The organism is Enterobacter cloacae complex sp. SYL001, assembly GCF_049237025.1.
Taxonomy (GTDB): Bacteria; Pseudomonadota; Gammaproteobacteria; order Enterobacterales; family Enterobacteriaceae; genus Enterobacter; species Enterobacter intestinihominis.
Genome location: NZ_JBMKJI010000002.1, coordinates 228,127 through 283,757 on the forward strand (window position 1 = coordinate 228,127; position 55,631 = coordinate 283,757).

The window sequence follows — 55,631 nt, forward strand, 5'->3', positions numbered from 1 at the left end:
CGCTGGTATTGCCCGCGGCATCGGTGGCGGTTGCGGTGAAGTTATGCGCGCCTTCCGTCAGCGTGGTGCTGGTTTGCGGCAGCGTCCAGTTGCCGTTGGCATCGGCAGTGACGGTCCCCACCAGCGTCGTGCCGTCGTAAATACGTACGGTGGCATTGGCTTCTGCCGTACCGTTTAAGGTCGGACGGGTGTCGTTGGTTGGGTTGGTGCCGGAGACAGGTCCGGTGACGGTCCCCACATCATCCTCAATCGAGGTGATTGCCGGTACGACAGGGGCGGTGGCATCCACATTAATGGTGTAACCGCCGGTCTGCGCGCTGGCGTTGCCCACCGCGTCGGTGGCGGAGAAGGTCAGATTATGCGGCCCGTCAGCCAGCGGGGTGGAAGGCGTAAAGCTCCACGCGCCGCCGGTGGCGACTGCGGTGCCAATCTGTACCCCATTATCAAAGATGGTGACCGTTGCGCCGGCTTCTGCCGTACCGGTGATCGTTGGCCGCGCGTCGTTGGTTAACCCGCCGTTGGCGACAGGCGCAGCGGCGTTACCGACATCATCGGTGATGCTGGTCAGCACCGGCAGCGCTGGCGGCGTGGTGTCAATGGTCAGGCTGAAGTCGGCGGACGACGTGCTGGTGTTACCCGCCTGATCCGTTGCTTCTGCGGTAAAGGTGTGTGACCCACTGTCCAGCGGCACGGTGATATCGACGGTCCAGTTGCCATCGGCATCGGCAGTACCGGTGCCCACCAGCGTGGTGCCCTCATAAATATTCACGGTGGCCAGCGGCTCGCTGGTCCCCACCAGACGCGGGAGAGGATCGTTGGTGGTCTGGCCGGAACCTATTGCCCCGGTGATGGTGCCAACGTCGTCAATCGCCTGGGTGATAACCGGCGCGACAGGCGCAGCCGTATCTACCACCAGCGTAAAGCCTGGTGAGGCAGGGCTGACGTTGCCCGCGGCATCGGTTACCGTGGCGGTCCAGGTGTGGCTGCCGTTTGCCAGCGTACCGGTGGTAAAGCTCCATACGCCGTTTGCGTCCGCCACGGCGGTACCCACTTCACGGCCACTTTCATAAATGGTGATGGTCGCGTTGGCCGCCGCGGTGCCGTTCAGTGTTGGCGTGGTGTCGTCTGTGCTTTGTCCCGAGGCGACCGGGCCCAGCACGGTACCAGCATCGTCAGTGGCCGGGGTAAAGACCGGTGCCTCGGGCACCGAGGTATCCACCGTCAGGTTGAACGGTGGTGAGGTGACCCCGGTATTGCCTGCGGCATCGGTGGCGTTGAAGGTAATAACGTGCGGCCCTTCGCCCAGTTCAGTGGTCGGCGTGAAGGTCCAGTTACCCTGGGCGTTGACGACCGCCGTGCCGATTTCCACATCATCGACAATAACGTGTACCGTTGCGCCCACTTCCCCCGTACCGTTGAAGGTTGGACGTGTGTCATTCGTGGAGCCGTCGCTGGCGAGGGTTCCCGTTCCCGGGCTGACATCGTCTATTACCGTGGTAACCACCGGGGCCGCAGGCCCGGCGGTATCCACCGTAAAGGCGAACACTGGCGAGTTGGCGGAGACGTTTCCGACATCATCGCTGGCGTTAACGCGCAGGTTATACGTCCCGTCCGTCAGTACCGGATCCGGCGTAAAGGTCCAGTTGCCGCTGCCGTCGACCGTGGTGGTGCCAATCTCCACGCCGTTATTCAGCACGTGAATGATGGTACCCGCCTGGCCGGTGCCGCTGAGGGTTGGCGTGGTGTCATTGGTCACCTGTCCGGCGGTAAGCGGGCCGGTTGCGCCTCCCGGGGCGTTGTCGCTGACCGTAACGATCGTCGGCACCTGTGGCGCAGTCAGATCGATTTCGACGCTCCAGGCGTTTGACGGCTGGCTGACGTTGCCCTGCGGATCCGTCGCTCTGACGGTAAAGTCATGCGTCCCTTCGCCGAGGGCGGTTTCAGGGGTAAATGTCCAGGCGCCGGTGCCGTCTGCTGCCACCGTACCAATTTGCGTAGCGCCATCAAAAATGGCGACGACGCTGTTCGGCTCGGCGCTACCGGTCAGGGTTGGCGTAGTGTCGTTGGTTGGATCGCCGCTTGGGACAGGCGTTGCCGCATTGCCTGCGTTATCCGTCACGCTGGTAATCACCGGCGTGGTAGAGACGGTGTCGACAACGATGGTGATCCCGGCCGACGGGGCGCTCTCATTGCCTGCCGGGTCGGTGGCGGTCACGGTCAGGGTGTGGCTGCCGTCGTCCAGCGCAGGCGGCGTGTAGCTCCAGGTGCCGGTCGGACCGACAACAACGGTGCCCAGCGGGTCGCCGTCATCGTACACCGTAATGGTGTCCCCGGCCGTGCCTGTTCCGGTCAGAGTAGGACGGTTGTCGTTGGTGCTCTGCCCGTCAGCGATTGGGCCGGTGACCGGGCCTACGTCATCGGTCACCGCACCGATGGCTGGTGCGGTCGGATCGGTGAGGTCGACGGTGACGGTCGCGATCGGCGACTGCCCGCTGGTCGCGCCGGTGGTGGTGTTTGTGGCGGTGACGGCGAAGGTGTGTGGGCCTTCCGCGAGCGGCAGCAGCGGCGTGTAGCTCCAGTTGCCGTCTGTATCCGCAACAATTTCGGTCAGCGGAACCAGCGCCCCATCCAGATAAATGGTGATGACGCTACCCGGATCGGCGGTGCCGGTAAGGGTAGGCGTGGTGTCATTGGTGGTTTTATCTTTCACATCGCCAGTGACGGGATCGGCGTCATCGTTGATTGCCGTAATCACCGGCACCGCTGGCAGAATAAGCGGGGAGTCCGGTACGTCAAAGGTGGTTGTCGGGCTTGCATTACCTGCGGCGTCCGTGGCGAACAGCGTCAGCGTCGCGGGATCCAGTTGGGCCGGGGAGAGGGCGATGGAGAAGATGCCTCCCGTCGCGACCCCGGTTCCGATGATATTGCCGCCGGCGTCACGCACCGTCACCGTGGTTCCGTCATCTGCCGTACCGGTCAGCGGCGTGCCCTCTGCGGCAATGGTGATATTGGTTGGCGTTGCAGGAAGCAGCGTATCCACCGTCACGCTGAGATCGCCGGAGCTGGCGGAGGTACTCCCCGCCGCGTCACTTGCGGCAACCGAGAAGGTATGCGGCCCTTCCGCAAGCGCGGGGTCGGCTGTCCAGGACCATGTCCCGTTCGGCTGAACCACCACGACCACCGGAGACGGCGTGCCATCTACAGAAACGGTTACGCTCGAACCCGGCTCGCCAATCCCGGTGAGGGTTGGGGTACCGTCGCGGGTGTAAAGCACGCTGTTGGTCAGTTGGCTGTCAGAGACGGCGTCAATTTGCGGCACGGTCGGTGCCTGCGTATCGACCGTCACGCTAAAGACCGGGCTGACCGGGCTCAGGTTACCCGCGTCGTCCACCGCGGCGACGGTGATATTCAGCGGACCATCGGTTTGTGTTGGCAGGGTGTATGACCACTCGCCATTGGCGATTTCAACGCGATCCACTTCCACGCCGTTGTTGTAGATAATCACCGTTTCGCCGGTCGTGCCGCCTCCGCCAATGACAGGTGTGTTATCGTTGGTTGAGCCTCCATTCTGAGCGCCGCCAATGGAACCGATGAGCGGGGTATCCGGGGCGAGGGTGTCGACCGTTATCGTGATACCGGTTGATGGCAGAGATTCATTGCCGGCTTCATCGGTGGCGGTCGCCGTGTATTGGTGCGTCCCTTCGCCAATGTTGCTCTCAGGACGCCAGCTCCAGTTACCGCTACCGTCCACCGTGACGCTGCCCACGGCCTGCGGCTCGCCTGTACCCACCTGGTCATAGATGGTAATGACGTCATTCGGCGTACCGGTGCCGCTCAGTACCGGGCGCGGATCGTTGGTGGTTCCGCCGTTGTCCACTGGCCCGGTGATCTGGCTTACGCTGTCTGTAACTGTCGGGATCCCCGGCTGGCCCGGCGCGTCGGTATCAATGGTAATGGTCACTGGCGTGGACGGTGCGCTTTCGTTCCCGGCGCTGTCCTGATTGGTCACCGTCAGGGAGAGATCGTAGGTGCCGTCAGGGAGCGGATCTTCCGGTGTCCAGCTCCAGTTACCGTCGCCATCGATCTCGGCTTCACCTATTTTGGTTGCGCCATCGTAAATGCTTACGGTATCTCCCGGCGTGCCCGAGCCGCTCAGGGTTGGTGTGGTATCGCGGGTGGTCTCCCCAGGATTCAGAGCCGTCCCCGGTGTGGCGCCGTCCGGGTTCACGGTGATCTCAGGAATATCCGGCGTTGCAGGCGCGGTCGTGTCGATCGCCAGCTCAAACGGTGGCGAGATGGTGGTATTACCCGCCTCATCCGTCGCGTGGACCGTCAGCGAATGCGGGCCGTCCGTCAGCGGCGTGGTTGGCGTAAAGCTCCAGCCGCCGCTGCCGTCAAGCACGGCCGTGCCGAGCAGGGTGGTCCCGTCATAGATAGTGATGGTGGTGCCTTCCGGTGCGGTTCCCTGCAGCTGCGGCAGCGTGTCATCGGTAGTATCCCCGCTGTTAAGCGGAACCTGCACAGTGCCGATGTTATCGGAGACGGTGTCAAGGGTGGCTGCCGGTGGCGGAGTGGTATCGACGGTAAAGGTAAAGCCGGGTGATGATGCGCTGGTGTTGCCGGCCGCATCGCTCGCGACGACGGTGAACGTATGCTGCCCGTTCCCTAATGCGGTAGTGGGCGTGAAGGTCCATGCGCCACCGTTGTTCACAATGGCAGTACCAATATCCTGTCCGTCCAGGCGGATCGTCACGGTGGAGCCCGGCTCGCCGGTACCGTTCAGCGTCGGGAGCGTGTCGTTGGTGATTTGGTTGTTGTCGAGCGGCCCCGTGCGGCCCGGTACGTCATCAATGACCTGCGTAATGGCTGGAGCGCCCGGCGCGGCGGTATCCACCGTGATGCTCCAGGTGTTCGATGTCCCGCTGAGGTTATTGTTGGCGTCAACCGCCGTCGCCGTCAGCACGTGCCCGCCGTCGGGAAGATCCGTTTCCAGCGTGATGGACCACTGGCCGTCAGGCCCAACCACCGCGGTGCCGATTTCAGTGGTGCCGCTGTAGAGGGTGATCGTCGTGCCGGGCTCGCCCGTTCCGTTGATGGTCGGGGTTTTGTCGTTGGTGAGACCGTTCTGGCTGACAGGACCGGTGACGTCGAGCGCATCATCCTCCACGCCTGTGATGACCGGGGTTTGTGCCGCGGTGATGTCCGGCGCGTCAAACGGCGCGGTCGGGCCGGTGTTTCCGGCGGTATCGGTGGCATCTGCGGTCAGGGCTTCGCCGTTGGCTTTCGGCGGGATCAGATCAACGCTGAAATTACCCTGATCGTCGGCGACCGCTTCCCCGACCTTAACGCCATTTTCACGAATGGTGACGGTGCTGCCCGGCTCGGCTGTACCGGTTACCGTGGTGCCGTCGGCAGAGATCACCACGTTTTCCGGTGCCAGCGGTGGCGTGCTGTCTGGCGCGTCGGCAAAGCCGGACGGACTGGTGTTGCCGCTACCGTCGGTGGCCGTCACTTCAAGGGCTTCGCCGTTGGTCTGGGCTGGCGAAATCGGGATGGTAAAGGTGCCGTCCGGACCGGCGGTGGCCTGGCCGATGATCGTACCGTCCGGCGCTTTAATAATAATCGTGCTGTTTGGCTCGGCGGTTCCGCTGACGCTTGCCCCGTCTTCCGCCACCACCAGGTTACCCGGTGCGGCAGGCGCGGTGATGTCCGCTGCGTTAACCAGCGCCGGGGAACTCTGGTTGCCTGCGGCATCGGAGGCGACCACGGAGATGATCTCGCCGTTCACTTGTGCAGGGTTCAGGTTGGCGATGTAGTTGCCGTTGCTGTCGGCAGTGGCGGTCCCGATTTGCACCCCGGCGTTGTTGGTGATGACAATTTTACTGCCCGGCTCGGCAGTACCGGTGATTTGCGTGCCTGTCGAATTGAGCGTCGCCTCCGGCATGTCTGGCGGCGTAAGATCGACGGTAAAGCTGATCGGCTGAGACAGGCCGCTCTGGTTGCCTGCCGCATCGGTCGCGGTGGTGGTAATGGCGTGGTTTCCTTCAGACAGGTTGGTCGACGGCGTAAAGCTCCATTTCCCGGTAGCATCGGCCGTGGCGGTGCCGATCGGCTTGCCGTTGTCATAGAAGGTAATAACGGTGCCAGCTTCACTGATGCCGCTGAACGTCGGGCGTGCATCGTCCGTGCGTTGTCCGTTGCTCAGCGGGCCCGCTTCGGTGCCCACGTTATCATTGACGGTGACAATCTCGGGGGCAGCCGGCGCGGTTGAATCCGGTGCCGTGACCTGAACGCCCGGGCTGGTATTGCCGGACGGATCGGTGGCGGTGGCGGTGATCTGCTCCCCGTTGGTGAGCGGCGTACCGAGATCGATAGTAAATTTCCCGTCGCTGCCAGCCTTGCCCGTTCCGATGGTGTTGCCATCGGCATCTTTCAGTGTCACGGTGCTGCCCGGCTCAGCCGTACCGGACACGGTTTTGCCGTCAGGCGAAACCTCCAGATTGGCAGGTGCATCCGGCGCGGTGAGATCCGGTGCTGTGACCTGACCACCCTGGCTGGTATTGCCGGACGGGTCGGTGGCCGTGGCGGTGATCTGCTCCCCGTTGGTGAGCGGCGTACCGAGATCGATAGTAAATTTGCCGTCGCTGCCGACCTTGCCCGTTCCAATGGTGTTGCCATCGGCATCTTTAAGGGTAATCGTGCTGCCCGGTTCAGCCGTACCTGTTACGGTTTTGCCGTCAGGTGAGACCTGAAGATTAGTGGGAGCATTCGGAGGCGTAGTATCAGGTTCGGAAGGATTTCCCGGATTACCGGGATTCGGGTTGTTGTTATCGTCATCTCCGCCACCTCCACCGCCGGTTCCCGCCGCAATAGCAATCCCACCTGCGGCGGCCAGGCCACCCAGCACCCAGGGCCACGCAGCGGCGCCGCCGGCATCACTCCCTGACGCCGCCAGTAATGCATCGGTGGAGGCGATGGATTCATAGGTCGCGGCACCGGTTGGATCTTCAATCCACCACAGCGCTCCGTCACTCTCTTCAAGCACCAGCTGGCTTACGCCCTGCGCATCAGTGACGTAGAAATTCTTGAGAGTAATCACTTCGCCCGAATTGAGGGTAATCACCAGATCGTTTCCGCTGCGGGAGTAATCTGCGATGTTGGCTCGATCCACGTTAAGCTTAACGATTGAGGAGTGATCGAGTGTTATCTGTGTCCCTTCCGTGGTCGTTTCCACGCCAGTTAATTTAGATATAACAGATATTTGGCTCATACAGTTATTACTCCAGCAGAGTGATTGGTTACGGCGTGTCAAACAAAGCCATCGTTTCTGAAGGGATGAACGCGCTCCCGGCGAAAATACTGTTTAATAAACAGGATTTACCGTTACTTTCTTTAGCGCGACCGATGCCCGCCAGGATTAAAAGTGGCAACCTCAGGGCAAAGCTAATTATTTACACAGGAAATAGTTGTTTATTTATATGTTTGCGATTTATAAGCCTTATTATTTGTGCAGGTATTAAATTATTTCGTTATAAAAATGATATAGCTATAAATGTCTGAATACGCAAATTAAGTGTTCGTAAACCCAACGCGGCTATTGCAGGGGGGATTAATTGATAGCGTGAATATATTTCGTTAGCTATGAGGGCGCGTGGATAAAGGGTTTTGGCGTAAAAGTTGCAACCCTTAAAACGGTGCTGGTGGGGCGATATTAATAATTATAATATGCGATAAATATCTAATTTTGGTTAGGTTTAATTGCTGCTTAATTGTAGTTTAAGTTAGGGTAAAATATCTGGTGTATGATATATTTAAAACTCTCTCATTTATAAAATATATTTTACGGGCGGGTTAATTTCTGCTACTCAAAAAAATTACGTATTTTCTTCTCATGTTTAATAAATAAAAAGCCGCAAGCGAGGCCTTTCAGAGGCTATCGGTATTAGCCTAAAGAAATTATGCCGATTTCCACGAGGGCGGCTAATGTCAAAAGAATAAAGAGGATAACAACTATTGGTCTGTACATTTTTAAGGTTCCATCCTTGTGTGAAGTCCTGCCCATCGTGTCCGTTGTCATTTTCCATGGTAATGATGTGCTGTCGTTGATGCTCATCAAAGGGACGCAGTAGATTGAGGAAAATCTGCATTCAGGGTTGGAACCATTTAACGCTGTGTGGGTTGCGTGGCGGGGAGCTGTCGCCACTGGCGGATGTGCTCGATCAGGGCTCTGAGCTTGGGGGCCATATTGTGGCGCTGGGGAAAATAGAGATAAAAACCAGGAAAAGATGGAAGAAACGCATCCAGTAAGGAAACCAGCTGTCCTGATTCAATGTACGGTGTGAAGGTGTCCTCCGTGGCAAAGGTTATACCACCGCCGGCCAGCGCGAGGCTGAGCATAAGACGCAGATCGTTAGTGGTGATTTGTGGTTCAATTGCCACATCGAAAGGGACGCCTGCTTCCTCAAACTCCCAGCGATAGGGGGCAACGTCCGGGGAAGGGCGCCAGCCGATACACCGATGAGCGACCAGCTCACGGGGGTGCGTCGGTGCGCTGTGTGTCGCCAGATAGGAAGGTGAAGCCACCACCCGTTCACGCTGCTGGCCCGTAAGGGGAATAGCGATCATGTCTTTTTCGATAACTTCGCCCAGCCTCACCCCGGCATCATAGCCCGCTGCCACGATATCGAATTCCTCATCTGACACGAAAACATCAAGCGATACCGCAGGATGCGCGGCCGTAAACGAGGCGAGCAGTGGGCCCGAAAGAAACGCTTCCGCAATTGAGGTGACAGCGATCCTGAGCTGTCCGCGCGGTATGCTGTCCGAGATAACATCGTCAAAGGCCGCCTCAATGTTGGCGATGGGCCCCAGCAACGATTTATGCAACCGTTTACCCGCTTCGGTGAGCCTTACCGAGCGCGTGGTGCGCATCACCAGCAGGGTCTGAAACCCATCTTCGAGACGTCTTATTCCCTGGCTGACAGCGGAACGGGTTATGCCCAGGCGCCCGGCGGCAGCGCTGAAGCTGCGTTCTTCGGCGACCGCCAGAAAAAGCGGTAACAAATTAAGATCGATTTTCATTGTTTAACATTGCTAACCAGTGAGTCTAGTAAAGGCAGGATACAAGAAACAATGGTCTGTATCTATGATTGCAGTGAACTCAACTGAAGGAGTAAAACATGAACAAAGTCATCTTAATTACCGGCGCCTCCAGCGGTATCGGAGAAGGTATCGCCAGAGAGCTCGGCAAGGCAGGCGCAAAAGTGTTCGTGGGTGCACGCAGGCTAGATCGCATCCACGCTCTGGCTGATGAAATCCGCAGCGCAGGAGGGGAGGCAGAGGCTCAGGTATTAGACGTTACCAGCCGCCAGTCGATGGCCGCCTTCGTTCAGGCAGCACGGGATAAGTGGGGCCGAATTGACGTACTTATTAACAACGCGGGCATTATGCCTCTCTCTCCGCTTTCGGCTGGCAAGCAGGATGAGTGGGAACGCACCATTGACGTAAATATCAAGGGCGTACTGTGGGGTATTGGTGCTGTTTTGCCGATTATGGAAGCCCAGGGCTCGGGGCAGATCGTCAATATAGGCTCGATTGGTGCCTTGTCCGTCGTGCCCACGGCCGCCGTCTATTGCGCGACCAAATTTGCGGTACGGGCCATTTCCGATGGTTTACGTCAGGAAAGTTCGAACATCCGTGTGACCTGCGTCAACCCTGGGGTAGTGGAAAGCGAACTGGCCTCAACCATCACGCACGAAGAAACCATGGCGGTGATGGATGCGTACCGGGCTATTGCTCTCAAACCGGCTGATATCGCTCGCGCCGTGCGCCACATCATCGAGGCGCCTGAGAGTGTCGATACCACCGAAATCACCATCAGACCTACGGCCTCTGCAAACTAACGTTGCGGGTCAGGCACCAGCCTGACCCGCTTCACCCTCTTACCACGGCTGTTCGGTCGGCATAATAAACAGCTCTGCCACGTCCACATGTTCCGGTGCCTGCAATACGTAAAGAATCGAGTCGGCGATATCATCGGCTTTCAGGAACGTCATCTTCTCCTTCAGCTGTTCCATCTGTGCACGATAATTTTCGTCACTGATATGCTCGAATAATTCACTTTCAACGGCACCCGGCTGAAGCGAGGTGACGCGAATGTTGAACTGAGGGGCCAGCTCCATACGCAAAATATCCGAGAAGGCGGCAACCGCGTGCTTCGTCGCGCAGTATACGCCCAGTCCGGGAAAGGTTTTACGCCCGGCGATCGACGAGGTATTGATGATATGACCCGAGCGCTGTGACTGCATAATCGGCAATACGGCCGCGACCGTGTTAAATAGGCCCTTTACGTTTACATCTACCATTCGATGCCACTCGTCAACCCGGAGGCTGGCGATATCCGAAATCGGCATCAGCCCGGCGTTATTAAAGGCGATATCAATATGGCCATAGCGTTTGTGCAGTGCCTCCACCCCTTTATTAACTGAGGCCGGGTCAGTGACATCCATGTCCAGCGCCATGGCTTCCCCGCCAGCAGCCTCAATTTCAGATACCAGCGCCTGAAGACGATCCAGACGGCGGGCAGCGAGACCCACCCTGACGCCCTGTTCCGCTAACTTTTTGGCCGTGGAGGCACCAATTCCGCTTGAAGCACCGGTGATGAGCGCGACTTTACCGTTGAGTTCCATAGTTGATCCTCTTGAGAGTTGATTTCAACGCTTCAGAAAGAATGTCTGAAGTACGGGTCAATAATGGATCTTTCTGGCAATCGCTTCGCGCGGGCTTTTGCTCAAACTGTCGGGCTTTTGCTGCGAACGGCATCGCTGCGATAGTGGGAGGGCGTCACGCCGTTATGCCTGAGGAATACGGCAGCAAAGTGGCTGGGGCTGGTGTATCCGACGTTCAGTGCAATATTGATAATGGAATCATTGCTTTCCGATAGCATGCGACGCGCCTCCTCCATGCGTAGCCGGATAAAGTAGTGAGAAGGGGAAAGTCCGGTTGACTGTTTAAAGGCGCGGCTAAAATGGTATTCGCTAAGATCGGTCAGTTCAGCCAGGCGTGCCAGGTCAAACGGCTGGGCTAACCCTTCACGCATTGCCGTGAAGACCCGGTGCAGCTTAAATGCCTGCAAGCCCCCGCGGTGTCGTTTCGCATGTGTGCCATAGGTGCGAATCAGATGTACTGCCAGCGCCTGCGCAATGCCCTGGATAAACGGGCCGCTGGGTGGATTTTGCAGATACAGCTCCTGACGTATCTGCTCCAGCAGGGCGGATAGCGTGTCGTCGCGCGCGCCGGAGACTTCCCGCAGTTCATACTCCTGCATCATAGCCACTCCCATATAAACATGCATAACGACGAAAGGCGTATCTGGCCCGGCGTGCCAGCGCATTTCAGTAGGAGAAGCCGCCGTTGTGAGAAAGAAATCGCCTGCGGTAACGCGGTTTGCTAACCACGGCTCACCGGGGGAACGCTCCTCAACGACGGCATTACCTGAGAGGATCCAGACGATAAAAGGCTCCGGCACTGCCGGAATAATGACGTTTTCCTGCACGTGTCTGCGCGCCAGAATTTGCACGAATACATCCCGGGAAGATTGCGCCCGATGTTCTCTGATCAGCTTGCCGGGAAGGTATTCTTCAAAGGTCTCTGCGGAAGTACGCTGCGTCATATTTATCGTTGCCTTTAGCTATGCCAGTTGCACCAGGTTCACCGCCGGAAGAGGCCCTCCGGGGAATTGTTGTAGCGTACCGCCAACCTCCAGGCTGCCTAAATCAATACTTGCGAAGCCCAGTTGCCCGGCTAAGGCTGTTATTTCCGCCTTTGCGTCAGGATGGTCTCCGGAGATAAAGACGACACGACGGCCACCCGCCTGCGCCGGATCCTGAGCCAGCACCCCTGCAAGGAGAGTATTGAAGGCTTTAACGACGCGTGCACCCGGAGCCCACTGTGTCACCACCTGGCTTGAGTTTTTTCCGCCCAGTTCAGCCAGCGTGAAGCCTGGCAGTATGACCGGGTTGGTCGCGTCGATCAGGATACGCCCCTCCCAGTTGATGCCGCGTAACGCGGCCTCGGTTTTGTCCCAGTTTGTGCTGACAAAAACGAGGTCGGCCTGGGCGGCCTGTTCTACGGTGCCAGCGCGAGCCCCGTGGCCCAGTTTCTCAATCACCGCAGTCAGGCTTTCCGGCCCGCGGCTGTTACTCAGAATAGCGTTCATGCCCGCTTTAACCAGTTGTTCTGCAAAGGCTTGCCCGATAGCGCCAGCGCCGATGATACCTACAGTAGTCGTTTTCATATTGTATTTCCTTCATTGAAGAGTAGTGAACATGCACTGAGAGTAGTAATCTTTGATCTATCTGAATAGCCTATATAATTAGATGGGATCCATCTGCTGGAGCGATACATGCTGGACGGTATGTCTGTTGATCAACTCCGCACCTTTATTGCTGCCGTTGATGAAGGGAGTTTTTCCGCCGCCGGTCGCAGGCTGCGGCGCGCGCAGTCGGTTGTCAGCGCGACGCTGGCAAACCTTGAGGCACAGGTCGGGTTTCCATTATTCGATCGTACCGGGCGTTATCCGACGCTGACGGAGGCGGGCGTCGCCATGCTGGAAGCGGCGCGTCTTGCCACTGCCGGGATGGACGCCTTTAAGGCTAAGGCGCGCACCTTAGCCGAAGGTCTTGAGCCTGAACTGGCGGTGTCCGTCGACGTGATGTTTCCCGTAGCGCAGCTCACCGCTGCGGTGCAGGCGTTTCAGCAGGCATTTCCTGACACCCCGCTGCGTTTGTATGTGGAAGCGTTGGGGGCGGTGTTCCAGCCTTTACTGGACGGTCATTGCCGGGTGGCGATAACCGGATCGCTGCCGCATCTTCCGGCGGGATGCACCTCAGAATTCCTTCTCAGCGTGCCTGCGGTGGCCGTTGTCTCCCCTGAGCATCCGCTGGCGAACGCGTCCGGTCCGATCCTTCGTTCACTTTTACAGGAACACGTCCAGCTGGTGCTGACCGATCGCTCCTCTCTCACCGTGGGCCGAAGCTTTGGCGTCATGTCGTCAAAGACATGGCATTTAGCGGATATGGGCGCGAAGCACGCCTTCCTGCGTGCCGGACTGGGGTGGGGTTATATGCCGCTGCCAATGGTCGAGGAAGATCTCGCAGCGGGAAAACTGGTTACGCTGAACGTGCCGATGCAGCCCGACGTCGGGCCCGGTTTTTCCATGCAGGCGGTGCACCTGGAGGAACATCCGCCCGGCCCGGCCGGACGCTGGTTCGTTAACAGGCTGAAAATGCAGGCTGGCATGCCTCTCAACGAACGCAGCGGATCCGGCAAGTGAGCTCAACGGATAATTCAGGTTTTGTTGCTGTTGCATGTCTCCAGTATCGCACCGGCCCGACGGGCCGTGGCAGGCAGGATGTCGGCATCGGCTACGTAGCCATCGGGATCGAGACAGCGATTGTGTTCTCTCGCCTGTTGCAGGATCGCTTCATCCCAGTAGAGGCGCTTACGCTGATCGCCGCGGGTCGTCAGAATAAACTCCGTTTTGCCGTCAACCGCGCGGTAGCGACGCCAGCTGTTTGCCGGAACAGAGATCACCGAACGTTCCGGAGCGATAACGCTCACTTCTTCGCCCGCCTCGTTCCAGGTGATCTCCAGCTGGCCTTTAAAGACCATAATGACCTGAATATCCGGGCAGAGATGGCGGCCCACAACGTGATCCTCGGCGAGACGCAGCCATTCGACGGAAAAACCGTGCGGGCTCACGATAGCGGGAGCGGAATCCCGATCCTGTGAAATGCCGAAACCGATAACCGGCGCAATTTCGCCGCCGTGTCCTGGCAGCACCGAATCCAGCAGTCCCTGGGCTGACCAGCAGCGGTCATCGCCGGTTACCGCACGCTGGCGCATCTCCTCAACGCTGTAGTCACGCAGCCCGGCAATATATTCCTCTGACAGCGGCGTCAGCAGCGCGGCGGGGTCAGGCCGCGGATCGCCGGTTTCCTGTGTGATGAGCATGTTGTCTTTACTCAAATACATTCCGTATTCACTGGCTGCCGCCAGCACGGAAGGATGCCAGATGATGCCGCCCGTGTTGTCCCCGCCGAGCACCGTAAACACCATACCGCTGGTCTCTTCTTTACTGACGTTGGTGAAACCGCGGAAGATCCAGGTCGGTATTGAAAGGATAGTGGGTGCGCTAAATTCAGCTTCATGCTCGCCGTTGGCTCCCCAGCGAAAACGCCATGTTCCTTCATGGATCAGGAACACCTCGGCGGTGAAATGCAGATGCAGATTATTCGTCACCCCTTTCGGCATAGCCGCCGCGCCAATGTTAAAGCCGTGCGGCTCGGGAATATTGACGACCTGCTCGCTGGACTGGGTTACACCCGGGCCGATGAAGGAATAGTTTTGTTTGAGATGCGAGCCGGGTAGCTTGCAATCAATAAAAGCAAGATTACAGGAAACCATGTCCTCGGGGGCGATTAACCGTGTTCGAGCCTGACTCTGGGTAAGATGGATGGTTTTCATTATTTCTCCTTTTAATAACCGGATGCACCGGTGGTAGGGATAGCGTTGCCGCGGGCGAGAGCAATGGCTTCACGCGAGGCGCGACCCAGTTGCATGACGTCGTTTGCAGGGGTAACAAACTGAAAACCCTGATCAATGCGCGCTGCGGCGGCCGCGCCGGAAGTGCAGAAAATTCCGGCAATCTTCTGCTGCTGGCGGCAGCACTGAATCACCCGCTCAATAGCAGCAAGCATTTCGGGATGTTGGGATTCGGCGCTGGCGCTGCCGGTCAGCGTCAGTGAGAGATCGTTGGGGCCAATAAACACACCGTCCAGCCCTTCGGTATCAAGGATGGCGTCAAGATCAGCCAGCCCTTCGCGGGTTTCGATCATCGCCAGCGTCAGGATCTCGTTGTTAGCGTGCTGTGGATAATCACTGCCGCCGTAGAGTAGACCTCTGGCCGGACCAAAGGAGCGAACACCCAGCGGTGGATAGCGACAGGCAGCGACAAAACGGCGAGCCTGTTCCGCGCTGGAGATCATCGGGCAGATTACGCCGTAGGCTCCTGCGTCTAATACGCTCATGATTTGCGCCGGATCGTTATCTGCCACCCGCACCAGCGGCACGGCAGGCGTGGCCGATAGCGCCTGTAGCATTGACAGCGCGCTGGCAAAATCAATCATGCCGTGCTGCAAATCGACGGTGACGGCGTCGTAACCCTGATGGCCCATAATTTCCGCGCTATAACCGGACGGGATCGCCAGCCAGCCGTTTATGATGGGAGTATTTTCCAGAAATGCGGTCTTTAAACTGTTTTTGCGCACTGTATGCACTCCGTTATCCACTGACGCAGCAGCGGCGCGATCTCATCCGGGGTTTCCAGCGGAATAAAATGCCCGCCAGCCTCCACCGTATGTCTGGTCACGTTCGCGTTGCCTGCGGCAAGTAGCTGATGATGATGGGGCGTGCAGATAACGTCCTGCGCGCCGTTTAGAAGTAATGTGGGGCAGGAGAGGGCGTTAAACGCAGTCCGGTTGTCCTGCCGGTGAATGGCCATTTCCGTTTGCCCGGCAAAGGTCTCAATGCCGCACTCTTGCGCCATTCGGCAAATAGTCTCTTGCAGGATCCGATCGGACAGACGTGACGGGGCGACATAGCTCTGCCACAGCGAGGAGACCAGCCAGTCGGCCAGGCCCCGCGCCTGTGCGGTGCGTACCGCTTCCCGGCGTGAAGCGAGGGTGTCTGGCGCAACGGGCAACGGATTAACGGAAATCAGCGTCAGCCCGTTCACTCTTTCTGGCGCGTCGGCGGCCATTTGCAGCGCGACTATGGCACCGAGAGAAAACCCTGCCAGCAGAAAGCGCGGCGGCAGAACCTCTAATAACCGCCGTGACGCCTGCGGCGCGGACTCCGCACCCGTCAGCGTAATACACGACACCGCTGCGACATTCAGCCGTTCAATAACGGGCTGCCAGAGCCGGGCGTTACAAAGCGTGCCACCAAGCAGCACCAGTGGCAGATCGGTATTGTCCAGAAGCGGATATTCCATTGCATCCCTCACGTAGCGGTCCAGCCGCCGTCAACCATCAGGGCACTGCCGGTGATCAGCCCGGCGGCATCTGAGGCGAGAAACACTACCGGGCCCATAATGTCCTCCAGCCTGCCTAACCGGCGCAGCTTGATGTTGTCCAGCACGTAGTGGCGGAACGCCGGATCGGCAAGCGCCGGGCGCGTCAGGTCGGTTTCAATGAAGGTCGGGCACAGCGTATTAACGCGGATCCCCGCATCGCCCAGCTCCAGCGCCATCGTTCGGGTTAACCCTTCAAGCGCGAATTTGGAGGCACAGTACACGCTACGCTCGGGGCCACCAACGTGTCCCATTTGCGATGAGATGTGAATAATCGACCCTCCCTTACCGCCCGCCCGCATTCTGCGCGCCACGCGCTGGCTGACAAAAAAGGTGGCGCGCAGGTTAAGCGCCATCACCGCATCGAAATTGTCCTCGTTCACCTCAAGAAACGGCTGGTGGCGTGCCAGCCCGGCACTGTTCACCAGAATGTCGGGCGTGGGCAATGTCGCCAGCACACGCTCCACCTCCTGAGCGTCGGTAATATCCAGCTCCAGCGGGTGAAATGCGAGCCTGTGTTCCGCTGCCAGACTTGCGGCATGCGCCAGCGCCTCGCGGCCCCGGGCGGCGATCCATACCTCTGCGCCCGCCTGTGCGAGGGCGACGGCGGCAGCGAAGCCAATCCCTCTTGACCCGCCGGTTACCAGCGCGCGTTTGCCGTGCAGGGTGAAAGAGGGCGTTTGCAAAAGCGTCATGGCTTACACCTTTTCCCTGACCGGGGCCGGTGTGGCGTAGGGAACCTCCGTCTGGCCATAACGGCGCACGCGAATATTGGCCTGCTCGGCATGTCCGGCGAAACCCTCCAGCAACGACAGACGCGAACAATAGCTGCCGATTTCGGCAGTGGCTTCGTCGCTGAGGACTTTCTGGAAGGTGCAGGTTTTCATGAACTTGCCCACCCACAGGCCGCCGGTATAGCGTGCGGCTTTTTGCGTCGGCAGGGTGTGGTTGGTTCCGATCACCTTATCGCCGTAGGCCACGTTAGTACGCGGCCCAAGGAACAGCGCGCCGTAATTGGTCAGGTTAGCCAGGAACCAGTCGTCCCGGTCGGTCATCACCTGAACATGTTCGGAAGCGATACGATCTGCCTCCAGCAGCATCTCTTCGTAGCTGTCGCAGACGATGATTTCCCCGTAGTCCTGCCAGGACTGGCGGGCAATGTCGGCGGTAGGGAGCTTTTCCAGCAGCCGTTCCACTTCGCTGAGCGTCTCTTTGGCAAGCTGGAGCGAGTTCGTCAGCAGGATGGCAGGGGTGGTGACGCCGTGTTCGGCCTGGCCCAGCAGATCCGTGGCGCACATTTCCGCGTCAACGGTGTCATCGGCAATCACCAGCGTTTCCGTCGGACCGGCAAACAGATCGATACCTACCCGGCCGAACAGCTGGCGTTTGGCCTCCGCGACGAACGCGTTACCGGGGCCGACCAGCATGTCGACCGGTGCCAGCGAGTCCGTGCCCAGCGCCATGGCGCCTATCGCCTGAATGCCGCCAAGGGCATAGATTTCCGTTGCGCCAGCCATTTTTTGCGCCGCGACAATCGCCGGGGCGGGCTGACCGTTAAACGGCGGGGCACAGCTGATAATTCTTGAGCACCCCGCCACGCTGGCGGTGATAATCGACATGTGCGCGGAGGCGAGCAGGGGATATTTTCCGCCAGGCACGTAACATCCCACGGCGTTAATCGGAATATTTTTATGCCCGAGAATAACGCCGGGACGCGTTTCAATTTCCAGATCACGCAGGCATTCTTTCTGCGCGCGGGCAAAATTCGCCACCTGCTGTTGGGCGAATTCAATATCCTGAATATCCTGGCGGCTTAACTGTTTTATGCAGCGGTCGATCTCCGCGGGGGTCAGACGATAATCCTGACGGTCATAACGATCGAATTTAATGGATAATTCGCGAATGGCTTTATTTCCACGCTTTTCAATATCCGCAAGTATTTGCTCAACCGTTTCTCTTATTTGCTGGTTGGCTTGCTGGCGCTCTTCGGTAGATTTACCGGTTTTTAATTTCCAGGACACACGCTTCTCCTTACCTTTTTTAGATGTCAGTTGTCCTCCCGGCAGACCGGGAAAGGGTGTTTACTTCAGAGTGGGTTATTGATCCGGCGCGGCGGCGTACGCACCGTTTTTTAATAATTGGGCTGAGGTTTGCGTTTTACGGGCATATACCCATCGAGCGGACAGCGGCGTGGCAATAGCGGCCACAACGGAAAGGGCGGCAATCAATATATAACCGGACGACAGGTTAATATGTTGCATCATTACGCCCATCATTACCGGCCCGACAAACATGCCGCAGGAATAAATGGTCTGGAATAGTCCCATTCGCGTGGATTGTTCATCAGACGAGGTATTCACTACGCTGAGCGACATGAATGCGGCAAAGGCCATACCGAACGAAAAACCTGCCAGCGCCTGCCACAGGTAAATGACGTACATATTGCTGGTAAAGGGAATGCCGAAGGTGGAGATCACTTGTAAAACGATGCCGAGCACGGCGGTTTTTACCAGCCCAAGGCGCTGATAAAACACCGAGCTGCACAGGGCGATGGCCAGCCCGTAAAACAGAAGGTGGATGTTTCCGAGCACCGCGAGGATCCCCGCCCGGGCGCCGAGCTGTTCAGCGTAGACCGGCGTCAGGGTGTCCCGGGTGGCGAAGGGCACCAGAATGACGACGGTCGCCAGGATGCCAATCAGCCAGACGGAACGGTCGGCCAGCTGCTGGCGCGCGCCGGTGATGCAGGCTTTAAGCGTGGGGGCCTGCACCGGGTCGTGCACGTCCTGAATGCGGGTCGTCAGGATCAGCGCCACCAGGGCGGAGATGCAGGAGACAAAAAAGGCGATGTTATTGGCAAAATAGTGGATCAGCACCGCGCCAATACAGTTGCCGAGAAATACGCCGATGGGCCCTGCCAGCGCCAGCAGCGCGACGGCGGCAGGGGCTTCGTTGCGACCGAAGTAACGCATGAACAGGATGTTGTACAGCACCCATGTCGCCGCCGTGACGCCGTCTGCCGCTTTCGCCAGATACAGCGTAATGGCATTGGGTTCAAGCCAGGCAATTGGCCAGGCGATAATTGGCAGCAGCAGGCCAATCTGGATGAAGATCCTGCGGCTTTTAACCACGTCGGAAATAATGCCTAACGGGAAGCGTATCAGAAGGGTTGCCAGCCCGGATGCGCCCATGATGATGCCCATGATCTGTGGCTCAATGCCCTGGTTGATCATCATGGGGGCCAGGAATGCATCAATGCTATGGATGCAGATAAAGAACAGGATGCTGATGATGAAAAAGAGCCGGGCTTCCCGACGGCGTAACAGTGCTTGAAACATGGTTTTGAACCTCTTAAGAATTAATGGGTTATAACCAGTCAGGGACGACGTTTACCGGTTCAATCCTTTGGGCGACTCCTGTTCTCTCCGGTACCTTTGACGGTATGAAAACTCTTTGCATACGTATTCAAGATTTGAAGTTACGAAAAGGTTTCATGTTTGTAAAGTGATCTCGATCTTGTTGTGAGAATTTTAATTTTTTGTGTTGCATACGCATGCAAAGGTGGTGTAAGTATAAAAAACACCCACTTGCTGAGGCGTTCGAAGCACGCGCAAATGGGCAGGACGTTGATAAGGAATCAGGGGTAATGAAACGTAAGACTTTTGCAGCAGTCACATCCCAACAGGTCGCTCAGCTGGCGGGGGTATCGCAATCTGCGGTGTCGCGAACGTTCACGCCGGGGGCCAGCATTTCACCGGCAACGCGTGAAAAAGTGCTGAAGGCGGCGCGCGAGTTGGGCTATCGCCCGAATGCGATAGCCCGTTCGCTCAACACGGCGCGTTCGCGCATTATCGGTGTCGTCATTTCTTACTTTGATAATCCCTTTTACTCGCAGGTGCTGGAGGCGCTGGCACAAAAGCTGGATACGCTGAACTATCACCTGCTGCTGTTCGTTGGCGACCGGGACGGTAACGTTGACCGTATTTTTGACCAGATTATGCAGTACCGGGTGGATGGCATTGTGCTGGCCTCGGTGACGCTGTCGCTGGAGTTGTCCGAGGAGTGTCTTGCCGCCGGGATCCCGGTAGTGCTGTTTAACCGCAGCGAAGAGAGTGGCATGGCCTCCAGCGTCAACAGTAATAACGAAGCGGCCGCGCGGCAGATTGCCGAGTTTCTGCTGGCGGGGGAGCACAAGCGTTTTGCCTACGTGGGCGGCGTGGCGGATTCCCCGGTCAATATTGCCCGCCAGCGCGGGTTCATCTCCACGCTGGAAGAACATGGCATCACCGATGTGCGGGTGGTGCACGGGAATTACGACGCTCAGCAAACCACCCGGGCGGCTTATACCCTGTTTTCGGCGTCGCCAGCGCCGGATGCGGTCTTTGTCGCCAACGATCATATGGCCGTCACGGTAATGGATGTGGCGCGCTATGAGTTTGGTTTGCGCATTCCGGAGGAGGTCTCCATTGTCGGGTATGACGACATCGGCCCTTCCGGCTGGCCCTCTTATGCGTTGACCTCGGCGTCGCAGCCGGTCGGCGCGATGGTAGATGCCACGGTGGAACTGTTAATGAAGCAAATTGACAGCGGAACCATAGAGCCTGAACAGATTACGGTGCCCGGTACGCTGGTGATACGCCACTCGGCGCGTCGCCCACGCAGCGGCGTTATCGAAACCAATGGTTTAACGCTATTCCAGTCTAAGGAGCGCACATGACCAGATTGCGGGGCTTCAGCCCTCAATTCGACTCTATCCAGCAGTTCATTTTGACGCTGACGCACGTGGTGTGGGAGCAGAAAGATATCGGCCAGCTGGCGGATTTTTACGCCACGCCGGTGGTTTTCACTACCCCCGAAAAACAGCTGCATGAGCTTTCCCAGTTTATGCGCCTGACGCTTGAGGCGATGCACAGCTTCCCGCAGCGAGCGGTGCTGACGGAGGATATTCTGTGCAGCCAGAACCCGGGGGACGAGTACTATGCGGCTCAGCGTACCGTAGCCCGCATTCAGCATCAGGGGGAGGGATTTTTTGGCCCGCCGACCGGGAAAAATGTCTGGGTCCGCACCTGGGCCGATCGCATCTGTGTTGATGGGGCCGTACGCCAGGAGTGGCTGCTTCAGGATCGTGCTGCGATTGTGGCGCAACTGGGGCTGGATATCCGCGAATTTGCCTTTAACCTGGCGACCATGCGCCAGCAGCTTGGCGTGGAGGCGGTCTCTGCCGAGACGCTGGATGCCCGCTGGGCGGGCGGGCCCGAGGGCGACGACGTAGAAGGGGCGCTGGCAGGCGTCGTTGAGCGCTACTTAACCATGTGGGCGGGCGGTAACAGTGGCGTGGTGCCCGGTCTCTATCACCCGGCGGCGACGCTTTACGCGCCGGGTCATTGCCTCTGCACCGGTGAGCAGGAAATTGGCGCACAGCTTTCTGGCTACCGCGCTTCATTTGCCGACAGCGAAACGCAGCTCCATCATCTGATTGTGCGTAAAGATCCTAACGAGCCGAATCGGCTTTCCCTGCGCTGGTCGTTATTAACCTGGCATGACGGTTACGGCAAATTTGGTGCGCCAACCCGTAAACCCATATCAATTACCGGTATCAGCCAGCTTGAATTACGTGATGGTTTAATTTTCCGTGAATATCTGGGGATCGATGAATTAGCGATCTGGTCGCAAATAGTGAATTAACAGGGGCGGCAGCCCCCTTATTCTGGCTGCCGAAAATAATCGAGTTTAATTCACCCTCACTTACGGGTGCGGGTTCTTATTGTCTGAAAACAGAGCAGGAGTTTATATGTCTTCCACCGAAGCAACAAATAAAGCACCAGCCGTACCCGAAAAAAACAGCGTGAAATCGCTGAAAGAGGAACCTGTATTACAGGTGGAACGTCGTGATTTTGTCGATCTGGTACCGGAAAAAAGACCGCGCGTGCAATCATTACGCGGCTTTGATGACTGCTATACCGATATTGTCGATTATATAGTTCGCTGCACCCATAAAATATGGGACGAGCGCGATGTCGGCTTAATTTATTCTCACTATACCCATAACTGCGTGCTGTATAACGCGCTGGGGACACTCTATAACCGTGAGCAGGTGGTACAGGATACGCTGCAGCGTTTAATTGCCTTCCCGGAGCGGCGCGGCATGGCAACCCAGGTTATCTGGAACGGAAATGATGTTGACGGTTTTTATACCTCTCACCTGGTGACGGGAAGCGGGCGGCATACCCAGCACAGCCATTTAGGCAAGCCGACCAACCGCACCTTCGTTACCCGTACCGTGGCAGATTGCATGATCCACGAGAATAAAATTTACCGGGAGTGGGTGGTCAGCGACAACATGTCGTTAATGAAACAGCTTGGCCTGAATACCGATCAAATCGCATTTAATATGGCAAAGGAGCAGTTTGATAAAGGCTTCCGCGTGATGGACATCGGCGAAAATGGCCGCATGCTGGGACAATATCCGCCGGAGATGGAGTGCGATGTATCCATTGCACACACCGTTACGGAAGAGCAGTGTCTGCGCTGGCTGCACGAGATCTACAATCGTCGGATGTTCGGCAAAATCAAAGAGGTTTACGCCCCTAACGTGCAGTGGCATGGCCCGCTGATGAAAGAGCTGTACGGCACCGCGGCGGTAACCCATCAGACGCTGGCGCTGGTGGGGATGATCCCTGACGGCGCATGGCTGCCGCAGCATATCTGTTCCAACCCGTGCGATGAAGGCGGCGTCAAAGTGGCGGTTCGCTGGATCATCGAAGGGCATCACCTGGGTTACGGCGAACTGGGCAAGCCGACCGGAGAACGACTGTTCGTGATGGGCATGTCGCACTACCACATCGTCAACGGCAAAATTGTTGATGAATGGGTCGTGTATGACCACCTGGCGCTGCTGGCGCAAATCAAACTCGGCCAGATGGAGGACGCGTAAATGTTAAATCAGGTGAGCTGGATTAAGCGCCCGCAGGGGCAGGATGCGCAGGCCGATCGTTCCCTGACGGAGAAGGTCAGCGCCATTATCGAGCGCGTGAAAACCGAAGGCGATACGGCGCTAAGAGCCTTTTCGCAGCAGTTTGATAACGTCGTGCCGACGCAGTTTGAGGTGAGCGAGCAGGAGATCGCCGAAGCACTGCAGGGGATGGATGCCCAGACGCGCCGCGACAGCGAGTTTGCTATTAATCAGGTGCGTCGTTTTGCGCAGGCGCAGCTGGCGACCATGCAGCCGCTGGAAGTTGAGACGCTGCCTGGCGTACATCTCGGTCACCGGATCATCCCGGTGCAGACGGTGGGCTGCTACGTGCCGGGTGGGCGTTACCCGATCCTCTCTGCGCCGGTGATGTCGATTGTCCCTGCGACGGTGGCGGGCTGCGAACAGATCATCGCCTGTCTGCCGCCGGGAGCGCATCCGGCGATGATCGCGGTTTGCCATCTGGCGGGCGCGCACCGCATTTTCAGGGTAGGTGGCGCGCAGGCCATTGCGGCCATGGCCTGGGGAACGGAGAGCATTCCATCGGTGGACAAAATCGTTGGGCCAGGCAACGCCTTCGTTAACGAAGCGAAACGCCAGGTGTTTGGTCGAGTCGGCATTGATGCCCTCGCCGGGCCAAGCGAGATTTTCACTATCGCTGACGACAGCGCCGATCCGCGCATTCTGGCCGCCGATATGCTGGCGCAGGCAGAGCACGATATTCATACCCGCGTCGGGCTGGCGACAACCAGCCGGGATATCGCTGAGCGTACCCTGGCGGAGGTTGAGCGTCAGCTTGCCAGCCTGCCAACGGCCGCCACGGCGGGGGAGGCGTGGCGCCGGCAGGGTGAGATTGTGCTCTGTGAAGATGAAGCGCAGCTGATTGCGTTTGCTGACCATATGGCGACGGAGCATTTGCAGGTGCATACCCGCGATCCGCACGCGACGGCGGCGAAGATCCGCAACTATGGCTCGCTGTTTATTGGTCAGAACGCCAGCGTGGTGTTCTCTGATAAATGCTGCGGCACCAACCATACGTTACCGACGATGGCGGCGGCACGCTATACCGGCGGTCTGTGGGTTGGGGCGTACGTCAAAATCTGTACCCATCAGTGGATTGACGAGCAGGGTATCCCGGCAATCGCAGAACCGGCGATCCGCCAGAGCCGTACCGAGGGGATGCAGGGGCACCGACGGGCGGCGGAAATTCGTCTGCGTCCGCAGGACATTGATGCCATTACTACCGGCATGCGGGACTAAAACGTATCCCGGGCAGCCTTCTGCCCGGTTTTCATCACGAGGGAGCCTGAGTCTATGAAGCGCCTGATACCGCCAGACGACTGCCCGGAGGAAATTGCCCGCCGTCTCGACGTCATTCAGCAGCACCGGGCGCTCAACGCGATCCTCGGGGTTAACCCTGACGCCATGTCTCAGGCGGAACAGCATCAGCAGCAGCGTCGACGCGGGGAGCCGATCGGCCCCCTGCACGGCGTGCCGTTGATCGTCAAAGATAATATTGCCTGCGCACCGATGCCCATTACTCTTGGCTGCCGGGCGCTGGCCTCACTTAACGCGACGTCGGATGCGCTTGTTATACAGCGGTTGCGCAGGGCAGGAGCGATTATCCTCGCCAGAGCGAATATGTCCGAGTTTGCTTTTGACGTGCGCTCGCGAAGCTCGCTGGGGGGCGATGTGGCAAACCCGCTTCGCCCGTCACTTACCGCCGGAGGTTCCAGCGGAGGATGCGCCGCGGCGGTGGCGGCGGGGATGGCGGATGGCGCATTGGGTACCGATACCGGCGGCTCTATCCGCATTCCCTGTAGCTATACCGGGCTGGTGGGGCTACGGCCTGCTTTTCGCCGTTCACAGCTGGATGGCGTGGCGCCGCTCTCGCCCAGCAAAGATACCGTTGGGCCAATGGTACATAGCGTTGAAGATGCCGCCTTGCTGCATGCGGTGATCCATGGTTTGCCACCGGTTGCGCTTCCTGTGCGTTCGCTGAAAGGCGTTCGCTTTGGTGTGGTAACCGCGTTACAGGGAGAGGATGAGGTACAGCTGGAGGTCTGGCAGTCGGCGCTGCACACGTTGCGTCGTGCCGGAGCAACGCTGGTGGAGGTATCATTACCTTTGCTGGACGACGTAAGTCAGGCGACATGCCTGAGCCTGTATGAATTTCGCGTGGCGATTGACGACTGGCTTAGCAAACAGCCTGGCGCTCCCTCCGGACTAACAAGCATTGTGGACTCCGGCGCTTTCCTGCCAGAGTATGCGCCGTTTCTACGTCAGATGCTGGTGAGTAACACGCTGAAAACCCCGCACTGGCTGGCGGGGCGTCGCTTTCAGCGCCTGTTACGGCAGAGCCTTTGCCAGGTGGCGGAGGCGCAGCGCATCGACGGATTTGTGTATCCCACCGTACAACGGTTACCAGAAAGTATGGCGAAGATGCCGCCAGGCTGCGCACCGGAACTGGCCGCCATCAGCGGCCTGCCTGCTATAACGTTGCCGTGCGGCGTAAGCCGTATCGGTCTGCCGGTGGGGATGGAGATGTTATCGGTGCAGGAGGATGAGACGGCGCTGATGGTGCTGGCGCTGGCGTGTGAGGGGGCGCTGGGCGAGAAGGGACAGATATAAAAAGCCCGCAGAGCTTGCGCCGTGCGGGCTTTCAGCACTTCATCGGATGACTCTGGTAATCACTGATGGAGGATTATTGGGCTGGTGGAGTCTTAATAAATTCATTAATAGGCTGTTTTTTGTTGATAATTTATAAATTCTACTTTCACGGTATGCCAATGGCGATTTGTTGCAGTGTTTCCTGTGGTTAAGCAAACCTGTTTTTTGAATGGATCACATCAAGAAAAAGCTTTTTTGGATTTAACTGTTCACCCTTAACTTATATTTAGAAAGAAAAAGACCGGCTGTTGCTGGTCTGAGGTCGGTTAAGTCGCTGCGGGTTTGTCTGCCTGTAGCTACTTCGAAGAAAGGGCAAGTTTGCGCGCAGTCATCAGGAAATCGAATGGGGTTGAATCCCACAACTCAGGTGAAAAATCAAATCCATACCGGCTTTTGAATTCCTCATCCAGCCTGTCTCCGTAAAGCGCAAGGAAACAATCGACCTCTTCGGCTAACTCTTTTAACATCCAGTCGGGAGCTGTTTTTTTATAGAGTTCAATAGTGCCCTCAATAGTATCCTCTCCCTCATTTATGAGGTCATGATCCTGATTGAAATAACCCTGAATCAGCTGATCAATATGATAGAAATTTTGCATAATCCATTTGTCCTATGGGGTCGGGAATGCTGTAAGGATATAGCGACAGAGCTGGTCATCCTTGTACTCGGAGTTTGGTTCAAAAGGCATTGAGTAGTTGCCTATTGCAGAACATCTTTTGCCGATGAACAAGAGGCGTGGCAAGCGGCATATGGGCACTGGATGCAAAAATGTAAAACTGGGGTTACTGAAGTTAGCGCTGGCCAAAATTTTGCCGAGTGGACGTAATGTGGACATGGGCAAAAAAAGGGGTTACGTTTTCACGTAACCCCTTGTTTTATTTGGTGGAGCTGGCGGGAGTTGAACCCGCGTCCGAAATTTCTACATACCATTTATAGTACAATAAAAACAGTATTTTATGTTTATAAACAGTGTTTTAGTGTTGGTCTGTGTTTTACAGTTTTATGTATTTTTAAGGCTCTGCCGCCATAATGCCGCCACTGCTAATTCCTTACGATAGGAAGAATGGAGGGGAACAACTTCGAACCATCATTGCCGTAGTCTGGAATAAAGTCCCATAGTCCTTTGGAGGTTTGGAAGAACTCGGAGTTTAAGCCAATCAAAGTGTATACATGGACCAACAGATCACGTAAACCAGTAACCATCTGTTTTATTTGCTTTTCATCAGAGAATGAAGTTGTGAAATGTTTATCATCAAAGGGCTCGAAAACAATAAATTCATGCTTTTCATAACGATAGTCGATTCCTAATTCTCGGCACAGTAAAATAACATTAAGCTCAAGTTGCTGAAGGGAAATGACTTGAGTGTCATACGAAGCATCTTTATGGTAACAGTTTTCAATGGCTTTACTGATTTTTTTATAATAATCTTGAACCCTTCCCATAAATAATTGGCTTACAACTTTGCTGTATCCTTCATCAATAGAAGATTTTGTGAAAATATTCATGTAAAGAATATAGGGATGGGAGATTGATAGTTCTATATATTTTTTGTTTTCATCTTGTTCGTTAAACTCTCTACCTACAAAAAATGATGGAACGGTTTTGAAAATATCCGCATAGCTTTTTTGATGCGCATAGAATGAATCAGATTTATTTTTTACTTTTACCAATTCAATTTGAAGTTCTGTTCGCAATAGTTGGTTTTCTGTCTGAATTGTCCTATGAATGTTGTTAACTATTGCCCCCAACGGAACGGAGCTTGCTAGTAACATCAGCGGGAATTTACTGATTTCATAAAACCTAGCATATCCATGAGCGCTCAAAACAGGTGTTTTTCCCCACCATGCAAATGCGCCAAAGTAAAAAAATGAGAAAACAGGGAAGCCGATTGAAAACAAAAATAATTTTTGTCTAAAAAGATTGGCTGGTGTTAATTCGTACCATTTGTTTTTAATGATTAGATGAATTGTATAAGCAAAAATTGCAATATAGAAAATGATCCCAAGTTCTGAATAAATCGTCATGATCTTTTCCATTCTAAAGAATATAAAGGGTTTTTAGTAACGGCATCTTCTAGATGGTCAGGTGCAAAATGTGCGTAAACCATCGTCATTTTTATATCGGCATGGCCCAGAATATCGCGAAGTACAAGTATGTTTCCGCCGTTCATCATAAAATGGCTTGCGAATGTATGGCGCAGCACATGAGTACATTGTCCCTCTGGCAGATCGATACCAGCCCGCTTTACTGCACGCTCAAAAGCTTTTCTGCATGGCGTGAATAGCTTCCCCCTGTTTTTGGGGAGTTCGTCATACAACTCCTGAGATATCGGTACAGTTCGGTTTTTCTTACCTTTGGTTTTGGTATAGGTGATCCGGTATTTTGATAACTGATGGCCTTGAAGGTTTTCGGCTTCACTCCACCGCGCGCCGGTAGCCAGGCATACCTTTGCGATCATCAATAGACTAGGGCTTTGAGAATCAGCGCAGGCATCAAGCAGGCGTTTAATTTCGTCCGAGGCCAAGAACGCCAATTCACCTTCTGCGATTTTGAATGTTGGTAGCCCGGCGAGCGGGTTAGGCGCTGACCAGTGGCCCAGCTTTTTCAGGGTGCCAAAAACGGATGATAAGTTACGCTGTTCAAGATTAACCGTGCGGGGCTTCACTGGCGACATTAGCCCACCGTCTTCGTTACGTACCTCACCTTTTAATCGTGCTTCACGATATTTGGTAAAATCACCGGCTGTTAACTCAGAAGCTACGGGATCTCCCAGCCCATTGCAGATAATGTTCAATTTCGCCATGAGGCGCTTGGGGTCTGCGAGCGTCTGGCCATAAAGGGAGTGCCACTGCTCAATCAATTCTGACAAATGCCGCCGATCTTCCTTTTCACCCAGCCACGGCTTTTTGTTCACTTCATCCATGGTGAAGTTTTCAAATGCTACAGCCTCGCCTTTAGTCGCAAATTGCTTACGCACACGCTTGCCGTCACGCCCGTTCGGGTAGCACTCGCACAACCATTTTCCATTCGGCTGCTTTCTGATCGTCATATCAAAGACTCTTAATGATTTTCAATGCACGGCCAACTACCTCGATATCATCCAGGCTGCATTCAAACGAAGAGTCATCTTGATGCACAACTAATCTGTTTCCCGGAAGACGAGTTAACTTAACAATGCTTTTTATCCCGTCGATATCGACCAACCACATCCCATTCACTGGTGGTGCCTGGGTACGGTCAACTAAATATGAATCGCCAGCGGTATTTACTAGAAGCAGCTCGCGTGAGTCAGATGGAAGCAGGCTGCTATCAATGATGGCCTTCCCGGCTTCAACCAGCGAACCTCCCATGAGATTAACCTTGTCGATCTCGGGCGATACAAGTTCAGAAAGAGGTTTTACCTTGCCAGAGTTCACGAAATTGATACTTTTTTTATCATCAATTTTTGTTCCGGGTTCACCTTGACCTGTGGTCAGCCAGAGTAAAGAAACGCCCGTTTCAAGAGCACATTGAATCACCCATTCTGCAGGGAAGCTGTCTCTTAAGTATCTGTTAGCCATAGTGCTTTTAGATGCACCTAGGTGATCGCATAGCTGCTGCCTGGACTTAAAATCATAGGCAGCCATTAACCTATGGATAGCCTCTCTACCCCCTGTATTCTCGCCAGCTTTCACCTGTATCATTTCTTAATCCTATTGACGTATCAAATATTGGATCGTAGTATCTCGATTGTTCAATTATTGAATTGCATAAAACAAGATAAAACGACATAAACCAAACCTTAACTGAGAGATACTGCACTATGAGCACCGATATTTCAATTCGTGTACCAAAAGAGATGGCTACACCTGCAGAGTTCGCGGAATGGGAAGGCATTTCCCGTGGCTCTGTTTATCAAAAAATTCACCATGGTCAGTTGGCTAAGTATATGGTTAAAAAGGAGAAAAATAAGGGTCGCGTATGTCTCCGTTACTTGATGTACAAAACCGATCAAGTTCGTGAGTCCCTTGGCCATTCCAACTTCCGCGTCATTGTTGGTCAGTAAGTTCGATTATGAGAACTTTTTGAGGGGTTCACATGTTTGATTATAAGATTTCCAAACATCCACACTTTGATGATGCCTGTCGCGCTTTCGCACTGCGGCACAACATGGCGAAGCTTGCAGATCGAGCAGGCATTAATGTCCAGACACTGCGCAATAAACTGAACCCGGAACAACCGCATCAACTTACGGCGCCGGAAATTTGGCTGCTGACGGATATCACAGAGGACTCCTCGCTGGTTGATGGGTTCCTGGCTCAAATCCATTGCCTGCCATGTGTGCCGCTGAACGAAGTAGCCAGCGAGAAAATGCCTCATTACGTTTTGAATGCTACAGCAGAGATCGGTCGCGTTGCAGCAAGCGCTGTTTCTGGCGAACACCAAACAACAACGGAACGCCGCCAGGTTATCGAAAGCATCAATTCTGTTACACGCTTCATGGCACTAACAGCTGTTTCCCTCCACGCGCGCCTACAGTACAACCCGGCAATGGCAAGTGCTGTTGATACAGTGACGGGCCTCAGCGCTTCGTTTGGTCTGATCTGAGGTGCTTATGCTGAATAAAGAACCTTCATTCGCTTCGCTGCTGGTAAAGCAAAACCCGGCAATGCACTACGACCATGGATGGATTATTGGAGAAAACGGTAAACGATGGCATCCGTGCCGTGATCAGTCCGAATTATTAAACGGGCTAACATCTAAAACGGCTAAGCCGTCAGCTTTTTTAATTATTCGCATTGTTCGCTTGATTATTAAAGGAGTGAAACATGTCTCGCAATGAGTTGAGAATTATTCTGGGCGTGATCATCCCAAATATGGCCGAGGGTTTTGAAATTAAAACCCGTGACGGTGCTGTTTTGCGTGTCGATCCTGAGTGGGAATGCTGCAAAGAATTTAAAGAAGGTTTGCAGGCTGAAATTATCAACCAAATTAAAAGTAAGCCTGTCCCTGTTTCTGGTTATATCTAAGTAATTAACCCGTTGTTTATGGCGTAAACCCGCCGGGCATTGTTTTGCCCGAATTTTGAGGAAATGAATATGAAAAATACTAAAACCCACTCAATGAAAACAGGTCCAGACGATGCTGGTCTGTTCGCTTTGTTAAATGAAACTCGCCTGGATGAGCGCCGTTGCCGCGCTGATGCAATGGCGGCTCGTCTGGATAGTCTGGCCGTGCGCATCGTTTCCAGTCAATTGAGCCATATCGAGGCGGCCGAACTGCTTCGCGTTGAAGCAGTCCGCATCCTGAACGAAGCGCAGGAGCTGCATTAATGGCTGATTCAATGGACCTCGCCCAGCTGCGCGAACAGGAAGATCGTGAGCGCCATATCAACAATGCCCGCGCCAAAGCGCCGGGCGTTTCCCGTGTTCTCTGTGAGGAGTGTGATGCTCCCATCCCGCCAGCTCGCCGCCGCGCTATTCCCGGCGTGCAGTGCTGTGTGACCTGTCAGGAAATCGCAGAGCTAAAAAGCAAGCATTACAACGGAGGTGCGTTATGAGCACGCGCGTTCACCAGGTAAAAATCGCTCCGGCTTATTTCAATGCCGTTGTCACAGGCGAAAAACGTGCGGAGCTTAGGAAGGATGATCGTGGCTATAAAGTCGGTGACGTTCTTTCTTTGTGCGAATGGGACCACGACGGCAAATATACCGGCAGAGAATGCGCCGCAGTTATTACCCATATTCTGCCAGTAAATGACGTTCTTCCTATGCCGGGAAACTGGATTCCGGGTAGTTGGGTGATGCTTTCAATTCGCCCGTTCACAACCGTAGAAGCGCTGGTTCACTTATTCACAGGGAGTGTCAAATGAGCACTATCCTGAAATGGGCGGGGAACAAAACCGCCATCATGCCCGAACTGAAAAAGCACCTCCCAGCTGGCCCGCGATTGGTTGAACCTTTCGCGGGTTCCTGTGCTGTAATGATGGCAACAGACTATCCTCATTATCTTGTCGCGGATATTAACCCTGATTTAATAAATCTATATCGTGACATAGCAACAAACGCATCTGCTTTTATTGAGCGTGCCAAACATCTGTTTAAAGTCTTTAATAGTGAAGATGGTTATTATGATAGCCGTGATTCATTCAATTATGATAAAGACCCTAAATGGCGCGCGCCGCTTTTTTTATTCTTAAATCGTCACTGTTACCGTGGGCTTTGCCGTTATAACAAAAAGGGGGAGTTTAACGTCCCTTACGGTAATTATAAAAATCCTTATTTCCCGGAAAACGAAATCCGCGCTTTTGCAGAGAAAGCCATTCGCGCAACGTTCATTTGTGCCAGCTACGACGAAACGTTGGCCTTATTGGTGCCTGGCGATGTTGTTTATTGCGACCCGCCTTATGACGGTACTTTTAGTGATTATCATACCGCCGGGTTTACTGAGGATGATCAGTATCATTTGGCGTCTATTCTTGAACGCCGCTCATCTGAGGGCCATCAGGTCATTGTTTCAAACAGCGACACTATTCTTACTCGTTCACTTTACCGGGAGTTCACTCATAAACGCCTCACAGCAAAACGCAGCATGGGCGTTGCTGCTGGTGATGCTAAGTCTGCCGTGGAAATCATCGCCGTATCAAAACCATCAAGAGTAGCTGTTGATGCCCTCCTGTCTGCCCATGACTCATTTGTGGAGGACAGGGCATGAAAAAAGATGCACTGCTCATCACTGCATATGACCCGGCCAACGGGGTAGAAATCGCTGTTTCGGCTGTTATACGTTTCGACCGCGAAACCGGAATTTTTACGGTAATTTCTATAAACCGAAACCCAGAAGGTCTGGGTGAGGAAGCATTCATCAGCGTTGAGATTGATGAATGACTGATGCAGTTTTTCCCTACGCATGGAATGCCCCGCGCCCTGCAATCGGCGGTGTTAAGCAAGCCGATGCGGCGCCGGGGATCATGTATCTGACGCCGGACGGCAATCGCAAGCGTTTGTCGATTGCCGAACTGGCAGAAGAGGATGAAGCACCAGACCGGAGCCGGGCGGTTCGTCGTCGCCTGGCTTCGCTGCCTCATTTTGTCCGTCGTATGTATGCTCAAAAACTTGAACAGGTAGACCGTAAAGGCAAACAAGCGGCTGATGCCTGGCTAATTAATACCTTTGAACGATTCGTTCTGAGTCGTATAGATCAGGTTAACGAGCAGTATCTGCCGCAGGGGGTTATGCCTGCGGCTTTGTTGCCTCTGCGTGAACAATTCTGGCGCCTGCTTTGGGCTGGCAAAAGAGAGCTGAAACGACTGGCGCATAACCTTGCTGACCTGTTGGGTAGTGAGTTTAACCGCGAGTTTGATTTCCAGATGGCCCGCACGTCCGATCCCCATTTCGCCACCCTTTCAGCTTATGGCCGCATGGGGTTTCTTGCCAATCACCTCAAAACGTCGGTCCCGTGCTGGACGGCCTACTGCAAAGAAGAACTGGAGGCGGAAGACGCACTGAAAGCAGTGGCCCGCCTGCAGTCTCCGCAGTGGTGGCTTAATCGTCTGCGCCGTATGCATGCTCGCTGGCGTGAGCATCTGATGGTTGCGGCCGGGTATGTACACAAAAAATCCGCACCGTACTGCAGTGACCCATGTTTGCAGGAATGGACGGCGCAAAAGAAAGCCAACCGCGAATTTCTTAAAGCGATGGAGCTGGAAGATGAGGTCACCGGAGAGTGCGTATCGCTGATTGATAAAGTGGCCGGCAGCGTTGCCAACCCAGCCAACCGACGCCGTGAACTGATGGCGCGCATGCGTGGGTTCGAAGATTTAGCGAATGAGGCCGGACTGGCCGGGGCATTCTTCACGCTTACCGCTCCATCCAGATATCACTCAATGCAGTATGACGGGCGCCGGAACAACAAATACAGCGGCGCGTCACCGCGTGAAACGCAGAAATATCTTTGCAAAGTATGGGCGCGCACGCGTGCGGCCTGGCTGCGCAATGGTATTCGCGTGTTTGGCTTTCGCGTTGTTGAGCCTCACCACGACGAAACCCCGCACTGGCACCTCCTGCTTTTCATGCGCCCGGAGCATATCGAACCGGCAACGGCAATCTTTCGTAAGCACGCCATGCGTGAGGATGGGAATGAGCCTGGCGCCGCTGAAAACCGCTTCGAAATGAAACCCATCGAGAAAGAGAAGGGCAGCGCAACGGGCTATATCGCCAAATACATTTCAAAAAATATTGATGGCTATCAGCTTGATGACGATCTGGATGATGAAACCGGCAAGCCTCTGAAAGAAATGGCCCGCCGCGTAAGTGCCTGGGCGTCTCGTTGGGCGATCCGGCAGTTCCAGCAAATAGGCGGCGCACCGGTAACTGTGTGGCGTGAATTACGTCGCCTCGGTGATCGTGAGCTGGTCCTGCACCCCGAAATTGAGCCAGTGCGTCAGGCCGCCGACAGCAGTGCTTGGGATTTGTACGTGAGTGCACAGGGTGGCCCGCTGGTTCCCCGTAATCTCCTGCGCGTGCGCCTCAGCTATGAAGTCACCGAAAACGGCAACCTTTACGGGGATGACGTCTCCAAAATTTCCGGCGTTTACTCCCCGATCCGTGGGCCGGAATCGCTGATTCATACGCGCACTACCAAATACAAAATTGTGCCGAAACGTCAGGCCGACGGCGTTTCAGGTTTTGACCTTGATTTTTCAGGCGGCCCCGCCGCCCCTCGGAGTTCTGTCAATAACTGTACGCGGGAGCCGCGGGAGGTTGAAAAACGCGCCGATCCTGGCGGCACGGTCATGAATGACTGTGCCAGCTGGGCGGATTTGGGCTCTTTATCCCGGAAAGAAAAACGGGTGATAGCGCAGCGGCTGAGCGAAGCGGCAAAGGCATCCAACAAGCGCGTAAAAGTGAGGCCAAAAGCCAGCCCTATGACGGAGAAGGAAAAGCAAATTAGTGAGCTGCTGGCTCTGCGTGGTGTGGATGCCAGTGCCGGAATGGTCCGTTCGTTGATTTCTGGCGCGGTGGTTGCCTTTGGCGATCAGGTGTTAACGGTTGAAGAAGGGCGCCTTACTGTCCGAAACCGTACTGCGGCAGGTGTTCAACGTCTGCCGTCCCAGATTGTGGAGATTAAACAGCAGGCGGATGACCTTTTGAACCGAATGAAGCGTGCATTTTCAGCGCGTGAATAGCCCATGATCAACATGGTCAGGTCTGACGGTGTGGTACCGCGTTCCGTCATTCACCGTCAGAAATGACAGTGCTGGCCATTCATCGAGTATCGTCATTTTCGACTGTGCTGCAGGTGAATTAAAACGAAATCAGGAGTTGAGGAAAACAGAAATGACCTATCTGGGAAGCAAGGCCGCAAGCGGTGTTTTTCAAAAGATTATTGCGGAAATGCCGCCGCATGATACCTACATTGAGACGCACCTGGGCGGTGGCGCTGTCATGTTGCGTAAGCCGCCGGCCCGCCGCAATTGGGGTATTGATATTGATCCCTTGACGGTTGAGGCGTTCTGCCAGGGCAATGCTGATTTCCTTGATACCGTGGGCGATAGCCTTTTTATCGATGTTGCCGATGCGGTGCAGTTTTTAAGGGACTTCGATTTTTCCTCCGCCGGTCGTGTGCTGGTTTACGCAGACCCTCCCTATCTGCATGAAACGCGCACCAGTGCCGCGCGTTATCGCAATGAATATACCGTTGCCGATCATGAGCGGCTGCTGGCCTGCCTTAAAAGCCTGCCAAAAAATGCCAGTGTGATTTTGTCCGGCTACCCATCAGTGCTTTACGACGAACTGTTAACGGGCTGGCGCCAGAAAGAATTTCAGGCCATGACACGCGGCGGTGTGCGCACAGAGAAAATCTGGATGAATTACCCCGAGGGGAAAGCCTACTCGCACACTTTTGCAGGTAAGGATTACAACGACAGGGAGCGCATCAAACGCAAGGCGAAGCGCTGGCGCGAGAAGTTCGCAGCTCTGCCCCATGCTGAGCGACTGGCAATAATGACGGCGCTGAGTGAAGTTAATGATTAACCTCAGCAAACAGACTCATCTGATTGATTGATAAAAAATATTTTACAACCCCGAAATCCTCCTATACTGTATATATAAACAGTGGATATATATACAGTTGTCGGTATCTCTTCCTGGGGATGCTGGCTGGTTTATCCCGTAGTGAGGATAGGAGGGAAAATGCAGGACTATCTTTTGGAGTCGTTGAAACTCCAGCGTATTGATTTCTTTATCAAGCTTGTAGCGGCTAGTGAGTGTAGCGAAGAAGAGAAACGCCTTGCGATCCAGTGGGTGTCGGAACTGACTGACGAGCTGATGGCGAAAATTCGGAACCATGAACATAAGCGAACATAGATGCAAAAGGTTAGTTTACGTGGATGTATCATTCAGGTATTTCTCCTTACTAATTAGTTGTTTAGCTATCTGGGTGTTAAATGAAATTATGATTTCGTTTAATTGATCACCTGCTATTTGATTTGTGATCGCTGTCAACATAGTTCAATCGTGTACGCAATTTAATGTCTTGTTTTATTTGTCATTTCTAAATTTGACTGTATGAAATGACATGTTGACTTTTGATTTTATGAGCGGTAGTCTGAAAATGCCTTTTATTTTATATATATATTAAATATTCACAGCTTACTACTGAAAATTTACAACGGCACTTAAGAGATTAAGTGCCTTTATTATATTAAGGATAAGGTATGAGTAAAAAAGCAAAATTAGAAAAAGAATCAGAAAGTGATATCGAACAGAAAATAATATTTCCATTTCTAACTAAAAATTCTGTAGATGGACTTGGAATAAATAAAGAATACATACTTACTAAAAGGAATATAAAAAGCCTTGAGATAGGTAAGGGTAGCACAAAAAAAATATACTACCCTGATTATCTAATTATTATAAATGGTGTTCCGGTATTACTAGTGGAAGCTAAGACACCTGGCGAGGATTTAGATAGCGCATTTCAGGAAGCTAGATTATATGCGCTAGAATTAAATGCGAAATATGAAAGTGGATTAAATCCTCTAACAAAGATTATAGCTACAGATGGCTATGAGTGGCTTGCCGGTGAGTGGGATAATAATCAGGGGAGTTATCGATTAAATGAGATTTCTCCTGCGGACAAAGTTTGTGCAAATTTTTTAGAGGAATTTTCTTTTGATTCCCTTTCGAAATTATCTGAGGAGTTTATCGCAAAGTCTGAGCCAAAAAGATACTGGAAACCTAGAAGAATGATGGGTGGAAAGGCTGCTCAAAACGAAGAAGTTGGTCATAACACTTTTGGTGCAACGTTAATCTCTGAATATGGTAATATTTTCAACCCCAATACACTAAATGATCGCCAGTTTATTGCTCGTGAAGGATATATTTCTTCTAGGAGACGTGATCGATATACCAAGCCGATTGATAAAATCATCAGGGCGGCGCAACCAGTAAGCAATAGTGACTCTAAATTAATTGAGGATACCGATAATCCTAAGGAAATAATTGATAAGTTCAGGGGGCGTTCTCCTCTTGAAAATAAAATACTATTGATTGTTGGTAGTGTTGGGTCGGGGAAGACAACTTTTATTGATCATTTAAAAGAGGTTGCCCTTCCAAATGATATTGTTGATAGCACCCTTTGGTTGCGTTTTAATATGAATGAGTCACCTGTATCCTCTGAGGAGGTTTATGATTGGCTTAGGGGTAAAATCATTCAACAATGTGCGTTATCCTATCCTAAGATTGACTTTGATTTATTAGACACGCTAAAGAAACTTTATTCGGTTCAGATAAATAAGTTTAATAAGGGTGAAGGACAGTTGCTTGCTGGTGACGAATATAATAGAGAGTTATACAAAGTTATTAAAGACTGTAAGTCAGATTTACATGAAACAGCTCTTGCCTATACTCGTTATTGCGGAACTGAGCGTGGTAAACTAGTCGTGATTGTGCTTGATAACTGCGATAAAAGGACTTTACCTGAACAGTTATTAATGTTTCAGGCTGCTCAATGGTTACAAAATGAATTCAGGTCATTGATAATTCTTCCCTTAAGAGAAGAGACTTATGATAATTATAGAGATCGACCTCCTCTCGATACCGCTTTAAAAGATATGGTTTTTCGTATTGAGCCACCTTTGTTCAATTATGTACTTCATTCGAGAGTACAATTAGTTCTCAAAGAAATGACGAGGAATAGCAGTAGTAACACTCTTTCTTATTCTCTTCCTAATGGTTTCAATGTTGAATATAGTAAGGATGAGCGTTCTTATTATTTGACTTCAATTGTTAATTCTATTTTTGTGCATGATGCGCAAATTAGAAGGATGATAGTTGGGCTTTCAGGGAGAAATATAAGAAGAGCATTAGAGATTTTCTTGGAGTTTTGTACTAGCGGGCATATTACTGAAGACGAATTTTTGAAGATAAGGCAAAGTGAAGGACGGTATGCTCTTCCCTTACATATAGTTACTAGGGTTTTATTAAGATTAAATCGTAGGTTCTACGATAGTGATAACTCTTATCTGAAAAATATATTCTCAACAGAGAGAGATGATGAAAGAGGTAATCATTTTACAAGGTTCGCAATTCTGAAGTGGTTTCATAATCATTTTGGTGCGAGCGGTCCAACTGGTTTGAAAGGGTATTTCCCTTTATCTGCATTAAAAAGAGATTTAGTTAAGTTTGGTTTTTCTCCGAAAGTGATTACTCGTGAGGTTGATTACTTACTTCATGGGCAATGTTTAGTCTCAGAAGATTTTAGAGAGGCAGGAATAACTGATGAGGACTTGCTACGATTATCTTCTGCGGGGTTTGTCCATTTAGATATGCTTTCAAATATAAGTTATCTTGCAGCTCTGGCGGAAGATACTCTTTTCCCTACTGAACATATTGCAAAAAGAGTTTCTGACCGTATGGGTTCGGTTCAGAATCAGTATAATAAGCAAATGGTGAGTGCCAATGCTAAGGAGTTAGTTGATTTCCTTGAGGCTCAGCGTGCTTCAATTGCAGATTTTTCGGAAGAGTTTATTGCAGGGAATGACTATCGCGATTTAACTGATATTCAGGTTGCGGTAAATGCAGTCCGGGCATTTGAGGAAAAAATCCGCGATCCTGAGTGGGCTGATTTTGAATCTAAGTTCCAATCTGGAGACGTATTAGAAGGGACGGTTAGAAACTGTGATCAAAAATATGGGGTTTTTGTTAATTTCACAGGGAAAATTACTGGTTTAATTCATAAGTCCAAGTTACCAATGGGCTATGTCCGAATGAAAGAGTTTTCAAGAGGAAACAGGATCAGAGTACGCATAGAAAATGATTTCAATGCAGTTGAACAAAAAATTAGTTTATCACTTGTCGAAAATAATAATTCTTAAAACCATGGCTAATGCTGCTCATATGATGGGTTATAAGGTTCGGTTTGAGTCGCATGGCCATACTGCATGAGAATGCATGATTATTCGAGAGTTCTTTATGTCGGCGCCCGTCAGTTATGACGGGCTATTTACGGATCATGCAGGTGCATGAAAACCACTACATAAAGCGGGCAGGCGTGGCGGGGCTACGAGCGCGCGGTTTTGGGTGAGGCGATCAGAAATGAGCGGTTTTAACCTTAGTTCCAGAGTTGGCTTTGCTCTGAAAACCCCTAAGTTATATGATGAGCAAAAATCGACAAAAAAGGCTCGGCTAATGGGTTTAGGATTAAAAGACGCTATTGTTCACACAGCTGCATTTCATCAGAAAGATGAGAACAAGTTACTTTTGCCAAACAACCACTGGCACCCCGGATTTATTACCGTATTAGCCGCTTATGTGAACCATCATCGGATTGCTGAGGAAAACTGTCCCTTATCTAGCCCTGACTACATGAGAGCCATAAATTTGCAGGGAGCGTTATGGGGACAGGACCAGTATCAGCAAGAGCGTGTTAATGTTGGGAGAAATTACAGTTTAGTTACTGCTCTAACGAATGTTGAGGCTGTGGATATCGCAACCAGTAGCATTAACAGTTGCGTAAGGCAGTTAACTTTCCCTGACCGTGACCCGCGCGATTATCCAAAGGGGCTTACGGACCTGACCCATGTTATAGGTGAGCTTCATGATAACGTCTGGTCACATGGTAAATCGACGGGCTTCTCCTTTGCACAGCGCTCGGCAGTTCCTTACACGCAAAGACAAGAGCATTATTTAGAGTTTTCTTTAGCTGATTGCGGGTTGGGCTTTCTGAGAGAGCTACGGCGAGCAGGCATTCCGGGTATCGAAACTCATCGTGATGCTATCGCATGGTGTATCCAGGAAGGGCATTCCTCTAAACATGCCGATCTGCAGGATGATTGGGCACAACAACTTCCTCAGGATTTTATGGGAGGGAGTATGTTTGGTAATGGGGTTGCTGTAAAAGAAAAAGACAATAACCATCAAGGGCTTGGATTGTACCACTTGATGGAATTGGTAAAAACATACAATGGGGAATTGCAACTGGCTACAGGAAATGTATGCTTAGAGGCAATTGGTGATGAAGTGAGCTACACTGAGTTACGTAATGATTGGCCGGGTGTTGCAATTTCATGCCGCTTTAAGATTCATCAACTGGCAGTAGATAACGATAACGAAGAAAATGACCCTCAGCTTATGGAAATCATGCGGGCGTTAGGAGGAGAGTAATGAACAAAATCGCATACAAGTTACCCGAGGGTGACCTGGCTTCGCGCAATCAGGCTATCCCCCAGCGACACAAGATTGAAGTTTTTATTAAAGAGGGGAACTCAGTAGATTTGGATTTGAGCGGTGTTTATTCAATTTCTGAATCCTACTCTGATGAAATTTTTGGTGTGCTGGTTGTAAAATTCGGTGCTACCAAAGTCCTGAATCAGGTAAAGCTTAGAAACGCATCCCCTTCAATTCTAAAAAGTATTGCAAAGGTAATCCAACGTCGTAGTAATGAAGTTGCATCAAAGAAGGTGCATTCTGTTGGATTTGATGGCGCATATGCTGTTTGCTAACGCAAAGATGTAAAAAGGCGCTCTTAAGAGCGCCTTTTTTTGTTCTAATCCCGAGCATCTAAGATATATGGTTCGAAGCTAATCACTTCATCATCCAGCCAGTCGTTAACTTCCATCATCCGCTTCTGTAAAGACATCAGCTCATTACGTACGAACACCCGCGCAGCTTTTTCGACATCACCGAACCCGCCGGTATTCGTTGGAATAATCCCCATCAGTTGCGGCGGCACGCGATGAGCTGCCAGCATGTCATCACGGCTCACATTCTTGATGTTAAGAAACTCATCTTTCGCTGCGACTTCTGAAAGCGGGATGATCTGAATGCCGTCTTTCTTGCCGTTCGGGCTGTACATAAACAGGTTGCGGAAGTTGCCTGGCCCTTTCGATTTTTTAAGTGCATCGCGTATGTTGTCGACGTCACTCTGATCGGCGGCTGGATCACTCATGTACATGATGAAACCAGCATGGCTACCGTTGAGGTAATACTTACGGCGAAACAGCGTGGCCGATTCATTCAGCAGGGCGGAGGGAATGGCGGAGAGGTATTCCGGCATCCCGTAAAGCTCCTGGTTAACGTCGGGTTCCATCAGGTGAAACACGCTTCCCTCATCGAACTGATAGGGCTGCGCGTTGTAGCCATACTGTGCAAACCAGTAGGTGTCCGGGTCAATGCCACGACGGGTATATTTGGCAAGCGAGGCGCGCAGCTCCATGATCTGGCCTAACCGGTTCATGCGTTTTTCAAGGTAGGCATTACCGAATACCAGAAAGTCCTGGGTGAACCGGGAAAAGGCTTGTTTAGACAGCCAGCGGTGAGGGATGAAGGTACTGGTAAGAATATTGCGTTTTACCTGAATAGCGCTGGAGTGATGCACGGCGGCGCGGTAAGTTCGCGCCAGGCCATCCATGCTGATCGGTGGTTCGTACCAGCGGTCTACCTGCACGCACTCCAGGTAATCAAATAACTCCCGGCGGTCCATCACGGGGATCGGATCGCCAAACGTAAACGCCTCCGCATGTGCATTACTGACCATGTTGGCCGTATCGGTGGCGGTCTGGCCGCGCGGTGCCTTGCTGCGGTTTTTGCGGTTAGCCATTAAAAAATCTCCACGATGTTGCTGGTACTGGCGGAAGCTCCTGCCAGTGGTTCGTTATAAAGTGCGTGCATGGTTGCCCAGGCTAAATCCGCGTGGCTGGCTTCCTCTGTGCGGGCTGCTTCGTAGGTTGGCCGGTTGCCGCTGGCGGTGGTTGAACGGCGAATGGACATAAAGGACTGCGCGATATCCAGCATCCCCGCGTCAAACTCCAGACGGCGCCCGCTGATAATGTCGTAGGCTTTAAGCACCAGGGCATTTTTTACGGTCGGGTTGTAGACAAACTCACGCGCGGCAGGGAAAAACTGCTTAACCGTTTTGTAAACGCCATCGCCAACGCCGGTCGAGTCAATGCCTATGTAGGTCACGTTGTAGCGTCTGGTGATTTCCTCAATCGCTGAGGCCTGAGCGCGAAAGTCCATCCCGCGCCACTGGTGACGCTCAAGTATGCGGAATTTACCGCCGGGGACGACGGGAGGTGCAATGACAACGCAACCGGCGCTGTCACCGTTCTGCGTTCCTTTTGCCGGATCATAGCCGATCCAGACCGGGTGGTATGCAAACGGACGCAGTAAAAGCGGTTCGAAATCGTCCCACACATCCCAGCTGTCAACCATGCAGGACTGCAGCAACGCCAGCGGGAACACGGACGCCAGGTCGTCAACAAACTGACACATCAGCAGGTTGTTGTATTCGTCCGGGCTGTACTCCAGGCGCAGCTGGTCCAGGTCGAAAAGGTTACACCCGCCGTTTACTGCATCTTCGATGGTGACTATCTGGCGGTACTGGCCGTCAGGACATAAAACGCCGTGCGCCAGGCTACTGTGAGAAAGGTCAAATTCTACCCTGTCGGCTTTCGGGCGCCCTTTATTGAACAGGGCACCAGACCAGAACGGGTAGGCGCTGTGCGTCAGGCTGGAAGGGGTAGAGAAATAGGTCTGGCGCCATTTTTTGTGCAGCGCCATACCGGAGGCCACCTTGCGCAGCTCCTGGAATTTCGGTATCCAGAAATACTCATCAAGATACAGATTGCCGTGATAGCTCTGCGCGGTACGGGCATTTGTACCGAGGAAGTAAAGACAGGCACCGTTAGGCAGCACCATCGGATCGCCTTTCAGTTCAACGTCCACCTCTTTTGCAAAGTCGATGATGTACTGTTTAAAAACGTGCGCCTGAGCTTTACTCGCTGACAGAAAGATTTGATTTCGCCCCGTGGTGAGCGCGTCTATCAACGCTTCACGGGCGAAATAGTAAGTTGCACCGATCTGGCGTGACTTTAAGAGGTTGCGAATACGGTGCTTGATGCCAGCATCCCACCAGTGGCGCTGGTACTCGAACATACCGGCGCGGAAAATCTCTTCCAGCTTTTCGATCTGCTCGTCGGTAAACAGGTTTTTTTCCGGCGGCTTGCGCGGACCTTTATTGCGGTTCGCCACGTTCGGATTCAGGTCTGCTTCATTCCCGCCATTGTTAAATTTGCCGATCCTGGCCTGTCGTTCTGACTGACGCGCCAGCAGGTCAATTTCTTTAAAGTCCTTTCCTTCCTTCTGCTCCTTCATGACGAGCTGGCAGTAACGTGCGGCGGTGGTGAGCTGCATCTGATCCAGTGGGCCATATTCGCCCCACTTATCGCGTTTTTTCCAGCTGTGAACGGTTGCAACTTTCTCGCCCAGCATTTCAGCAATGCGGGCTACGCGGTATCCCTGAAAGTACATCAGCATTGCCTGACGACGGGGATCGAGGTCTGCGGGGGTTAGTGTTGTCATGGCACAAACATACGGCCTCAAATCAGCACTTTCCCCGGCTTCGCATTGTGTGGGAGTTCGCACAAGCCCAACGCGTTGTTTACACGCGCCCATCACCGCAAACATAAGGCTCTGAACGTGTTACGAACTAACTAACCGGAGCCGGACCGATGGCAAAAAAATCTAAGCGTTTTCGTATTGGGGTCGAAGGGGCCACTACTGACGGGCGCGTTATTGAGCGTGAATGGCTCACCCAGATGGCGGCGAGCTATAACCCGCAGGTATACACCGCGCTGATCAATATGGAACACATCAAGGGCTTCACCCCTGATGGGCCTTTCCGTCGTTTTGGCATGGTGGAAAAGCTGGAAGCGGAAGAAATCACCGAAGGGGCATTATCCGGGAAAATGGCGCTGTATGGCTGGATTGCCCCGACTGACGATCTGGTCACGATGACCAGCAACTGGCAGAAGCTTTTCACCTCAATGGAAGTTAACACCAGCTTTGCCGATACCGGCTCCGCTTATCTGGTTGGCCTGGCGATTACTGACGATCCGGCAAGCCTCGGCACTGAAATGCTGCAGTTCAGCGCCAGCGCAGAACATAACCCCCTGGCGCGCCGCAAGCTGGACAAAGACAACCTGTTTACCGCTGCTGTTGAAACGCTGATCGAGTTTGAGGACGTGCCGGAAAAAACCAGCCTGTTTACCCGCGTGAAAGAGCTGCTGTCCCGCAAAGGCGCCGATGATAACGCCCGCTTTGCTGATGTGAATCAGGCTGTTGAAACCATCGCGCGTGAGCATCAGACGCTGGCGGAGCAGGTCAGCACCCATCAAACCGATTTCAGCAACAAGCTGAGCGATTTGCAAAAGGTTGTTGATGAGACAACCAGCGCACTCTCCACCCTGCGTGAGCAGCTTTCCACACAGGACAGCCGCAGCGAGCGCCGCCCTAATGCGACCGGTAATAACGGCGCAGAACAAACCACCGATTGCTGACGGAGCAAAAGCACAATGAAAAAAGAGACTCGCTTTAAATTTAACGGCTATCTGACGCAGCTCGCCAAACTCAACGGCGTATCTGTGAGCGATATCGCCTCGAAATATACGGCTGAGCCGTCAGTGGCGCAGACGCTGGAAACCAAAATCCAGGAGTCTTCCTCGTTCCTGCAGAAAATCAACATTGTCCCGGTTGATGAGCAGTCCGGCGAGCGCCTGGGGCTGGGTATTGGTTCCAGTATTGCCGGAAATACTGATACCACCCAGAAAGACCGTGAACCTGTTGATCCGACTTACATCGACGGTGAAGGGTACAAGTGTACCCAGACCAACTCTGATACGGCGTTGCCTTATGCGAAGCTGGATTTATGGGCTAAATTCCAGGACTTTCAGACGCGCATCCGTGACGCCATCATTACCCGCCAGGCACTTGACCGCATCATGATCGGCTTCAACGGTGTGAAGCGTGAGAAAACGTCAGACCGCAAGACCTATCCGCTGCTGCAGGATGTGAATATCGGCTGGCTGGAAAAAATCCGCCAGGAGAAGCCCGTTCAGGTTATGGACAAAATCGTGTCCGAAGGCGAGGTGATTTCTCAGACTATCCGTGTCGGCAAAGGCGGCGATTTCCTGAATCTGGACGCACTGGTTATGGGCGCCGTGAATGAGAAAATTGCGCCGTGGTATCAGGAAGACACGGAGCTGGTTGTTATCGTCGGGCGCCAGTTACTTGCGGATAAATATTTCCCGATCGTCAACCGTGACCAGCCAAACAGCGAAGCGCTGGCGGCAGATCTCATCATCAGCCAGAAGCGTATCGGCAACCTCCCGGCCGTTCGCGCGCCTTTCTTCCCGGCGAATGCCATGCTGATCACCCGTCTGGATAACCTGTCTATTTACTGGCAGGCCGGTACTCGTCGTCGTTCAGTTATCGACAATCCGAAGCGTGACCGCGTGGAGAACTACGAATCCGTTAACGAGGCGTATGTTGTTGAAGATTACGACGGCGCTTGCCTGGTTGAGAACATCGAGTTGTTACCAGAGCAGGCAGACGGCAATCCGGGCGCGGCGCTTACTGCTGAAAATATTCAGACCATCGTTGCTGCAGCAGTGCAGGGCGCGCTTGATGCTCAGAATGCGGGCGGCACTGGCGACGGGGCGTGATAAATGAATCCGTTCCGTGCTCACACTCAGTATGTACAGGCACAGGATGCCGCCCGGCAGGGCGGCAGTAATGCCAGCCTGACGGGCTACAACCAGATGCTGTTACAGCTGACAGAACACCGCAGGCGCCTTAAAACCGTCCAGTCAAATGAGCGCAAGGCTCAGCTCAAACGTGAGTTTCTTCCCGCTTATGCCTCATGGATTGCCGGTTTACTGGATGCTGACGCGTCAGGCCAGGACGACGTGGCGATGTACGTCATGATCTGGCGGATTGATGCCGGAGACTATACCGGCGCGCTGGACATTGCCCGCCATGCCATTAAACACGGCTGGGTCCTGCCGCAGCGATTCAACCGGACCTGCGGGACCGCTGTTGCGGAAGAGTTTGCCGACGCGGCAATGCGCGCTTTTTCTGCCGGTGAATCATTCAGTGCCGCCATTCTTACCCAGGTGCTCGATATCGTTGAAGGTCAGGATATGCCGGATCAGTCCCGCGCCCGACTTCATAAGGCGATGGGCTACGCGCTGCGGGATAACGATCAGGCAGTGGCGGCACTTAACCATCTGAAGCGTGCCCTGCAGCTGGATAACAGTTCTGGCGTCAAAACCGAAATCAACAAGCTTGAAAGCCGATTGCGACAGGCAATGTCGGCTTAACGAATCGTGCCAACGCGCGGGGCGGCACGGGGTGGCGACAGGCTTTATGCCGCGTCAAAACCCCGTCCACCGCCCAACTATTTGGGAGTGCCAGAAATATGCAATTCGTTTCGCCGGAACAGGCCGGGGAAAGTACCCAGGACGTTATTAAAAACACCAGTTTCTGGCCTGATGTCAGGGTTTCAGAGTTCCGCCGTGATATGCGCATGGATGGGAGTGTCACCGATCCGCGCCTGCGTCTGGCGTTGCTGACAGCGATTGCTGAAGTTAACGCCGATCTTTATGAGTTCCGCGAGAAACAACGGGCGCAGGGGTATGCGAGCCTGGCCGACGTCCCTGCAGATGTGATCGACGGCGAAAGCCAGCGGCTCATGCTGTATCGCCGTGCGGTGTTTTGCTGGGCAAAAGCAAACCTGGTTGAGCGCTATCGCGATTTTGACGCAACCGGCGACGGAAGCAAGAAAGCTGAAGATATCGAAACAACCTTAGGCGAGCTGTGGCGCGATGTGCGCTGGGCGGAGTCCCGCCTGCGCGATATGCCGCATATGACGGTGGAGCTGATTTGATGAAAGTGCGTGCGCATCAGTATGACACGGTGGACGCACTCTGCTGGCGCCATTACGGGCGCACGCAGGGAGTCACTGAACAGGTGCTGCAGGCGAATCCGGGGCTGGCTGAATATGGCCCCTTTTTACCGCACGGGCTGCAGGTGGAGCTGCCGGACATTACGGCGTCAACCACTGCGCAGACTGTCCAGTTATGGGACTGAACTATGACGCTTGAACGAATCAGCGCCTTTATCACTTACTGCGTTGCCCTGCTTCTGGCATGGCTCGGCGATTTGTCTCTTAAAGATGTGTCGACCATCACCGGTCTTGCGCTGGGGATTATTACTGCAGCGGTGACCTGTTATTTACGCTGGAAAGCCTACCAGCTGCTGCGGGACGGCAGAATATCCAGGGGGGAATATGAGTCCTTCAATCGTTAAGCGTTGCCTGGTCGGCGCGGTGCTGGCGATTGCCGCCACGCTGCCGGGCTTTCAGTCGCTTCATACCTCCGTCGAGGGGCTGAAACTGATTGCTGATTTCGAAGGGTGTCGCCTCCAGCCATACCAGTGCAGCGCCGGGGTATGGACTGACGGGATCGGCAATACGTCCGGGGTAGTACCGGGCAAAACCATAACGGAGCGACAGGCCGCGCAGGGGCTGATTAATAACGTGTTGCTGACGGAAAAAAGGATTGAAGCCTGCCTGCAGGTTAAGCCACCTCAGCATGTTTACGATGCCCTGATCAGTATCGGTTTTAATGTCGGAACGGGGGCCATCTGCCGGTCAACAATGGTTTCTTACATCAATCGCCAGCAATGGTGGCAGGCGTGCAACCAGCTCCCCCGCTGGATTTATGTAAATGGTCAACGGAATAAAGGGCTGGAAAACAGGCGCGCCCGTGAGCTTGCCTGGTGTCTTAAAGGGGCAGGGGCATGACGCGCGCGCTGGCGGTGATCCTGGCTCTGGTGCTGGCATTGCTGGGCTGGCAGTCATGGCGGCTTAACAATGCCGGTCACACCATCGGGACGCAGGCTGAGGCGCTTAAAAAGAACAAGCAGGAGCTGGCGAAGAAAAACAGCCAGCTCATCAGCCTGTCCATTCTTACCGAAACCAACAGCCGGGCGCAGATGCAACTTTATGCTGCAGCGGAGGAGACTTCCTCGCTGTTGCGGAGTCGCCAGCGCCGGATCGAGGAGCTAAAACGTGAAAACGAGGATTTACGCCGCTGGGCTGACACTCCTTTGCCTGCTGACATTATCCGGCTGCGGGAGCGCCCGGCCCTCGCCGGAGGTGCAGCTTACCGTGAGTGGTTGTCCCAGAGTGACGCAGTGCCGCCTGGAAAGGTCAGCGCCGCGCAGTAACGGCGATCTGAATGCGGTGCTGGATGAAACCGAGGCCGCCTGGGCGGTCTGTGCTGACAAAGTGGACACGATTATTGCGTGTCAGGAGCGAGACAGTGAACAAACCGCAGTCCTTACGCAGCGCTCTGAATAAAGCGGTTGCCTATGTCCGGGACAACCCGGACAAGCTGCACCTTTTCGTTGATAACGGCTCACTGGTGGCAACCGGTGCCAGCTCCATGTCATGGGAGTACCGCTACACCCTGAATGTGGTGATCGAAGATTTCAGCGGCGACCAGAATCTGCTGATGGCTCCTGTGCTGCTGTGGCTAAGTGACAACCAGCCGGATGCTATCAATAACCCGGATCTGCGCGAAAAACTGTTCACCTTTGAAGTGGATATTTTGCGCAACGATGTATGTGATATCAGCATGAACCTGCAACTGACGGAGCGCGTGCTGGTCAGCACTGACGGCAGCGTGTCGAGCGTTGAAGCGGTGCCGGAGCCGGACGAACCCGAAGAAATGTGGACGGTGAAACGTGGATGAGATGCAGAGGGTGGACGACTGGCTGACGGCGCTGCTGGCAAATCTGGAGCCTGCTGCACGCAGCCGTATGATGAGGCAACTGGCGCAACAGCTGCGCCGGACGCAGCAGCAGAACATCAGGCTGCAGCGTAATCCTGACGGCAGCGGTTATGAGCCGCGCCGGGTGACAGCCCGCAGCAAGAAGGGACGCATCAAACGCCAGATGTTTGCAAAGCTTCGCACCACAAAATACCTGAAAACCGCCGCCAGTGCCGACTCTGCCAGCGTGCAGTTTGATGGCAAGGTGCAGCGCATTGCCCGTGTTCACCATTACGGCCTGCGGGATCGCGTCAGCCGAAAAGGCCCGGAGGTCCGCTACGCAGAGCGCCGCCTGCTGGGCGTGAATGATGAGGTGGAAACCATCACCCGTGACACTCTGCTGCGCTGGCTGGCGGGGTGATCTTTGTGCCACCGTTGGCACAAGCGCCCGCGCTGCCTCCCTTTTCCCTCTGATGGCAACCTTTCGTTATGAATGCACAACTGACCGAAATCATGCGCCTTATCACCAACCTGATCCGCACCGGCACTGTGACCGAAGTGGACCGGGAAAACTGGCTGTGCCGGGTGAGAGTGGGCGAGCTTGAAACCAACTGGATTAACTGGCTGACGCTGCGTGCCGGTGGTGCCCGTACATGGTGGTGCCCGTCGCCGGATGAGCAGGTGGTGGTGCTGAGCATGGGCGGCAATCTGGAAACCGCTTTTGCGTTGCCTGCCATCTATTCCAATCAGTTTGCGCCGCCGTCGGACTCCGTGGACGGTTGCGTGACGGAGTACCCGGACGGGGGCTGGTTTGAGTATGAACCCGCCACCGGGCGGTGGCATGTCCGGGGTATCAAATCCATGGTGATCGAGGCGGCGGACAATATCACCCTCAAAACCGGTGAGTTTGTGGTGGAGGCTGACACCACGCGCATTAACAGCGGGGTGGTGATCAATGGCGGCGTCACCCAGGGCGGCGGCGCGATGAGTTCCAACGGGATCGTGGTGGATAAACACGGTCACACCGGCGTGAAGTCAGGCGGCGATACGTCAGGAGGTCCGGTATGACGCTGTATATCGGCATGAGCCAGGGCAACGGCAAGGCCATTACTGATACGGACCATCTCCGCCAGTCAGTGCGGGATATTCTGCTGACTCCTCAGGGCAGCCGGATTGCCCGCCGGGAATATGGTTCCCTGCTGTCTGCCCTGATTGACCAGCCGCAGAACCCGGCGCTACGCCTGCAGGTCATGTCTGCGGTCTATGTGGCCCTGAGTCGCTGGGAGCCACGGCTTACGCTGGATTCCATCACCATCAGCAGCAGCTTTGACGGCTCCATGGTGGTAGAGCTTACCGGGCAGCGCAACAACGGCGCGCCGGTTTCCCTTTCGGTATCAACAGGAGCAGACAATGGCAGTGATTGACCTTTCCCAGCTGCCCGCGCCGCAGATAGTGGACGTGCCGGATTTTGAGTCGCTGCTGGCTGAGCGCAAGGCCGCCTTTGTGGCCCTTTACCCGGCAAATGAACAGGAGGCTGTTATGCGAACATTAGCGCTGGAATCTGAACCCGTCACCAAACAGCTGCAGGAAAGCACCTACCGTGAAATCCTTTTGCGCCAGCGTATTAACGAAGCCGCGCAGGCGGTCATGGTGGCATATGCCATCGGTGGCGATCTCGATCAGCTGGCAGCCAACTACAACGTAAAACGCCTGACGGTAACGCCTGCCGACAACGACGCGGTGCCGCCGGTTGCTGCCGTCATGGAAAGCGATGATGCGCTGCGCCTGCGTGTTCCGGCTGCGTTTGAGGGGTTGTCCGTTGCGGGGCCGACGGCGGCCTATGAGTTTCACGCCAAAAGCGCGGATGGGCGCGTGGCAGATGCCAGCGCAACCAGCCCGGCACCGGCGGAGGTGGTGCTTACCGTACTGAGCCGTGAGGGTGACGGTACGGCAGAGGCTGATCTGCTGGCGGTGGTGGAGCAGGCGCTTAACAGCGAGAACGTGCGTCCGGTGGCAGACCGCCTGACGGTGCGCAGCGCCGAAATAATCCCGTACAGCGTGGATGCAACGATTTTTCTTTATCCGGGGCCGGAAGCTGAGCCGGTGATGGCGGCGGCAAAAGCCAGCCTGCAGAAGTACATCGCCAGCCAGACGCGGCTGGGCCGTGATATCCGCCGTAGCGCGATTTATGCCGCGCTGCACGTTGAGGGCGTCCAGCGTGTGGAGCTGGCGTCCCCGCTGGCTGATGTGGTGCTGGATAAGACGCAGGCGGCGTCCTGTACGGAATGGAGCGTAACCAACGGGGGCACGGATGAATAGCCTGCTGCCGCCCGGTTCATCGCCGCTTGAGCGCCGACTGGCGCAGACCTGCAGCGGGATTTCCGATCTGCAGGTGCCGCTGCGGGATTTGTGGAACCCGGCAACGTGTCCGGTCAGCTTTTTGCCGTATCTGGCGTGGGCGTTTTCCGTTGACCGCTGGGACGAAAGCTGGACGGAGAGCGTTAAGCGCCGTGTGGTGCAGGATGCTTTCTATATCCATCAGCACAAGGGGACAACCAGCGCCGTGCGGCGCGTGGTGGAGCCGTTCGGCTTCCTGATCCGTATCATTGAGTGGTGGCAGACCGACGAGCAGCCGGGCACGTTTCGCCTGGACATTGGCGTGCAGGACCAGGGCATTACGGAAGAAACCTATCTGGAGCTGGAGCGCCTGATCGGTGACGCCAAGCCGTGCAGCCGCCATCTGATCGGCATGTCCATCAACCTGCAGACCAGCGGCCCTTATTTTGTGGGTGCAGCCACCTACACCGGCGAAGAAATCACGATCTACCCGTATATCAACGAAACCATTATTTCCGGTGGCACCGCTTATGAGGGCGGGGCGGTCCATGTTATTGACACAATGAGAGTGAATCCATGAGCGCAAAATTTTATACCCTGCTGACGGATATCGGCGCGGCGAAACTGGCAAGCGCCGCCGCGCTCGGTGTTCCATTGAAAATAACCCAGATGGCAGTGGGGGATGGAGGCGGCGTGCTACCGACGCCAAGCGCGCAGCAGACGGCGTTGGTTGCTGAAAAACGCCGCGCTTCCCTCAATATGCTGTACATCGATCCGCAGAACAGCAGTCAGATTATTGCTGAGCAGGTGATCCCCGAAACTGAGGGCGGTTGGTGGATTCGTGAGGTTGGTTTGTTCGATGAAACCGGCGCACTGATTGCCGTCGGCAATTGCCCTGAGAGCTACAAGCCGCAGCTGGCGGAGGGGAGCGGACGCACGCAGACCGTGCGCATGGTGCTGATCACCAGCAGTACCGATAATATCACCCTGAAAATTGACCCCGCAGTGGTGCTGGCAACCCGCAAATACGTGGATGACAAGGTGCTGGAGTTGAAAGTCTATGTGGATGATTTGATGGCAAAGCATACCGCCGCCAGCGATCCCCATACGCAGTATGCGCCGAAAGCCAGTCCGACATTCACCGGCACGCCAAAAGCGCCGACGGCGGCGGCAGGCAATAATTCCACGCAGCTTGCAACCACGGCCTTTGTGCAGATAGCGATTGCGGCACTGGTGGACTCATCGCCTGGTGCGCTGGATACGCTGAACGAACTGGCTAAAGCACTAGGCAACGATCCTAACTTTGCCACCACCATGACTAATGCGCTTGCCGGGAAAATGGATAAATCAGCTAATGGCGCGGATATTGCTGATATTTCCGCGTTTCTGAATAACCTTGGTCTGGGGGCTGGCTCTGCCCTTCCGGTTGGTGTGCCTGTTCCATGGCCTCTTGCTGCTGCGCCAGCCGGATGGCTCAAATGTAATGGGGCAGCGTTTACTGCTGCGCAATATCCAAAGCTGGCTTTGGTATATCCAGGATTGGCGCTGCCTGATTTACGTGGGGAATTTCTGCGCGGCTGGGATGACGGGCGAGGTGTTGATGCAGGGCGCGGTCTGCTGTCAGCTCAGGGGGATGCTATTCGTAATATCACTGGCAAGTTTGGTAATACACAACTTTATCCAAGTATTTATCGTGAAGGTGCATTTGGCGGTATTATTGAGAATGTATCGCAAACTACTGGCTTAACTCTTGCTCCCTCGGGGCAAGGAAATGGGGTTGTAAATTTTAGTTTTGACGCGTCTATAGTTGTTCCTGTCGCTTCTGAAAATCGTCCCCGCAACATTGCATTTAATTACATCGTGAGGGCCGCATAATGCAAAGCGCAGTTATAGAAAATGGATTTGCCATCGTGGCTGGTGAGGTTGTTGTGTTTAATTATGACAGCCTGACGCGGGTTTATTTGTCGCAAACAACGGAGTTTATTCCGGTGGGCGTCAGCATTCCGGCAAATGCCTGTACGGACAAGCCACTGGCAGCAAAAAAAGGTTATGTTGTCTGCCGGAACAGTCAGCTGACCGGATGGGAATATCTGGCGGATCATCGGGGCGAAACCGTCTGGAATATCAGAACCGGGGCGGAGCAGCAAATTACCGTGCCGGGCGATTATCCTGCTGATACCACTATATACCCGCCATCGACACCATATGATAAGTGGAACGGTGAGCGCTGGGTAACAGATGAGGCGGCGAAAGCAGCGGCAGAAATTGCCGAAGCTACAGCAACAAAAGCAGCGCTCATTAAAAGCGCCGCTGCCAAAATCGAACCCCTGCAGGATGCTGTTGATCTGGATATGGCAACAGATGAAGAAAAAAGCCGCTATGATGCCTGGCGAAAATACCGCGTATTGCTGACGCGCGTGGATACATCGCAGGCCCCCGACATTAACTGGCCTGAACCTCCCGAAGATTAATCCCGTCCCCGCAACTGCGGGGATTTTTTTTACCCCTTCTATTGTGCCATTCCCTGTACATAGCCCGGCGCGTGCGCCGCGTGCATATCAACCAGAACATAGGCACACCCCCTGTAAACCGGAGAGACTGCCATATGGCTCAGGATTACCACCACGGGGTGCGCGTTGTTGAAATCAACGAGGGCACCCGACCTATCACCACGGTGAGCACCGCCATCGTGGGCATGGTCTGCACCGGCGATGATGCTGATGCTTCCATGTTCCCCCTCAATAAGCCGGTCCTGCTGACTGATGTACTGACTGCCAGCGGTAAAGCGGGCGAGTCCGGTACGCTGGCCCGTTCGCTGGATGCGATTGCAGACCAGGCTAAACCCGTGACCGTCGTTGTACGCGTGGCGCAGGGCGAAACCGAAGCGGAAACCACCTCCAACATTATCGGCGGCGTGACCGCTGACGGTAAAAAAACGGGCATGAAAGCGCTGCTTTCAGCGCAGTCGCAGCTGGGCGTCAAGCCGCGCATCCTTGGCGTGCCGGGACACGACACGCAGGCGGTTGCCACCGAGCTGCTGAGCGTGGCGCAGAGCCTGCGAGGGTTTGCCTATCTGTCCGCCTACGGCTGCAAAACGGTGGAAGAAGCGATTGCCTACCGCGCTAATTTCAGCCAACGCGAGGGGATGCTGATCTGGCCTGACTTTATCAACTTTGACACTGTGCTGAATGCTGACGCAACGGCTTACGCCTCAGCCCGTGCGCTTGGCCTGCGTGCCAAAATTGACGAACAGACCGGCTGGCACAAATCCCTGTCCAATGTGGGCGTGAATGGCGTCACCGGCATTTCTGCTGATGTGTTCTGGGATTTGCAGGACCCGGCAACCGATGCGGGGCTGCTGAACCAGAACGATGTCACCACGCTGATCCGCAAAGACGGCTTCCGCTTCTGGGGTTCCCGTTGCCTCAGTGACGATCCACTGTTTGCCTTTGAAAACTACACCCGCACCGCGCAGGTACTGGCTGACACCATCGCCGAAGCGCATATGTGGGCGGTGGATGGCGTGCTTAACCCGTCACTGGCCCGCGACATTATCGAGGGTATTCGCGCCAAACTGCGCAACCTGAAAACGCAGGGCTACATCATCGGCGCCGACTGCTGGCTGGATGAGTCCGTAAACGATAAAGATTCCCTGAAAGCCGGGAAGCTCACTATCGATTACGACTATACGCCGGTACCGCCTCTGGAAAACCTGATGCTGCGCCAGCGCATCACCGATCAGTATCTGCTGGATTTCTCCAGCCAGGTCAGCGCGTAAGGGGACAATATGGCTTTACCACGCAAGTTAAAACACCTGAACCTGTTTAACGACGGGAATAACTATCAGGGGATTGTTGAGTCCCTGACCCTGCCTAAATTCGGCCGCAAGTTTGAAAAGTATCGCGGCGGCGGTATGCCCGGTTCGGCTGATGTTGATCTGGGGCTGGATGATGGCGCGCTGGACACGGAATTTTCAATCGGTGGCACCGAACTGCTGTTATTCAAACAGATGGGTAAAGCCACCGTTGACGGTATCCAGCTGCGTTTCACCGGCTCCATTCAGCGTGACGATACCGGCGAAGTGCAGGCCGTTGAGCTGGTTGTACGCGGGCGACATAAAGAAGTCGATTCCGGCGAATGGAAAACCGGGGAGAGCAACACCACAAAAGTCAGCAGCACCAACAGCTACGCGAAGCTGACCATTAACGGCGAGGTGCTCTATGAGGTTGATGTGATCAACATGATTGAAATCGTTGATGGCGTGGACCTGATGGAAGAACACCGCAACGCCCTGGGCCTCTGATCTACTTTAAAGGCGCGGGCAGCCGCGCCAGTACCTTATTAACAGGAAATGACAATGAGCGAACAACTGACTGAAAAAACCGTACAGCTGGACACCCCAATCAAACGCGGTAAAACCGAAATTGCCGAA

59 protein-coding genes (2 of these 59 only partly in view) are annotated in these 55,631 nt (G+C 54.2%); 42 read left to right on the plus strand and 17 right to left on the minus strand.

The features are described 5' to 3' along the window. Together ACOTZP_RS04390 and ACOTZP_RS04395 are read right to left on the minus strand one after the other, a co-directional pair. On the minus strand, window positions 1-7,270 hold the 5' portion of the coding sequence (locus ACOTZP_RS04390) for a BapA/Bap/LapF family large adhesin (RefSeq protein ID WP_271075450.1). It extends 3,530 nt beyond the left edge of the window; 7,270 of the gene's 10,800 nt are visible here — the first part of the coding sequence; its start codon is at window positions 7,268-7,270; the stop codon falls past the left edge of the window. Window positions 7,271-8,163: 893 nt separating this feature from the next. After that, window positions 8,164-9,081: a LysR family transcriptional regulator gene (locus ACOTZP_RS04395; RefSeq protein WP_271075451.1), complete on the minus strand. Its 918-nt coding sequence runs from the start codon at window positions 9,079-9,081 to the stop codon at window positions 8,164-8,166. 98 nt (window positions 9,082-9,179) lie between these two features. On the opposite strand from ACOTZP_RS04395, the gene ACOTZP_RS04400 reads away from it, so the two are divergent. Next, the gene (locus tag ACOTZP_RS04400; RefSeq protein ID WP_023306786.1) at window positions 9,180-9,902 is read left to right on the plus strand and encodes an SDR family oxidoreductase; all 723 of its coding nucleotides are present in this window, start codon (window positions 9,180-9,182) and stop codon (window positions 9,900-9,902) included. A gap of 39 nt (window positions 9,903-9,941) precedes the next feature. Here ACOTZP_RS04400 and ACOTZP_RS04405 read toward each other — a convergent pair whose 3' ends face one another. The 3 genes from ACOTZP_RS04405 to ACOTZP_RS04415 all read right to left on the minus strand — a co-directional run bounded on the left by ACOTZP_RS04405 (window position 9,942) and on the right by ACOTZP_RS04415 (window position 12,295). Beyond that, the gene (locus tag ACOTZP_RS04405) at window positions 9,942-10,688 is read right to left on the minus strand and encodes an SDR family oxidoreductase (protein WP_271075452.1); all 747 of its coding nucleotides are present in this window, start codon (window positions 10,686-10,688) and stop codon (window positions 9,942-9,944) included. Window positions 10,689-10,789: 101 nt separating this feature from the next. Further along, window positions 10,790-11,671, minus strand: coding sequence for a helix-turn-helix domain-containing protein (locus ACOTZP_RS04410; RefSeq protein WP_022649103.1), 882 nt, complete (start codon window positions 11,669-11,671; stop codon window positions 10,790-10,792). An 18-nt stretch (window positions 11,672-11,689) separates the two neighbouring features. Next, the gene (locus ACOTZP_RS04415) at window positions 11,690-12,295 is read right to left on the minus strand and encodes an NADPH-dependent F420 reductase (RefSeq protein ID WP_271075453.1); all 606 of its coding nucleotides are present in this window, start codon (window positions 12,293-12,295) and stop codon (window positions 11,690-11,692) included. Window positions 12,296-12,403: 108 nt separating this feature from the next. Between ACOTZP_RS04415 and ACOTZP_RS04420 the strand changes: the two genes are divergently transcribed. Further along, window positions 12,404-13,333 (plus strand): LysR family transcriptional regulator, encoded by a 930-nt coding sequence (locus ACOTZP_RS04420; RefSeq protein WP_023298425.1) that lies wholly within the window; start codon window positions 12,404-12,406, stop codon window positions 13,331-13,333. A gap of 14 nt (window positions 13,334-13,347) precedes the next feature. Here ACOTZP_RS04420 and ACOTZP_RS04425 read toward each other — a convergent pair whose 3' ends face one another. The 6 genes from ACOTZP_RS04425 to ACOTZP_RS04450 all read right to left on the minus strand — a co-directional run bounded on the left by ACOTZP_RS04425 (window position 13,348) and on the right by ACOTZP_RS04450 (window position 19,467). Then, window positions 13,348-14,526, minus strand: coding sequence for a hypothetical protein (locus ACOTZP_RS04425; protein WP_058676718.1), 1,179 nt, complete (start codon window positions 14,524-14,526; stop codon window positions 13,348-13,350). A gap of 11 nt (window positions 14,527-14,537) precedes the next feature. Further along, entirely contained in the window at window positions 14,538-15,329 is a 792-nt protein-coding gene (locus ACOTZP_RS04430) for an HpcH/HpaI aldolase family protein (RefSeq protein ID WP_271075455.1), read from the minus strand. After that, the gene (locus ACOTZP_RS04435) at window positions 15,311-16,054 is read right to left on the minus strand and encodes an alpha/beta fold hydrolase (protein ID WP_023298422.1); all 744 of its coding nucleotides are present in this window, start codon (window positions 16,052-16,054) and stop codon (window positions 15,311-15,313) included. The genes ACOTZP_RS04430 and ACOTZP_RS04435 overlap by 19 nt, the downstream gene beginning before the upstream one ends. A gap of 8 nt (window positions 16,055-16,062) precedes the next feature. Continuing rightward, complete coding sequence (locus ACOTZP_RS04440; RefSeq protein WP_032625875.1) at window positions 16,063-16,827, minus strand: SDR family NAD(P)-dependent oxidoreductase; 765 nt, start codon at window positions 16,825-16,827, stop codon at window positions 16,063-16,065. Window positions 16,828-16,830: 3 nt separating this feature from the next. Next, the gene (gene hisD, locus ACOTZP_RS04445; RefSeq protein ID WP_022649096.1) at window positions 16,831-18,153 is read right to left on the minus strand and encodes a histidinol dehydrogenase; all 1,323 of its coding nucleotides are present in this window, start codon (window positions 18,151-18,153) and stop codon (window positions 16,831-16,833) included. 75 nt (window positions 18,154-18,228) lie between these two features. Then, the gene (locus ACOTZP_RS04450; RefSeq protein ID WP_022649095.1) at window positions 18,229-19,467 is read right to left on the minus strand and encodes an MFS transporter; all 1,239 of its coding nucleotides are present in this window, start codon (window positions 19,465-19,467) and stop codon (window positions 18,229-18,231) included. A gap of 308 nt (window positions 19,468-19,775) precedes the next feature. On the opposite strand from ACOTZP_RS04450, the gene ACOTZP_RS04455 reads away from it, so the two are divergent. From ACOTZP_RS04455 to ACOTZP_RS04475, 5 genes are all read left to right on the plus strand, one after another. After that, window positions 19,776-20,846 (plus strand): LacI family DNA-binding transcriptional regulator, encoded by a 1,071-nt coding sequence (locus tag ACOTZP_RS04455; RefSeq protein ID WP_023298419.1) that lies wholly within the window; start codon window positions 19,776-19,778, stop codon window positions 20,844-20,846. Next, window positions 20,843-21,814 (plus strand): nuclear transport factor 2 family protein, encoded by a 972-nt coding sequence (locus ACOTZP_RS04460; RefSeq protein WP_023298418.1) that lies wholly within the window; start codon window positions 20,843-20,845, stop codon window positions 21,812-21,814. The genes ACOTZP_RS04455 and ACOTZP_RS04460 overlap by 4 nt, the downstream gene beginning before the upstream one ends. Before the next feature lie 106 nt (window positions 21,815-21,920). Then, the gene (locus ACOTZP_RS04465; RefSeq protein ID WP_271075456.1) at window positions 21,921-23,063 is read left to right on the plus strand and encodes an ester cyclase; all 1,143 of its coding nucleotides are present in this window, start codon (window positions 21,921-21,923) and stop codon (window positions 23,061-23,063) included. Beyond that, window positions 23,064-24,359 (plus strand): histidinol dehydrogenase, encoded by a 1,296-nt coding sequence (gene hisD, locus ACOTZP_RS04470; RefSeq protein ID WP_022649092.1) that lies wholly within the window; start codon window positions 23,064-23,066, stop codon window positions 24,357-24,359. 54 nt (window positions 24,360-24,413) lie between these two features. Continuing rightward, window positions 24,414-25,730 (plus strand): amidase, encoded by a 1,317-nt coding sequence (locus ACOTZP_RS04475; RefSeq protein WP_271075457.1) that lies wholly within the window; start codon window positions 24,414-24,416, stop codon window positions 25,728-25,730. 335 nt (window positions 25,731-26,065) lie between these two features. On the opposite strand, the gene ACOTZP_RS04480 is transcribed toward ACOTZP_RS04475, so the two are convergent. The 4 genes from ACOTZP_RS04480 to ACOTZP_RS04495 form a co-directional block, all read right to left on the minus strand. Continuing rightward, a complete protein-coding gene (locus ACOTZP_RS04480) occupies window positions 26,066-26,365 on the minus strand; it encodes a contact-dependent growth inhibition system immunity protein (protein WP_165716181.1) in 300 nt (99 codons plus the stop codon). Window positions 26,366-26,808: 443 nt separating this feature from the next. Then, the gene (locus tag ACOTZP_RS04485; protein ID WP_271096859.1) at window positions 26,809-27,792 is read right to left on the minus strand and encodes a hypothetical protein; all 984 of its coding nucleotides are present in this window, start codon (window positions 27,790-27,792) and stop codon (window positions 26,809-26,811) included. Further along, the gene (locus ACOTZP_RS04490) at window positions 27,789-28,817 is read right to left on the minus strand and encodes a site-specific integrase (protein WP_271096858.1); all 1,029 of its coding nucleotides are present in this window, start codon (window positions 28,815-28,817) and stop codon (window positions 27,789-27,791) included. Before ACOTZP_RS04490 ends, ACOTZP_RS04485 begins: the two co-directional genes overlap by 4 nt. A gap of 1 nt (window position 28,818) precedes the next feature. Then, complete coding sequence (locus ACOTZP_RS04495; RefSeq protein WP_014884925.1) at window positions 28,819-29,451, minus strand: phage repressor protein CI; 633 nt, start codon at window positions 29,449-29,451, stop codon at window positions 28,819-28,821. Window positions 29,452-29,570: 119 nt separating this feature from the next. Here ACOTZP_RS04495 and ACOTZP_RS04500 point away from each other — a divergent pair, with 119 nt between their 5' ends. The 15 genes from ACOTZP_RS04500 to ACOTZP_RS04570 all read left to right on the plus strand — a co-directional run bounded on the left by ACOTZP_RS04500 (window position 29,571) and on the right by ACOTZP_RS04570 (window position 40,750). Next, window positions 29,571-29,813 carry a hypothetical protein gene (locus tag ACOTZP_RS04500; RefSeq protein ID WP_014884924.1) on the plus strand — a complete coding sequence of 81 codons (243 nt, stop codon included), beginning with the start codon at window positions 29,571-29,573 and terminating at the stop codon, window positions 29,811-29,813. A 32-nt stretch (window positions 29,814-29,845) separates the two neighbouring features. Then, window positions 29,846-30,355: a phage regulatory CII family protein gene (locus tag ACOTZP_RS04505; RefSeq protein WP_421633657.1), complete on the plus strand. Its 510-nt coding sequence runs from the start codon at window positions 29,846-29,848 to the stop codon at window positions 30,353-30,355. 7 nt (window positions 30,356-30,362) lie between these two features. Further along, window positions 30,363-30,590, plus strand: a complete 228-nt coding sequence (locus ACOTZP_RS04510) for a phage filamentation protein Fil family protein (protein ID WP_271096856.1) — start codon at window positions 30,363-30,365, stop codon at window positions 30,588-30,590. Next, window positions 30,577-30,777 carry a hypothetical protein gene (locus ACOTZP_RS04515; RefSeq protein ID WP_014884921.1) on the plus strand — a complete coding sequence of 67 codons (201 nt, stop codon included), beginning with the start codon at window positions 30,577-30,579 and terminating at the stop codon, window positions 30,775-30,777. Before ACOTZP_RS04510 ends, ACOTZP_RS04515 begins: the two co-directional genes overlap by 14 nt. Window positions 30,778-30,846: 69 nt before the next feature. Next, window positions 30,847-31,080 (plus strand): DUF2732 family protein, encoded by a 234-nt coding sequence (locus tag ACOTZP_RS04520; protein ID WP_271094674.1) that lies wholly within the window; start codon window positions 30,847-30,849, stop codon window positions 31,078-31,080. Further along, window positions 31,080-31,307, plus strand: coding sequence for a TraR/DksA family transcriptional regulator (locus tag ACOTZP_RS04525; protein ID WP_421633658.1), 228 nt, complete (start codon window positions 31,080-31,082; stop codon window positions 31,305-31,307). Before ACOTZP_RS04520 ends, ACOTZP_RS04525 begins: the two co-directional genes overlap by 1 nt. Continuing rightward, entirely contained in the window at window positions 31,304-31,618 is a 315-nt protein-coding gene (locus ACOTZP_RS04530) for a DUF3850 domain-containing protein (RefSeq protein ID WP_014884918.1), read from the plus strand. The genes ACOTZP_RS04525 and ACOTZP_RS04530 overlap by 4 nt, the downstream gene beginning before the upstream one ends. Beyond that, window positions 31,615-32,460, plus strand: coding sequence for a DNA adenine methylase (locus ACOTZP_RS04535; RefSeq protein WP_421633659.1), 846 nt, complete (start codon window positions 31,615-31,617; stop codon window positions 32,458-32,460). The genes ACOTZP_RS04530 and ACOTZP_RS04535 overlap by 4 nt, the downstream gene beginning before the upstream one ends. Beyond that, complete coding sequence (locus ACOTZP_RS04540) at window positions 32,457-32,633, plus strand: hypothetical protein (RefSeq protein WP_421633661.1); 177 nt, start codon at window positions 32,457-32,459, stop codon at window positions 32,631-32,633. The genes ACOTZP_RS04535 and ACOTZP_RS04540 overlap by 4 nt, the downstream gene beginning before the upstream one ends. Beyond that, entirely contained in the window at window positions 32,630-34,933 is a 2,304-nt protein-coding gene (locus tag ACOTZP_RS04545; RefSeq protein WP_421633662.1) for a replication endonuclease, read from the plus strand. The genes ACOTZP_RS04540 and ACOTZP_RS04545 overlap by 4 nt, the downstream gene beginning before the upstream one ends. Window positions 34,934-35,084: 151 nt before the next feature. Further along, window positions 35,085-35,780: a DNA adenine methylase gene (locus tag ACOTZP_RS04550; RefSeq protein ID WP_421633663.1), complete on the plus strand. Its 696-nt coding sequence runs from the start codon at window positions 35,085-35,087 to the stop codon at window positions 35,778-35,780. Between the two features lie 159 nt (window positions 35,781-35,939). Next, complete coding sequence (locus ACOTZP_RS04555) at window positions 35,940-36,113, plus strand: hypothetical protein (protein WP_318592452.1); 174 nt, start codon at window positions 35,940-35,942, stop codon at window positions 36,111-36,113. Window positions 36,114-36,463: 350 nt separating this feature from the next. Further along, window positions 36,464-39,124, plus strand: a complete 2,661-nt coding sequence (locus ACOTZP_RS04560; RefSeq protein WP_421633664.1) for a S1 RNA-binding domain-containing protein — start codon at window positions 36,464-36,466, stop codon at window positions 39,122-39,124. Between the two features lie 220 nt (window positions 39,125-39,344). Further along, window positions 39,345-40,412 (plus strand): hypothetical protein, encoded by a 1,068-nt coding sequence (locus tag ACOTZP_RS04565; protein WP_280596340.1) that lies wholly within the window; start codon window positions 39,345-39,347, stop codon window positions 40,410-40,412. Beyond that, a complete protein-coding gene (locus ACOTZP_RS04570; protein ID WP_063928827.1) occupies window positions 40,412-40,750 on the plus strand; it encodes an STAS-like domain-containing protein in 339 nt (112 codons plus the stop codon). The genes ACOTZP_RS04565 and ACOTZP_RS04570 overlap by 1 nt, the downstream gene beginning before the upstream one ends. A 44-nt stretch (window positions 40,751-40,794) precedes the next feature. Here the strand turns inward: ACOTZP_RS04570 and ACOTZP_RS04575 are convergent, their stop codons facing one another. Both ACOTZP_RS04575 and ACOTZP_RS04580 read right to left on the minus strand, forming a co-directional pair. After that, window positions 40,795-41,847, minus strand: a complete 1,053-nt coding sequence (locus tag ACOTZP_RS04575) for a phage portal protein (protein ID WP_063945951.1) — start codon at window positions 41,845-41,847, stop codon at window positions 40,795-40,797. Beyond that, the gene (locus ACOTZP_RS04580; protein ID WP_017382378.1) at window positions 41,847-43,610 is read right to left on the minus strand and encodes a terminase ATPase subunit family protein; all 1,764 of its coding nucleotides are present in this window, start codon (window positions 43,608-43,610) and stop codon (window positions 41,847-41,849) included. Before ACOTZP_RS04580 ends, ACOTZP_RS04575 begins: the two co-directional genes overlap by 1 nt. A 149-nt stretch (window positions 43,611-43,759) precedes the next feature. Here ACOTZP_RS04580 and ACOTZP_RS04585 point away from each other — a divergent pair, with 149 nt between their 5' ends. The 20 genes from ACOTZP_RS04585 to ACOTZP_RS04680 form a co-directional block, all read left to right on the plus strand. Beyond that, entirely contained in the window at window positions 43,760-44,587 is an 828-nt protein-coding gene (locus ACOTZP_RS04585) for a GPO family capsid scaffolding protein (RefSeq protein WP_219978528.1), read from the plus strand. A 15-nt stretch (window positions 44,588-44,602) separates the two neighbouring features. After that, complete coding sequence (locus tag ACOTZP_RS04590) at window positions 44,603-45,751, plus strand: phage major capsid protein, P2 family (protein ID WP_118938596.1); 1,149 nt, start codon at window positions 44,603-44,605, stop codon at window positions 45,749-45,751. A 3-nt stretch (window positions 45,752-45,754) separates the two neighbouring features. Then, the gene (gpM, locus tag ACOTZP_RS04595) at window positions 45,755-46,408 is read left to right on the plus strand and encodes a phage terminase small subunit (protein WP_006777754.1); all 654 of its coding nucleotides are present in this window, start codon (window positions 45,755-45,757) and stop codon (window positions 46,406-46,408) included. 98 nt (window positions 46,409-46,506) lie between these two features. Continuing rightward, window positions 46,507-46,974 carry a head completion/stabilization protein gene (locus ACOTZP_RS04600; RefSeq protein ID WP_014884903.1) on the plus strand — a complete coding sequence of 156 codons (468 nt, stop codon included), beginning with the start codon at window positions 46,507-46,509 and terminating at the stop codon, window positions 46,972-46,974. Then, complete coding sequence (locus ACOTZP_RS04605) at window positions 46,974-47,177, plus strand: tail protein X (RefSeq protein WP_000868184.1); 204 nt, start codon at window positions 46,974-46,976, stop codon at window positions 47,175-47,177. Before ACOTZP_RS04600 ends, ACOTZP_RS04605 begins: the two co-directional genes overlap by 1 nt. 3 nt (window positions 47,178-47,180) lie before the next feature. After that, window positions 47,181-47,396 (plus strand): hypothetical protein, encoded by a 216-nt coding sequence (locus tag ACOTZP_RS04610; RefSeq protein WP_014884902.1) that lies wholly within the window; start codon window positions 47,181-47,183, stop codon window positions 47,394-47,396. After that, on the plus strand, window positions 47,377-47,892 hold the full coding sequence (locus tag ACOTZP_RS04615; protein ID WP_023306997.1) for a lysozyme: 516 nt from the start codon (window positions 47,377-47,379) through the stop codon (window positions 47,890-47,892). Before ACOTZP_RS04610 ends, ACOTZP_RS04615 begins: the two co-directional genes overlap by 20 nt. Beyond that, window positions 47,889-48,317: an Rz-like lysis system protein LysB gene (gene lysB / locus ACOTZP_RS04620; RefSeq protein WP_180261584.1), complete on the plus strand. Its 429-nt coding sequence runs from the start codon at window positions 47,889-47,891 to the stop codon at window positions 48,315-48,317. Before ACOTZP_RS04615 ends, lysB begins: the two co-directional genes overlap by 4 nt. Beyond that, on the plus strand, window positions 48,202-48,450 hold the full coding sequence (gene lysC / locus ACOTZP_RS04625; RefSeq protein WP_323276910.1) for an Rz1-like lysis system protein LysC: 249 nt from the start codon (window positions 48,202-48,204) through the stop codon (window positions 48,448-48,450). Before lysB ends, lysC begins: the two co-directional genes overlap by 116 nt. Continuing rightward, window positions 48,413-48,844, plus strand: a complete 432-nt coding sequence (locus tag ACOTZP_RS04630) for a phage tail protein (RefSeq protein WP_103786887.1) — start codon at window positions 48,413-48,415, stop codon at window positions 48,842-48,844. The genes lysC and ACOTZP_RS04630 overlap by 38 nt, the downstream gene beginning before the upstream one ends. Then, window positions 48,837-49,283: a phage virion morphogenesis protein gene (locus tag ACOTZP_RS04635; protein ID WP_323276856.1), complete on the plus strand. Its 447-nt coding sequence runs from the start codon at window positions 48,837-48,839 to the stop codon at window positions 49,281-49,283. The genes ACOTZP_RS04630 and ACOTZP_RS04635 overlap by 8 nt, the downstream gene beginning before the upstream one ends. A 68-nt stretch (window positions 49,284-49,351) precedes the next feature. Then, a complete protein-coding gene (locus ACOTZP_RS04640) occupies window positions 49,352-49,930 on the plus strand; it encodes a phage baseplate assembly protein V (RefSeq protein WP_248894486.1) in 579 nt (192 codons plus the stop codon). Beyond that, window positions 49,927-50,286, plus strand: coding sequence for a GPW/gp25 family protein (locus ACOTZP_RS04645; protein WP_032266124.1), 360 nt, complete (start codon window positions 49,927-49,929; stop codon window positions 50,284-50,286). Before ACOTZP_RS04640 ends, ACOTZP_RS04645 begins: the two co-directional genes overlap by 4 nt. Further along, window positions 50,273-51,181, plus strand: coding sequence for a baseplate assembly protein (locus ACOTZP_RS04650; protein ID WP_323276855.1), 909 nt, complete (start codon window positions 50,273-50,275; stop codon window positions 51,179-51,181). Before ACOTZP_RS04645 ends, ACOTZP_RS04650 begins: the two co-directional genes overlap by 14 nt. Continuing rightward, the gene (locus ACOTZP_RS04655) at window positions 51,174-51,779 is read left to right on the plus strand and encodes a phage tail protein I (RefSeq protein WP_063929186.1); all 606 of its coding nucleotides are present in this window, start codon (window positions 51,174-51,176) and stop codon (window positions 51,777-51,779) included. Before ACOTZP_RS04650 ends, ACOTZP_RS04655 begins: the two co-directional genes overlap by 8 nt. Next, a complete protein-coding gene (locus tag ACOTZP_RS04660) occupies window positions 51,776-53,074 on the plus strand; it encodes a phage tail protein (protein ID WP_332976508.1) in 1,299 nt (432 codons plus the stop codon). Before ACOTZP_RS04655 ends, ACOTZP_RS04660 begins: the two co-directional genes overlap by 4 nt. Next, window positions 53,074-53,670, plus strand: a complete 597-nt coding sequence (locus ACOTZP_RS04665) for a tail fiber assembly protein (RefSeq protein ID WP_323276853.1) — start codon at window positions 53,074-53,076, stop codon at window positions 53,668-53,670. The genes ACOTZP_RS04660 and ACOTZP_RS04665 overlap by 1 nt, the downstream gene beginning before the upstream one ends. Window positions 53,671-53,804: 134 nt before the next feature. After that, on the plus strand, window positions 53,805-54,977 hold the full coding sequence (locus ACOTZP_RS04670; protein ID WP_323276852.1) for a phage tail sheath protein: 1,173 nt from the start codon (window positions 53,805-53,807) through the stop codon (window positions 54,975-54,977). A 9-nt stretch (window positions 54,978-54,986) separates the two neighbouring features. Then, a complete protein-coding gene (locus tag ACOTZP_RS04675; protein ID WP_007848874.1) occupies window positions 54,987-55,502 on the plus strand; it encodes a phage major tail tube protein in 516 nt (171 codons plus the stop codon). A 54-nt stretch (window positions 55,503-55,556) separates the two neighbouring features. Beyond that, on the plus strand, window positions 55,557-55,631 hold the start of the coding sequence (locus tag ACOTZP_RS04680; RefSeq protein ID WP_007848877.1) for a phage tail assembly protein. Its footprint extends 228 nt past the window's final position; the window shows 75 of its 303 coding nt (coding positions 1-75); its start codon is at window positions 55,557-55,559; the stop codon falls past the right edge of the window.

Excerpts from the sequence above, each read along its gene's own strand:
- ACOTZP_RS04455 (WP_023298419.1), top strand. The coding sequence starts at position 19,776 with ATGAAACGTAAGACTTTTGCAGCAGTCACATCCCAACAGGTCGCTCAG.
- ACOTZP_RS04395 (WP_271075451.1), bottom strand. The coding sequence starts at position 9,081 with ATGAAAATCGATCTTAATTTGTTACCGCTTTTTCTGGCGGTCGCCGAA.
- ACOTZP_RS04555 (WP_318592452.1), top strand. The coding sequence starts at position 35,940 with ATGCAGGACTATCTTTTGGAGTCGTTGAAACTCCAGCGTATTGATTTC.
- ACOTZP_RS04505 (WP_421633657.1), top strand. The coding sequence starts at position 29,846 with ATGTTTGATTATAAGATTTCCAAACATCCACACTTTGATGATGCCTGT.
- lysB (WP_180261584.1), top strand. The coding sequence starts at position 47,889 with ATGACGCGCGCGCTGGCGGTGATCCTGGCTCTGGTGCTGGCATTGCTG.
- ACOTZP_RS04420 (WP_023298425.1), top strand. The coding sequence starts at position 12,404 with ATGCTGGACGGTATGTCTGTTGATCAACTCCGCACCTTTATTGCTGCC.
- ACOTZP_RS04500 (WP_014884924.1), top strand. The coding sequence starts at position 29,571 with ATGAGCACCGATATTTCAATTCGTGTACCAAAAGAGATGGCTACACCT.
- ACOTZP_RS04510 (WP_271096856.1), top strand. The coding sequence starts at position 30,363 with ATGCTGAATAAAGAACCTTCATTCGCTTCGCTGCTGGTAAAGCAAAAC.
- ACOTZP_RS04615 (WP_023306997.1), top strand. The coding sequence starts at position 47,377 with ATGAGTCCTTCAATCGTTAAGCGTTGCCTGGTCGGCGCGGTGCTGGCG.
- ACOTZP_RS04425 (WP_058676718.1), bottom strand. The coding sequence starts at position 14,526 with ATGAAAACCATCCATCTTACCCAGAGTCAGGCTCGAACACGGTTAATC.
- ACOTZP_RS04660 (WP_332976508.1), top strand. The coding sequence starts at position 51,776 with ATGAGCGCAAAATTTTATACCCTGCTGACGGATATCGGCGCGGCGAAA.
- ACOTZP_RS04530 (WP_014884918.1), top strand. The coding sequence starts at position 31,304 with ATGAGCACGCGCGTTCACCAGGTAAAAATCGCTCCGGCTTATTTCAAT.
- ACOTZP_RS04485 (WP_271096859.1), bottom strand. The coding sequence starts at position 27,792 with ATGACGATTTATTCAGAACTTGGGATCATTTTCTATATTGCAATTTTT.
- ACOTZP_RS04585 (WP_219978528.1), top strand. The coding sequence starts at position 43,760 with ATGGCAAAAAAATCTAAGCGTTTTCGTATTGGGGTCGAAGGGGCCACT.
- ACOTZP_RS04570 (WP_063928827.1), top strand. The coding sequence starts at position 40,412 with ATGAACAAAATCGCATACAAGTTACCCGAGGGTGACCTGGCTTCGCGC.
- ACOTZP_RS04440 (WP_032625875.1), bottom strand. The coding sequence starts at position 16,827 with ATGACGCTTTTGCAAACGCCCTCTTTCACCCTGCACGGCAAACGCGCG.
- ACOTZP_RS04590 (WP_118938596.1), top strand. The coding sequence starts at position 44,603 with ATGAAAAAAGAGACTCGCTTTAAATTTAACGGCTATCTGACGCAGCTC.
- ACOTZP_RS04665 (WP_323276853.1), top strand. The coding sequence starts at position 53,074 with ATGCAAAGCGCAGTTATAGAAAATGGATTTGCCATCGTGGCTGGTGAG.
- ACOTZP_RS04670 (WP_323276852.1), top strand. The coding sequence starts at position 53,805 with ATGGCTCAGGATTACCACCACGGGGTGCGCGTTGTTGAAATCAACGAG.
- ACOTZP_RS04600 (WP_014884903.1), top strand. The coding sequence starts at position 46,507 with ATGCAATTCGTTTCGCCGGAACAGGCCGGGGAAAGTACCCAGGACGTT.
- ACOTZP_RS04515 (WP_014884921.1), top strand. The coding sequence starts at position 30,577 with ATGTCTCGCAATGAGTTGAGAATTATTCTGGGCGTGATCATCCCAAAT.
- ACOTZP_RS04580 (WP_017382378.1), bottom strand. The coding sequence starts at position 43,610 with ATGACAACACTAACCCCCGCAGACCTCGATCCCCGTCGTCAGGCAATG.
- ACOTZP_RS04535 (WP_421633659.1), top strand. The coding sequence starts at position 31,615 with ATGAGCACTATCCTGAAATGGGCGGGGAACAAAACCGCCATCATGCCC.
- ACOTZP_RS04520 (WP_271094674.1), top strand. The coding sequence starts at position 30,847 with ATGAAAAATACTAAAACCCACTCAATGAAAACAGGTCCAGACGATGCT.
- ACOTZP_RS04545 (WP_421633662.1), top strand. The coding sequence starts at position 32,630 with ATGACTGATGCAGTTTTTCCCTACGCATGGAATGCCCCGCGCCCTGCA.
- ACOTZP_RS04495 (WP_014884925.1), bottom strand. The coding sequence starts at position 29,451 with ATGATACAGGTGAAAGCTGGCGAGAATACAGGGGGTAGAGAGGCTATC.
- ACOTZP_RS04435 (WP_023298422.1), bottom strand. The coding sequence starts at position 16,054 with ATGGAATATCCGCTTCTGGACAATACCGATCTGCCACTGGTGCTGCTT.
- ACOTZP_RS04645 (WP_032266124.1), top strand. The coding sequence starts at position 49,927 with ATGACGCTGTATATCGGCATGAGCCAGGGCAACGGCAAGGCCATTACT.
- ACOTZP_RS04675 (WP_007848874.1), top strand. The coding sequence starts at position 54,987 with ATGGCTTTACCACGCAAGTTAAAACACCTGAACCTGTTTAACGACGGG.
- ACOTZP_RS04415 (WP_271075453.1), bottom strand. The coding sequence starts at position 12,295 with ATGAAAACGACTACTGTAGGTATCATCGGCGCTGGCGCTATCGGGCAA.
- ACOTZP_RS04610 (WP_014884902.1), top strand. The coding sequence starts at position 47,181 with ATGACGCTTGAACGAATCAGCGCCTTTATCACTTACTGCGTTGCCCTG.
- gpM (WP_006777754.1), top strand. The coding sequence starts at position 45,755 with ATGAATCCGTTCCGTGCTCACACTCAGTATGTACAGGCACAGGATGCC.
- hisD (WP_022649092.1), top strand. The coding sequence starts at position 23,064 with ATGTTAAATCAGGTGAGCTGGATTAAGCGCCCGCAGGGGCAGGATGCG.
- ACOTZP_RS04540 (WP_421633661.1), top strand. The coding sequence starts at position 32,457 with ATGAAAAAAGATGCACTGCTCATCACTGCATATGACCCGGCCAACGGG.
- ACOTZP_RS04475 (WP_271075457.1), top strand. The coding sequence starts at position 24,414 with ATGAAGCGCCTGATACCGCCAGACGACTGCCCGGAGGAAATTGCCCGC.
- ACOTZP_RS04575 (WP_063945951.1), bottom strand. The coding sequence starts at position 41,847 with ATGGCTAACCGCAAAAACCGCAGCAAGGCACCGCGCGGCCAGACCGCC.
- ACOTZP_RS04480 (WP_165716181.1), bottom strand. The coding sequence starts at position 26,365 with ATGCAAAATTTCTATCATATTGATCAGCTGATTCAGGGTTATTTCAAT.
- ACOTZP_RS04450 (WP_022649095.1), bottom strand. The coding sequence starts at position 19,467 with ATGTTTCAAGCACTGTTACGCCGTCGGGAAGCCCGGCTCTTTTTCATC.
- ACOTZP_RS04655 (WP_063929186.1), top strand. The coding sequence starts at position 51,174 with ATGAATAGCCTGCTGCCGCCCGGTTCATCGCCGCTTGAGCGCCGACTG.
- ACOTZP_RS04400 (WP_023306786.1), top strand. The coding sequence starts at position 9,180 with ATGAACAAAGTCATCTTAATTACCGGCGCCTCCAGCGGTATCGGAGAA.
- ACOTZP_RS04550 (WP_421633663.1), top strand. The coding sequence starts at position 35,085 with ATGACCTATCTGGGAAGCAAGGCCGCAAGCGGTGTTTTTCAAAAGATT.
- ACOTZP_RS04560 (WP_421633664.1), top strand. The coding sequence starts at position 36,464 with ATGAGTAAAAAAGCAAAATTAGAAAAAGAATCAGAAAGTGATATCGAA.
- ACOTZP_RS04605 (WP_000868184.1), top strand. The coding sequence starts at position 46,974 with ATGAAAGTGCGTGCGCATCAGTATGACACGGTGGACGCACTCTGCTGG.
- ACOTZP_RS04650 (WP_323276855.1), top strand. The coding sequence starts at position 50,273 with ATGGCAGTGATTGACCTTTCCCAGCTGCCCGCGCCGCAGATAGTGGAC.
- ACOTZP_RS04410 (WP_022649103.1), bottom strand. The coding sequence starts at position 11,671 with ATGACGCAGCGTACTTCCGCAGAGACCTTTGAAGAATACCTTCCCGGC.
- ACOTZP_RS04405 (WP_271075452.1), bottom strand. The coding sequence starts at position 10,688 with ATGGAACTCAACGGTAAAGTCGCGCTCATCACCGGTGCTTCAAGCGGA.
- ACOTZP_RS04460 (WP_023298418.1), top strand. The coding sequence starts at position 20,843 with ATGACCAGATTGCGGGGCTTCAGCCCTCAATTCGACTCTATCCAGCAG.
- ACOTZP_RS04465 (WP_271075456.1), top strand. The coding sequence starts at position 21,921 with ATGTCTTCCACCGAAGCAACAAATAAAGCACCAGCCGTACCCGAAAAA.
- ACOTZP_RS04640 (WP_248894486.1), top strand. The coding sequence starts at position 49,352 with ATGAATGCACAACTGACCGAAATCATGCGCCTTATCACCAACCTGATC.
- ACOTZP_RS04565 (WP_280596340.1), top strand. The coding sequence starts at position 39,345 with ATGAGCGGTTTTAACCTTAGTTCCAGAGTTGGCTTTGCTCTGAAAACC.
- ACOTZP_RS04490 (WP_271096858.1), bottom strand. The coding sequence starts at position 28,817 with ATGACGATCAGAAAGCAGCCGAATGGAAAATGGTTGTGCGAGTGCTAC.
- ACOTZP_RS04525 (WP_421633658.1), top strand. The coding sequence starts at position 31,080 with ATGGCTGATTCAATGGACCTCGCCCAGCTGCGCGAACAGGAAGATCGT.